Consider the following 57,671-nt stretch of genomic DNA (forward strand, 5'->3'; position numbering starts at 1 on the left):
CTGGAATACCACGTCGTCTCGTAGTTCACGAGAACCTGCACATGGTGCTCCCGCGCCGCCGCTCGAATCGCGAGCGCGTCCTCCATCGTCGTCGTCAGCGGCTTCTCAACCATCGACGAAATGTTGTGCTTCGCGGCCGCTTCGATCACCCTGCGATGATCCTTGATCGTCGTATACACGAGCACCGCATCCGGATGCTGCGCGTTGAGCATCGTCTCGAGGTCCGTGTAGAAGAGCGCCTGGTCAAGCCCGTACTGGCTCTTGTACTGCGCCGCAAGCGCAGTGTCCGGCTCGACGATCGCGACGAGCTTCGCATTCGGATCCTTCGGCAGCGCATGCAGGAAGCCTTTGACATGCCCATGCACAAGCCCGACGATTGCTACCCGGATCGGTGTGTCTGCCGCGTAGCCCTGCATGGGTACAAGCGCGGTAAGCAACGCCAACGCTATCTTGAAGCCGGAACCGAATCTCATCGCCAATCCGTCCTTCTGTGCGGTTATGCCTTCGCGAGCTTCATCTCTTCGGGATCCCACTCGACGGTGCTCCTGCGTTCGATCGAGAGATTGCTCAAAAGAGCCGCCCCTGCCGCGCGCAATCCGAAGGTTGAATCCTCGACCACCGGCTTGCGCGAGCGGACGGCGTCGAAGAAGTTGTGGAAGTGGTCATAGCTATCGCTGTAGCCTTTGGGCGTGCTGAAACGCTCGGAGGTGCGTCCTGGCTCGCCCGTCGGATGCTCGGAGGGATACTTCTCGTTGTAGGCCTGCAAGGTCTGCTTCTGCATGGCCTCGGTAAAGGTGCCGACGGTGTACCCGGGATCCTTCGGGCGAGGCGAGCGGACGATCGTTAGATTATTGCCAGCAATCTCCATCGTGCCTTCCGAGCCCGTGAAGAGGAACTGCTCGTTCTCCTCGCCGCCCGAGATAAAGTTCACCCGGAGATTGAGATTGAAGTTTTGCGGGTAATCGAACAGCGCAAGCATCACGTCGTCGGCGTCGCGTCCATCCTTCCAGTAGCGCAGCCCGCCGGTCGCCATGCCGCGCGTCGGGCCATGTGATCCGGTAATGAAGTGGGTCCCGCTGAAGAGGTGAACAAATAAATCGCCCGCCACACCCGAGCCGTACTCGTGCCACTTGCGCCACTGGAAGAAGCGTTCCGCGTTCCAGGAAACCTTTGGCGCACTGCCCAGGAAGCGCGGCCAGTCGCAGGTCTCGGGACTCGCATCGAGAGGCACCGTGTAGTTCCACGCACCGATCGAGGAGTTGCGATCCCAGTGAGCGCTCACAAGATTCAACTCGCCGATGGCTCCAGACGCCAGCAGTTCCTTCGCCTTCGAATAGAGGATGTTGCTGACCCGCTGGCTCCCGATCTGCAGGATCCGCCCGGTCTTCTTCGCCGTGTTGATCATCTCGTGCCCGTCGGAGTAGAGATGGATCATCGGCTTCTCGCAGTACACATCCTTGCCCGCGTTCATGGCGTCGATCGAGGCCTGCTTGTGCCAGTGATCAGGCGTCGCGATCAAGACCGCATCGACATCCTTGCGCGCGAGAATCTCCTTGTAGTCGCGCGTGGTGAAAACGTCCTGCCCCCATACTTCCTTCGAGTGTGCCAACCGTCCGTCGTAGCAATCGGCGACAGCGACGAGCTTCACCCCGGGAACCTGCACCGCCCAGCGCGTATCGCCCATGCCCTGCCCGCCAGCGCCAATGAGCGCGAGGTTGATATGGTCATTCGCCGCGACCGCAGGGGCGGCTGGATCAGGTAGCGTGGCGGCCAGCAGATGAAGCTTTCCAGCAAAGGTCTGGGCAGCGGCTAAGCTTGCGCCGCGGAGAAACACACGTCGATCGAGACTCGTCATCGTTTGGTTCTCTTCCTTCGTTGCATCATGGTTTTTCTCGGCGGAAGAGTACCGGCCGGGGAGTCCGCCAGAGACACGAGTCATCTTACATGGGTGATGTGAGCGTGGTGAACTCACGCGCCCGCGCACACACCGGAAAGTATTTTCACAGGGCATCCATCTTTCTCTTTCCGTGGCATCGGTGCGGGCATACTATGGGTCTCGCGGCGCGGCACCGAACCCCACGGATACGCGAACGAGCCGGCTTCTGCTCACGGCCTAACCCTAGATAAATCATCCATCCGGAGGACTTTTCATGGCTTCCAAGAAATCCAGCGGCATGTTTTCCAAACGAACGATTCTCCCCGGAAGCGAAAAGGCCGCATTGGTTCACCCGGCCGCGGAAGACGTCACTCCGCCGCGCCTGACACCCGTCACCGTGTCGGTCATCGTCAAGCGCAAGACCCCGCTCAAGGCCAGCCACCGCTCTGGCAAAGAGCGCCTCACCCACGCGCAGTACCGCAAGGAGCATGCTGCGGACCCAGCCGCCGTCAAGCTGGTCAAAGCCTTCGCGAAGGAGTTTGACCTCAAGATCGACCCGGATACCCCTGGACCCGAACGCCGCACAATCCTCCTTACCGGGACCGTCGACCAGATGCAGAAAGCCTTCGGCACCACCCTGAGCCATAAGAAGGTAGACGGCGTCACCTACCGCGTCCGCGAAGGCAGCATCGAGATCCCAACCGCACTCTCCGGCTCGGTCGTCGCCGTCCTCGGCCTCGACAACCGGCCTCAGGCGAAGCCTCACTTCCGCATCGCTGGCGAGGCGGGAGCCGCGACTGCCGACGCCGTCCAACAGGAAGGGTTCGCCAGACCCCACGCTTCCGGCAGCGTCTCCTACACCCCCATCCAGGTCGCCGAACTTTACCAATTTCCCGCCAAGGCCTCCGCGGCTGGACAAACGATCGGCATCATCGAACTCGGCGGTGGCTACAAGAAGGCGGACATCACGGCCTATTTCAAGTCGCTCGGCGTCAAGGCTCCCAAGGTCACAGCGGTCCTCGTCGACAAAGCCAAGAACAAGCCGACCAATGCCAACAGCGCCGATGGCGAAGTGCTTCTGGATATCGAGGTAGCCGGAGCGGTAGCCCCGGGCGCGAACATCGTCGTCTACTTCACCCCGAACACCGATCAGGGTTTCGTCGACGCCATCTCGACTGCCGTCCACGACACCAAGAACAAACCAAGCGTCATCTCCATCAGTTGGGGCGCCCCCGAGGTCCAATGGACCGCCCAGTCCATGAACGCCCTCGACGCTGCCTGCCAGTCCGCCGCCGCCCTCGGTATCACCATCACGGTAGCCTCTGGCGACAACGGCTCGACTGACGGTGTCACGGATGGCGCGAATCACGTCGACTTCCCCGCATCCAGCCCCCATGTCCTCGGCTGTGGCGGAACCAACCTGCAGGGAAGCGGCTCGACCATCAACTCCGAAACCGTCTGGAATGCATTGCCGAGCGGCGGCGCAAGCGGCGGAGGTGTCAGCAACTTCTTTCCGCTGCCCTCCTGGCAATCCGGCGCAGGCGTTCCCAAGCCAACGGTCGCAGCAGGCGGTCGCGGCGTTCCCGATGTCGCAGGCGACGCTGATCCGGCCACGGGCTACGAAGTCCGCGTCGACGGCGCGAACTATGTGTTCGGTGGCACCAGCGCCGTTGCCCCGCTTTGGGCCGGCCTGATCGCGCTTGCCAATGCGCAGAACGGCACGTCCGCCGGTTTCCTCCAGACGGCGCTCTACTCGGCAAAGGGCAAGGCGGCGTTCCGCGACATCACCCAGGGTGATAACCCCGCGTTCCAGGCAGGTACCGGGTGGGACGGCTGCACCGGCCTCGGCTCCCCCATCGCTCCTCAGATCATCAGCCTCATCAAGCCCGCTACAACGAGCGGAAAGAAGGTCGCAACAAAAGTAGCGAAGAAGTCGACTAAAAAAATCGTCGCGGTCAAGAAGTAACGAAGAGACAAGAAAGCCAGCCGAAGGATCTATCGGCTGGCTTCTCTATCTAGAGACTAATGATACTTAGTGCGGTTTTGCCGTAGCTTTATCACCTTCTGTTGCAGTGCGCTGAAGGCGGGCCGCCCCCGGGTTAGGCGTGCCTGTGCGAGGCCTCCCGGTCACTGGAGACGGGGGAAGCCCCGTCCGGCGTGCGCTGTTCGGATGATTTCCACTTTGTTGCAAGGTTACGATCAGAGCCGTTGCCGGTAACTGGCTCGAACAGCGATAGCTATGGATCGTGGTCGCATCGAAGTAAACCGCGTCTCCCACCTCTATGTGGTACGTCGTCTCGCCATGCTGCAGGTCCAGATTGCCGGAGAGCAAGTAAAGAAACTCACACCCCACGTGCTGGTGCGCGCGCGCTTCCCGTCCAGCTTTCGGAGGTAGAAACTCCGCAAAGTAAGGGTCAAGCTGGCGATCCGGAACCATATATCCAAGGCTCTCGAAGAAGTAAGCCGGGTCTTCCACTCCGGTCTGCGGAAGTCGAACGCGATCTTTCCCGCGATGTACCCGGAAAAGCGTCTGTGGCTCCGGCTCAAAGAAGTAGTTGAGATCCTTTGAGAAGACCATCGCGATGCGTGCGAGGTTGCGCAGTGTCGGAACCACGCGGCCCGTCTCAAGCTGCGAGAGAAAGCTCGCCGAGAGTCCGGTGTGGCGTCCAAGCTCCACCAGGCCCATTGACTTCTTCAGCCGGAGATACTTGATCCGTTCCCCAATGCGTTTCTCAGCTATGAAGGATTCGGCCGCTTCGCCGTCTACCTGCTGCGCAGGCGAAGGGGTTTCAGGGGATGCGGTGACGGGGGGAAGGCCTTGACTGGCAACATCCTGCGGGTTGGGGATCGTGCTCTCGGTAGCCATAGTGTGTCCTATAAACAGATGTTGCGGTGAGATCAAATGTTGCCTGGGGATCCAGCAGAGTGCAAGGAGGATGTTCCGTTCAAGAGGGTATGATGCGCAGCGGGCTCAGGAGGTACGCGGGCATCGAGACGATGCTAGGCTTTCAAGGGTGACCCTCCTGCGTACGACCGAGCCTCCGCCCGCCCTCTTCCATTTACAGGAACCCGGAAGCTGCTCGCTCTTCCCGGCCGCACTATGGACACTGGGCGCTCTGGCTGGAGGGCTCCTTCTCGGATGCGCCAATCCCGGAGTGCCGCGCCCGCCCTCGCTCCACCTGCCCGCGACCGTCAAGGATCTCTCAGGCGAGCGCATCGGAGATCGCATCGAGCTGCATTGGACCGCTCCCACCCGCACCACGGATGGCCTCGAACTCACTCCCGAAAAGGTCACGAAGGTTGAAGTCTGTCGTGACTCCAAAGCGCCGGGAATACCCGCACCGAAACCAAAACCCGCCTCCCCACCCCTCCCCGGAGTCCCTGTTCCTCCCATCGCCTGTACCCCGGTGCTGCATCCCTCCGGCCAGCCCGGAGCCAACGCGGCAGTCGATCAGCTTCCCGCCACCTTGACGGACGCTACCGGCACGCGAACCCTCCTGGCCTATCGCGTACGCACCCTGAACGCCGGCGGTCACTCCGCCGACCCATCCTCTCCCGTTCTCATACCCACCGGCCCTGCGGTCGCCGCCGTCGAAGACTTCCACGCCGTGCAGACGAGTCAGGGCGTCGTCCTCGACTGGAGCGGCCAGAACAACGCACGCGGTACCGTAGAAGTCCTCAGAACCCTCGTCTCCACCGCATCCCCCGCCACGCAGCCAACAGCCCCGGTCACAGCGTCAAAACCTAAAGGCAAGAAGTCCCCTCCGGTGCCCGGGAGTAAACCGGCCCATCAAGGCAAGGCAAAGAACACAGACAAAGCGGGTGAAGTTCGTCTGCGCCAGGAGGAAGCGGATGCCGCGCAGACACCTCCGGCAGGGAATCGCGACGGCATGATCGACGAATCCGCCCTGCTCGATCAGACCTACACGTACACCGCCCAGCGTGTCGAAACCATTCACCTCTCCAGCCAGACCATCGAGGTCCGCAGCGAACCTACCCCTGCGGTCACCATCATCCGCCGCGACACCTTCCCGCCCGAAGTTCCAACGGGCCTCGCAAGCGTTCACGGGGTCTTACACGAGGCCGGCACCGCGCGGCCTACAATCGATCTATCATGGAAGCCAAACGTGGAGACGGATCTCGCGGGCTACAACATCTACCGAACCCAGCCCGATACAAACGTCACCCGGCAGAAGCTGAACGCGGCCCCGCTTGCTGGACCAGCCTATCGCGACACCACGGCCATCCCGGGAGTCCGTTACCGTTACGAAGTCACGGCGATCGACCAGACCGGCAACGAGAGCAAATTCAGCACATCCGCGGAAGACTCTGCAGACGCGCCATAAGCGGCCTGTGAATTCCCCGCGTATCCCTCAAGAGAGTCTGCTCCGCCACCAGATTCCTTGCTAAGCTAAAGGCGACTTATTTCAGGACGATTGGAGCATCTCTGACATGGCAACCCTACTCGAACAGCTTCGCGGCTTCACCACGGTCGTCGCCGACTCCGGCGATATCAATTCGATCGTCAAATTCAAGCCGCAGGACTCCACCACGAACCCCTCGCTCATCGCGGCTGCCGCCACGATGCCCGAGTACTCGTCCATCGTCGACGACGTGCTGAAGACCGCGCGCAAGGATCTCGGTCCGGGCGCCAAGGACGAGGAGGTTGCGGCCCACGCCTTCAAGACGCTGGCCGTTGCGTTCGGTCGCAAGATTCTCGACATCGTCCCGGGCCGCGTCTCCACCGAAGTCGACGCCCGTCTCTCCTACGACACCGAAAAGACCCTCGAGCAGGCTCGCGACATCATCTCCCAGTACGACAAGGCTGGCATCCCACGCACCCGCGTGCTCGTCAAGATCGCATCCACCTGGGAAGGCATCAAGGCCGCCGAGATCCTCGAGAAGGAAGGCATCCACTGCAACCTGACTCTCCTCTTCGGCCTGCACCAGGCCATCGCCTGCGCCGAGGCCAAGGTCACCCTCATCAGCCCGTTCGTCGGCCGCATCCTCGACTGGTACAAGAAGGACACCGGCAAGGACTACAAGCCGGAAGAGGATCCAGGCGTCGAGAGCGTCTCGACCATCTACAACTACTACAAGAAATTCGGCTACAAGACCCAGGTCATGGGAGCCAGCTTCCGCAACATCGGTGAAATCGAAGAGCTCGCCGGTTGCGATCTTCTCACCATCGCGCCCAAGCTCCTCGCCGAGCTCGATAGCAAGGAAGGAACGCTGACCCGCAAGCTCGATCCGGCGAATGCCGCAACTCTCGACATCGAGAAGATCGAGGTCGACAAGGCCAAGTTTGAAGAGATGCACGAGCACGACCGCATGGCCCACGACAAGCTGAAGGAAGGCATCGAAGGCTTCTCCAAGGCGCTCGAAGATCTCGAGAAGCTTCTCGCGAAGCGCCTCAGCGAACTCCCCAAGGAGTAACCATTCACCAGTCAGGCCATCGGGCTCCGCATACCGCGGAGCCCGATCTGTTTGGCCCCCAGCCCCACGAACGGGTCGTGCCCGCTCGAATCGAATTCGCCAAGCTCGCATCAGAAGTGAGTCGCCGCGCTCCGCTCTCCTGCGAGTCCGCGGCGGGAGATGAGGCAGTTCCATGGCAAAGCCGATCGTCGGTTTGCATCACGTCACAGCGATTGCGTCCAACCCCCAGCGCAATCTGGATTTCTACACCGAGGTTCTCGGTCTGCGGTTCGTCAAGCGCACCATCAACTTCGACGACCCGGGGAGCTACCACTTTTACTTCGGAGACGACGCCGGTTCCCCCGGAACGATCCTCACCTTCTTCCCCTGGCCCGGAGCCTCGCGCGGAAGCCTCGGCGTCGGCGAAACCGCCGCGACCGCCTTCAGCGTGCCTCTGACCTCGCTGGCCTTCTGGGAGAAGCAGCTCTCCGAGAACGGCATTCCCGTCGAACGTCTCGGTAAGCGCTTCAACGAAGAGGTCCTCAGCTTTGCCGATCCTGATGGCATGCGTCTGGAGATCGTCGGCCACCCTGATGCCGGCCCCGCGAAGCCCTCACGTTTCGCGTCGATTCCAGCAGAGCACGCCATCCGCGGCTTCTTCGGCGTCACCCTCTCCGAGAAGCGTCTTGAAAGCACCGCGCAGGTCCTGAACACGATGGGCTTTCACAAGCTCGCCGAGGAAGGGAATCGTGTCCGCTTCAGCGCGGAAGGTGCTGAGCTCGGCAATCACATCGACATCGTGGTGCCGGAGACGGCCGCCTACGGCAGGATGGGTGCGGGAAGCGTTCATCACATCGCCTTCCGCGTTCCCGACGATGCCTCGCAACTCGAGTGGCGCGAAGAACTCTCCGCCCAATCCCTCCAGGTGACACCGGTACAGGACCGCACCTACTTCCACTCCATCTACTTCCGCGAACCCGGTGGAGTCCTCTTCGAGATCGCGACAGATCCCCCAGGCTTTGCTCTTGATGAACCGGTCGAGTCGATGGGCGAGGCCCTCAAGCTGCCGCCGTGGCTCGAAAAGAGCCGAGGCGTCATCGAGCAGAGACTGCCCGTGATAACCCTGCATAAAGAGAAGGTGGAGGCGTTGTGAGCCAAGTACAGGACCCACACCGCGACCAGCACATCTTCCGCGTCGGCGCTCCTCTTGAGGAAGCGCTCGGCGCGGTCGTGCTGATCCATGGCCGTGGCGCGTCAGCCGAGGACATCCTCGGCCTCTCGCGCGAACTGGATCACCCCGGCCTCGTCTACCTGGCACCCCAGGCCGCCAACCATACCTGGTACCCCAACTCGTTCCTCGTCCCCACCGGTCAGAACGAGCCGTGGCTCTCCTCCGCCATCGCCAAGGTGAAGTCGACCGTCACGATGGCGCTTGCTGCCGGCATTCCGGAGAGCAGGATCGCCATCTGCGGCTTCTCGCAAGGCGCCTGCCTCTCAACCGAGTTCGTCGCCCGCTATCCCGCGCGTTACGGCGGACTGATCGCCCTCACCGGCGGCCTGATCGGCACATCGGAAGAGGTCGCAGCCCAGACACGCACCGGTAACCTCGGGGGGATGCCCGCCTTCTTCGGCTCAGGCGACCCCGACCCGCACGTTCCCTGGCAGAGGGTAGAGCAGTCGGCAGCGATCCTCAAGGCAATGGGCGCGGAGGTCTCAACCGAACGCTACCCCGGAAGACCCCACACGGTCACGCGAGTCGAACTCGAACACGCAAACGAAATCGTAGGAAACTTACTCGCAGGCGCCGTCAGCCGCTGATCTAAAGCGGATGTTCTTGCTATTGTCTTTTGGTCGTCGTTCCCGAAGGAAATCTGCGTCTTCTGCTGCCGTTGCAGTTCAAGCCCACACTCCAAGCCAGGAAAAGCCCCACTCAGTGGCTATGGCTATGGTCGTGGCTGCACGTCGCCCCGATCTCAAGCTTCGGCGGCGCACAGCACCCCTCGTTCGGCGTGCACTGCGTCGCCTCGAACTGGATCGTCGTATGGTGGATCTTGAACCGGTGCTGCAGCGCCTCGTTCAGATCTTTCAAAATCACCCTCGACTCCGCCAGCGGCCGATCACCAATGGTGATGTGGCTGGAAAGCGCATGCGACTCCGACGTCAGGCTCCAGACGTGCAGATCATGCACGTTCAATACTCCGGGAATCCGCTGAATCGCCGCCCGAATCTCGCCAAGCTGCAACCCGCGCGGCGTTCCTTCGAGCAGGATGTTCAGCGTCTCCCGCACAATGCCCGCGCTCGACCACAGGATCATTGCCGCAATCACCATCGACAGCACCGGATCGATCCACGTAAACCCCGTCCAGAGAATCCCCGCGCCACCAGCGATCACCGCCGCCGTCGAAAGCGTGTCCCCAAGCATGTGCAGAAACACCGAGCGGATGTTCACGTCGCCCGAAAAACGCCACAGCAACCCCGCCACCGCCCCGTTCATCAACACACCAAACACCGCGACAATCATCATCAGGCGCGGCTGAACCGCAACCGGCGAATGCAGCCGCCCGATCGCCTCAAGCGCGATCCACGCCGAGAGCACGATCAAGGTCAACGCATTGACGAACGCCGCCAGCACCCCAGCCCTCTGGTATCCGAAAGTCTTCCGATCGTTCGCCGGCTGCTGCTGAAGAAATACGGCCAGAAACGAAAGCAGGATGGCGAGCAGGTCGGACACGTTATGCCCCGCCTCCGACATCAGCGCAAGTGAGTGCGCGCGCAGCCCGAAGAAGAACGTCCCAACGATATACATCGTCGTCAACAGCATCGAAAGCTGGAGCACGCGCCGCAGCCTGCGGTTGTTCCGTCCCGTGCTGGCGGACATGTGCATAAATACAGTGTAATCCTCTCCCGCGCCACCGCGCCCTACGTCATCCGTTGCATCAGCCTGCCATGTCTAAGATGATCGGAAACGGAACGGGAGCGTATGCAGGCTGATTCTTCATGGAAGCGCGACGCACCCCGGCAGGCCATCCTCTTCTGCCTCCTGTTCCTTTGCCTTCCCATATACGGCCAGTCTCTCGGATTCCTGGCCGGAACCAACGCCTCCGCCATCCTCCTCGATGTCCAGACCGGTCGTACGATCGCAACCTTCGGCCGCACCGGCATCCCGTCCACCCCCGGCTCAACCCTCAAACCCTTCCTCCTCCTGGCTGCTCTCAAGGAAGGCATCGTCACCGAACACACCACCGTCGAGTGTCGTGGAATCCTCACCATCGACGACCGTGGCCACCCCCGCAACCTCGCCTGCACCCACCCCCGCACCACCACGATCTTCGCCGCCCAGGCCGCCCTCGCCTACTCCTGCAACACGTACTTCGCCCGCCTCGCCGCCCGCATGTCGCCCACCCAACTCACCCAGAGCCTAAGCAACTTCGGCATCCGCACCCAGCCAATCGACGACCCGAACCAACGCATCCTGCAAGCCCTCGGCCTATTCTCCGTCAAAGTGAGCGCCGAGCAATTAGCCCGCGCCTACGCCCTCCTCGCCCGCGAATTCACCTCCGCACACTCTAATCCCGCAAACATCGTCCACCAGGGCCTCCTCGACAGCGTCAGCTTCGGCATGGCCGACAACGCCGCCGTCCCCGGCCTCACCCTTGCCGGTAAGACAGGCACCGCCAGCGACCCCGGCCGGCCCTGGACGCACGGCTGGTTCGCCGGCATCGTCGAAGACGCTCCTGCCACGGTCCTCGTCGTCTACGTCCCCCACGGCAGCGGAGCCGACGCCGCCACCCTCGCCCGAACGATCCTCGCCAAGCGGGAGCGCAAGCCTTGAAAGCCCTCGCCTTCGCCCTGTTCCTTTCGCCAGTCGCCTCCGCTCAACCCCCCCATCCCGCAGCCCAGGATCTCACCGTCCGCCTCTTCGACACCGACCGAGTCACCTCCCTTACCGTCACCCCGCTGCACCCCGGAGCCACCTGGAAGCGCTGCCCGACCTGCGCCCGCCAACCTATTCCTGCCTCCTTACCCATCCAACGAGAACAACTCAAAACCACCATCGAGCTCACCGGCGATCTCCGCCTCGACACCGACACATCCCGCCGGGCCACCGCCGCAGGTATCTGGCGCATCGACCCCGAGCCCGACGGCCTCCGCGTCCGCATTACCCTCCCAAGCGAACGCTATGTAGCCTCTGTCCTCTCCGGAGAAGCAAGCCCCGACGAGCCGCCAGCCTCCCTCCGCGCCCTCGCAATCACTGTCCGCAGCTTCGCCCTCGACCGCGCCGCCCACAACCAGGAGCTCTGCGACAGCACCCGCTGCCAGGCCATGCGCCTCGGCTCCATCTCGCAAGCCGTGAACGAAGCCGTCCTCGACACGGCGGGCGAAACCCTCTGGCTCGACAACACCCGCGTCCCCGCCTATTTCACCCAAAGCAGCGGAGGCACCACCGAAGACGCCGCCACCGTCTGGGGAGGCCCGCCAAAACCCTGGCTCCGCTCCCACCCCGACCCCTACAGCGACCGCCTTCCCTCCACCTGGCACGCCGAGCTCACCCCTGACGAACTCACCCAGGCCCTCTCCGCCCAGGGCTTCCACCTCCACGCCATGCCACGCACCCTCACCATCCTCCGCAGAGACTCATCCGGCCGCGCATCGCAGCTCGAAGTACAAACCTCTGCCAACGAGCGCCTAACCCTACCCGCGGCTACCCTCCGCTTCGCCATCAACCGCTCCCTAGGCTGGGGAAAGCTCCGCAGCGATCTCTACGCCGTCCAGCCCGGCCCAGCCGGAAAGATCCTCTTCGAAGGCCGGGGCTACGGCCACGGAGTAGGCCTCAGCCAATCCGGGGCCCGCGTCATGGCCTCCGAGGGCCGCGACGACCGCGCCATCCTCCACTTCTACTTCCCAGGAACCGAAGTCCGCATCGACTCCAACGACCAGGGCTGGCAGCGCCACGAAGACCCCGCCTGGACCCTCATCGCCCCCACCCTCGATCTCTCAACCCTCCAAACCATCACCGCCGCCTGGACCCGCGCCCAGACCCTTTTCCCGCCGCCACCCGGCCACCCCACTCCTCACCCAGCCCTCCGCCTCTTTCCCTCCACCGACCTCTACCGAGGCGTCACCAACGAACCCGGCTGGACCCTCGGAGCAACCCGTGGCGACCGGATCTTCCTCCAGCCCAAATCGGTCGTCGCCCGCTCCGGAAACTCCTACACCAACCTCCTGCTCCACGAGCTCCTCCACGTCCTCGTGGAACACGAAGCGACCCCGTCCACCCCCCTATGGCTCCGCGAAGGTCTCCCCGAAGCCCTGGCGTCCCCACAGCCCCACCCGCAATCCACAAACGCACGAGCCACCATCGAGGAGAGTCTCCGAACCCCCGCCAACCTCCTCGAAGCCGAGAAAGCCCACAAGGAAGCCACCGCCCTCGTCCAGCACATGATCCATCTCTACGGATTCGAAACCGTGCGCTCCTGGCTCTCTCGTGGCGTTCCCGCCGACGCAGCCCGCGCCAGCAACTCCGCCACAACCGCAAGCACCACCAGCCCAAGCGCCACCAGCAGAAGATAAAGCGATCCCAGCCGGAGCCCCGCACTCACCAGCTCTCCCCGTATCGTCTCCGCCAGGTGCCACTCTGTCAGCTTCTCAACAAGGCTGGTAGCCATCAGCGACACGACCCCAACCGTCAGCCGCATCTGCCACCGCCCATAAACCCGAACCACCGCCCGCCACGCCTCGCCACGCGCTCCCCGCACAACCGTCTCCATCACAAGCGGCAGAAAAATCGAAGGCAGCACAAACCAAAGCACCGTGCTGATCGCATCCATCTGCCACGCCAGCAACTTCGGCTCCGTAAAGATCACCCTCTGGTGCGCCGACAGCCTCGAGTTCCAGAACCCCGCCCTCTGCTCGGCGTGTACGCTCAGCAGGCTTACCGCCGTCGCCAGCACACGCCAAATCGCAAGCCAAACCGCAAGCAAACCCATCCCCATCCAAACAGGACCAGCAACGCCTCCACGCAGCCGTCGCACCACAGTCGTCTGCAGCCAAAGAAACCCAAGCAGAATCCCGATCCCAGACACCACCGAAATCCCGAACTCCCACGCGTGCGAATCGGGGATCTGCAGCCACAGTCCCGCCAGCCCTGCCACCACCGGCACACCGAGCACCTCCAGCAGAACCACCCGCACCCCCAGCCGCCCCAGCGCGGCCCGAAAGACATTCGCAGCAGCCATCAGCGTCCCCCTCCCGCCGGCGGATTCTGCGGCGTAACGTCCTGCACGTCGAGATGCAGTTCATCGCTCGTCGCCTGGATCCCCGGCTGGTACATCGGCTGCACGCTCGCCGGGCTGATCGCATAGCTCCCCGGATTGATCACCTTCAGCAAGTAGAACGACTCGTCCCGGCCCTCGAACTCCGTCGCGAAGATCGCCGCATGGTCGTCATGGAACTCGCGCCGCGTGTACCAGTACCGCCACGTGCCCGGCCGGTCCATGATGTTGAAGGTCCCCTCATTCGTCAGGAACTCCGCTCCCGCCGGAATGGGATCCTCAATCAGCAGGTACTTCTCGCGTGACCCCGTCACCCCAAGATGCACGGCAAGCACATCTCCCTGTTGCACCGGCCCGCGCAGCGGGTCGAGCTTGTAGAAGATGCTGCCGTTCTTCTCAAACGGCACAAGCTTGAAGTAATCCCGCGCAATGTTCAGCGCCATCGTGCCCTGCTGGTATGCGCTCTTATCGGTCGAGAAGAACGTCCCGCTGACCGCAAAATAAGCCCGCCCTGCACCACGGCTCACGATCCGGATGCTGTTCCCCTGCGGCTGCAAATGGGCGGCATCGGGAGTAATCGAAAGGATCGAGGCCGAGAGGGAATCAGCCGCCGTAAAGTGCCGTTTCCCAGCCGAAGCCCCGTTGACGAAGACCTCCACATCCGACTCGGCGTCAAGCTCATGCGTCGCCACCAGGTAGTCCGTCAACCCGAACAGCGCCGCCGAAGTCTGCTCGGTCGAGCTCCAGTAAGACCCCTCATTCCGGTTCGCGATCAGCCAAAGCGCCGCACCCTGCAGCAGCGGACTATCCGGCGTCTGATGCACCAGGAACTTCAGCGCATATGCCGTCGACTGCGCGCTGGAATCCGCATCGATGTCCAGCAGGGGCTCCCGAGTCGAAGGCCAGCTCACCCGGTCGCCCTGCTTCACCGCCTTCGCCGTCAACAGCGTAGCGATCTCGCCCGAGCGCGTATCGTTCTCCCGCATCATCGCAAGTCCGGTAAACGAAAGTCCCTGCGCGCTCAAATCGCCGCGCCGCCTATAGAGAGCGTCCGTCTCATCCTTCAGCAGCTTCGCATCGGTCACATCCCTTCCGGCCTCGCTTAACGCATACACCGTGTAGGCCCGAAGCTCCGGCAGCATACGCGGATGCGCCCGCAGCGTCGTCTCGAGGAACCCGACACCCTTCCGCAGGCTTTCCCCGGCTTTGTCGTATCCAACCCTCCGTGCCTGCCCATAGCCACTCACGACATACGCCGTCATAAAGACCTGGCTCGTATCCTCCTTCCACCAACCCCATCCGCCGTCCTCGTGCTGGTAGTCGGCCAACCGGTCAAACCCGGCCTTGATGCGCGTCGCTAGGAGTGCCGGATCAACCGGCTTCTGCAGGCTCAGCTTCTTCGTAGCGTCGGCGATGAGGATGTTCGGCAGGAAGCTCGACATCGTCTGCTCGGTGCATCCATAAGGGAAGGTGCTGAGGTAATCGAGCGCCCCAAAGAGCGATCCCGCGATCGACGGGCTCACCTCGATCGCAAGCGTATGCGCCCCCGCATCCGTCCCCGTGGGGAAGTCGATCGAAAGGCTATGCTCGCCCGATCCCTGGATCGACCCCGAAGCCGTCAGCGTCTTCCGCACACCGCTTGGCTTCACCGGGAAGGTCACCTCGAGCGCGTCGCTCTCCTCATTCGTAATCGCCTTCGCCAGCAGCTTCGCCGTGCCGATCGACGAAGCGCGGAACTTCCAGAACGCCGTAGCCTCGCCCTTCGGATTCACGTTCACCGATTGCGTCGCACCTCCAACAAGATCAAGTCCGGTCGCATCCAGCGAAAGCTGAACCGGCTTCGCCGTTGCCAGGTAGTTATGCACGATCACCGGAATCGAGACCGTATCGCCTTTACGCAGGAATCGCGGCTGTCCCATCCGTACGATGATGTTCTTCCGCACAATCACGCGGTTAATCAGCGACCCCGCCTTCGAGTCAGCCGTCACCGCCCGCACCGTAGCCCGCCATGTCGTCAGCGAGTCCGGGAACGTCATCGTCACCCGCGCATGCCCGCTCGCGTCCGTATGGATATCGGGAGCCCAGAACGCCGTATCCGGAAAGTCCTTCCGCACATGCGGCTGCTTCACATCGTTCGCACTCTTCACCTGCGCCAGCATCGGCCGATAGCGTGCATGCCGCTCTGCAAGCATCGGGCTCTTGCTCCCCGCCTCGCCCTCGAAGTAGTAGTCGAGCGACGAATCGACGTTCGCATACACCGAACGCGCCGGATAAAGGCTCTTCAGCAGATCGCCCGACGTGTCCTTATACAGCGCATAGATCGCCTCATCGACAACCCCGAAGCTCAGCTCCGCACTCACCGGCTTCCCCGTCGCATCCTTCGTCACCACGTCATACGCTGCCGTCTGCTGCGGCTGGAACGTCGCGGCAGCAGGCGTAATCTCGATCTGCAGCGCCTGCTCCGTCGGCGGAACCTTCAGCGACTTCCGCGCCTGGTACATCTGGTCGTCCTTGATCAGCACCGCCTCGACCGTCAGGTTCGGCTGCGAGTCCTTCGTGATCGGCAGGTCGAAGCTCATCGCCTGTCCATCTGTCCCCAGCGTCTTGCGAAATTCAACCGTGTACCCCGTCGCGATCACAAGCGCATGGAACCCCGTCACATCGCCAACCAGCGACAGGTGCGCCGTATCTCCCGGCGCATAGCTCTTCTTGTCCGCGATGATCTTCATCAGGTGCGTACCGCCGAACTCGTCGTCCGTGTTCTCCTTCGGCCCGCTCGCGTAGATCCACGACGAATCCTGCACGGTGCGCTTCTCCTGCGTATTCGCCGTGGCCAGCACCTGGATCGAACCCGCAAGATTGACGTTCGCCTGAACTGTCGCCTGCCCCTTCGCATCCGTCGTCGCATCCGCCGACCCGGCGTCCGTCAGCACCATCTTCCCGTTCGTGTAGCGCGACTGGCTCAGACTCAGGTGGATCGCCGTCGAAACCGGCTTGTTCTCATAGTCCACCGCCGTCAGCTTGAACGCCGCCATGCCGCCCTTCTTCGCGAAGTAGTTCACGGGCTCGAGATGGATCCGGAAGCTCCCATAGGTCGCAAGAAACCGGTACTTCCCGCTGATCTCCCGTCCCGCGTCGTCCGTCACACCCGCGCTCACGACATAGTCCTTGTCGTAATGCATGTTCTCGACAAAGCGCGTCGGGAGCTTCACCACCAGCTTCCCATCCGCGTTCAGCGTTCCTGTCCCTGCCGCCTCTTCATCGCCAGGCGTCGCCTGCTCGCCATCCCCGGCGTCCGGCGCATCAGCCCCATCACCCTCATCGCCTGGCGTCACCGTATGGTCGTCATCGTCTTCATCGCCATACCAGGAATGCGCGCTCTGCTGGATCGTGTACTTCACCTTCGCCCCCACCACCGGCTCCCCGAAGAAGTACCGCGAATCGATCGTGACCTCGTTCGAGCTCCCCTGCAGCAGATGCTCCTTCTGCGCCGAGACCTTCACCTCGTACTCCGGCTTCCGGTACTCCTCGACGATGAACCCCGCATACCCCGAGAACCCCAGATTCTGTCCCTCTACCGAGTTGATCGACACCGAGTAGTTCCCAAGCGAAGCATCCTTCGCCAGAACCACTTCCCCATTCACCGTCCCATTCGGGGAGAGCCCCACCACCTTATCCAGCGCCACCTTCCCTTGTTCGTCCGTGACGCGCACATGCGCCTGCGAGAACTTCGGCAGCTCCGGCGAATCCCCCGCGTATTGCCGGAACACCCCCTTCCAATGCACCGTATGCCCCGGTCGATACACCGGCCGATCTGTATACAAATAGCTCGTAAACGTAGTCCCCGCCACGCTCATGAACGATCCGAAGTACGGAGCCACCAGCGCCACATCGCTCCCCCGATGAGCGATCACCCACATCTTGCTCTCAGCGCCGGAAGCATCCGCCTGCTCTCCGTCTCCCGGCTTCTTCACCGGCTCAGCAGGCGCCTTGAACTCCGCAACCCCCTCGTCCGACGTCGTCCCATGCATGAGCGGCAGCCCGGTCAGCCCAAGCGAAACACTCGCCCCCGTCACCGGAGCCCCGCTCTTCCGATCGACCGCATACGCCAGCACATTCCCAGCGACCATCCGCGTAATCAGAGCCGTCTGGCTGATCATCAGGATCGTGTAAGCCTTCTGGTGCGCGTCCGTCGCCTCCACCAGATACATCCCCGCCGGCAGCGGATCGATCGGCAGAGTCTGGTTGTCGCTGACAAACGTCGGAGGCATCTCCTGCTTCCACCGCGCCACAAGCTGCTTATCGTTCAGCAGCGGAATCTGCGCGAACTGCGCCACCCCAACCACCCGGCTCCGCCTCGCCAGGTTCGATTGCTTCTGCACCAGCGCCTGCCGCGCCTCATGCGAGAGCTGCGTCCTCAAAAAGCTCCGCACCTCCGACCAGAGCCCACGCTTCCAGTCATGAAATCTCTCCAGCCACGTCTTCTCATCGATCTGTTCGACCGAAGAAGGCACAGGCCGATCCCCGAACGAATGCATCTGCGGCAGGTTCGCCACGAACTTGTCCGGATCCTCGATGTGATACACCCGGAACTCAAGCTCATCCACGTTCCGTGAATAAAGGTGAAGCTTCGGCTTCTCCCCCGGCGCAAAGCTCTTATAGGTGCTCAGCGTGAAGTAAGGCGCAGGCGCCGCACTCGCCTCCCGCCCACAGGCAAGCAGCAACAGCAGCACAGACAGAACACGGCCGATCCCCCACCCCAAGCCGTGTCTCATGCGATCGTTTCCCTCCCGGGAAAGCCATCCTCACCTGTCGTCGTCGAGAATATCCCACCGATACACTCCCAGGAAGTTGGCGTTCGCAGCAACCGGCCGCCACCGCGGATCCGGATGCTTCATCAGGTCCGCAAGCAGCACCCGCCGCATCTCTCCCGGCGTCTTTCCATGCGGCGTCGTGATCGGCCCCGTGTGATACACCACCCACTCCCCGTGGGTTCCCGTCACGATCATCGAGTGGTACTGCGACGTCTCCTCCAGCAGCCGATAGAAGATCAAATCCCCCGCCCGCGCCCGCCCAATATCCCTGCTAACAAAAAAGGCATTCGCCGCCACCAGCGTCTTCGCATCCGCAAACTGCGCAAACGTCCCATCCCGCAAATCGCTCGCAACAAAACTACCCGCCCTCGTCCGAAACAGCCCCGTCCCTATAGGCGTATTCGGATACGTCCACTGCGCCACCGACCGCAGCCCCGGCATCTCCTCCGCCCCCAGCCCCGCATACCACTTGTCGTCATGCTCCCGCAGCGCCTCCCGAAAGCTATACCGCAGCAACGCGGAGCAGTCCCCAATCTCTTTCGGCAGCTTGTCCGGGGAAAGATCAGCCGCCCGCTCCGCAACCTCGGTAAACCATCGCCGAAACGCCTCCCGATCCGCCGCATCGTGCAGCACCATCCACTCCGGAAACCCGCCTTCCGCCCGATCATCCTCCAGAAACTCCACCCGCGCCACCCGCCCGGCAACCACCAGTTGATCCACCCTCGCTAAAACCGGCGACCTCACCCAAACCCCCACGGTCTCGCCATCCTGCGTCAAAGCCGCCCGCCCACTCACCCACACATCCTCAACCCGCGCTCCACCACGCCGAGCCGTCACCACCCCCACCCGATGCATCCGCCCATCCGCCGCAAGCGCCACCGTCTCCGGCACACTCACCTGTAGCCGACTCCACCCCACACACCCACCCAGGCCCGCGCACAAAGCCACCATCACCCCTGCCCACCTAAACCCTATCCCACAAAGACCTTGCGTCTCGTTCATTAAGGCGAAGCCCCCATTCCTCCCCCGCTCATCCCCATTCAATGCAGATTCTCACCGTTCGACCGAACCTGCTTCATATCGTTCTCTCAGAGGTAGAAGATAAACGAGTCGTAAGTCTCGTCTGGGCATCAGGATGTGGTGTGAGATTGTAATCCGCCACCAGCCGGCGCGAATCAGATTGCACACTTCCCCCGGACTCACGCATCACGGTACGCTCGGTCACGGACGGCCCAATCTTTAGAAGGCACGATTCCAAGTCGATCACGACATCATTCAGGAGACGCAATACACATGGCAAAGGCAGCGAAGCTATTCGAAAAAAGCCTCACCTACGGAGCAAAGGGCGCATGGGCGATCTACAACAAGCTGAATTCCATCAGCCCCAATGCCAGCTTTACGCCCAAGTGGAGCGACAAGCCGCTGCTCAAGAGCTATCAGAAGGAGAAGCCGCCCCTCGGCTGGCCCCGCACCACCGACTCCCTCTGCCCCCGCTGCGTCCCTGAAATTCGCCAGCAGATCGTCGACGGCAAGCTCCCCCACGAGATCCTCCTGAACGAGAAGGTCGGCGAGATCAAGGCGCAGATCATCGAGCGCGACGGCCAGATCCTCATGGTCAAGGATTGCCCCATCCACGGCCACTTCGAAGACGTCATGTCGATCGACACCGCCTTCTTCAAGCATCTCGAAGAAGTGTTCCCCGGCCGCGATATCAAGGCGCACAACGACGAGAAGCTCCACAATCACGGCACATCCACCGTGACGCACGGACGTGGCTCGGTTCTCACCATCGATCTCACCAACCGCTGCAACATGATGTGCGATCCCTGCTTCATGGACGCCAACCAGGTCGGCTTCGTCCACGAACTCACGTGGGACGAGATCAAGACCATGCTCGACAACGCCGTAACCATCAAGCCCAAGCGCCAGATGTCCGTGCAGTTCTCGGGCGGCGAGCCCACGCTCAGCCCCTACTTCCTCGACGCTGTCGCCTACGCCCGCAAGGTCGGTTACACCTCCGTGCAGGCCGCGACCAACGGCATCGAGTTCGCCAAGTCGAAGGAATTCGCCAAGGCCGCCGCTGACGCCGGTCTCCGCTACGCCTACCTCCAGTTCGATGGCATCGGCAACGCCGCCAACTCGCACCGCAAGGTCGGCAACTCGTTCGACGTCAAGCTGCAGGCGATCCACAACCTGCATGAGGCCGGTGTGGACATCGTTCCCGTCACCTGCATCATCAACGGCATCAACAACGAGCAGGTTGGCCGCATCATCGAGTTCGCCCTCGACAACCCGAAGAAGATCAACTTTCTCTCCTTCCAGCCCGTCAGCTTCACCGGCCGCGACGAGGATGTCTCCGACGAGCGTCGCGCCGCACAGCGCTACACCCTCTCGCATCTCGCACATGATGTGAAGAATCAGACCGGCCTCGGCGAGCCCGTTCGCGACTGGTTCCCCATCTCCTTCATGTCCACCTTCTCCGACTGGGCCGATCTCGTCCACGGACCGAACCACGACTGGGGCCAGCTCTCCTGCGGATGCCACCCCAACTGCGGTATCGGCATGGCGCTCATGATCGACAAGGAAACCAAGGAAGCCGTTCCGGTCACCGCGTTCCTCAACGCCGATCGTCTCGCGAAGGATATCGCTCGCGTCAACGATGCGGCTCGCGGCAAGTACCTCACTATGCTCGGTGCCGGACTCGCGCTTCTACGCAACTACGATCCGACGAAGGCTCCCACGCACTTCAAGATCATGGATCTCCTCACCAAGTTCGACAAGTGCTTCGGCGCCTCTGGCCGCAACTACGGTAAGGTCACCGCCGACCGCACCATGGCCGATATCGAGAAGCGCCGCGCCGATCGTTGGAACTTCCTCTTCATCGCCGGCATGTGGTTCCAGGATCTCTTCAACTACGACTTCCGCCGCACCGAGCAGTGCATCATCCCGTACGCCACGCAGGAAGGCGAGATCAGCTTCTGCGCCTACAACACCGGCGTCGGCTGGCGCAACATCATCGAGAAGATGCACATGACGTCGTCCCTCACCAAGTGGTACGAGGAGCACGGCCGTCACGAGATCTTCGCCGGCGGCAAGAAGGTCGGTCTCGAGAAGGAAGCGAAGTACGATCTCGTTCTCAACCAGGCGCACGTTGACTCTGCCGCGAACGACACGTTCGAGAAGTCCGGTATCGCGAAGAACTCTCGCGAAGAGAAGATCCGGGCTCGCGACGCGAAGATCAAGCAGGACGCCGAGAACGCCCGCATGGCCAAGCTGTACCGCAAGGAGATCCTCCAGGAACCCGAACTCCCCGGCGGCTTCGTCGCCATCGGCGAGATCGGTGGACTCGGCGGCATCAAGCCCGCCGCACCCGCTCCGAAGTCCAACGTAGAAGTAGTCCAGCACATCGAAGAAACCGTCTCCGGCGATTAGCCATCGAGGCAAGAGCGCTTCGCGCAAAACCCCGAAAGACCGCAACAACAACAACGGCCACCAGCAATGGTGGCCGTTGTCGTTCTCGCGTTTCCCTTGCTTTTCTGGTTGTCATTCCCGAAGGGAATCTGCGTCTTCTTTTGCTGTTGCCTGTTCTACATCGTCACCCTGGAGCGGAAGCAAAGGACTCCTCTATCTCGTCGTTGTCTTTGCTTTGGCCGGTGAAAGCCAGGTTTCCTGAAGCTCAGAAATCTGCGAGGTCAACGTCGAAATGTGCAAAGTGCTTGCGGTTCAGGGTAGCCAGGCTCAGCCCATGCACCCGAGCCGTCGCGGCGATCAAAGCATCTCCAAGATGTGCTGTATGGGACGCCTTTCGAGAATCTGCCAGCAGATGGCCACAATCGCGCGCAATCTCGATATCGATGCTGTAGATGCGGCCCGCGAAGCCGGCCAATACCTTCTCGGCAAACCACAGCTCCAAACCACGGCGTTTCGGGCCCTGCACAAGAATGTCGATTCCGGTCTGAATCTCTTGAAGGCTGACCACACTCAGGCGAGTCATCTGCCTCGGGACCCCAGCCAGCCAGGCCATCGCTCGCTCGTTCGGCGTATCCTTTGTCGCTTGCGACAAGAGGTCGGTATCGAGAAGATACATCACTCGAAATCCACCCATCGCGCCTTGCTTTTCAGTCGCGGAAACTCGATATCCACGCCATCCTCGGGAGGGAGCCGCAGAAAATCCCAAAGGCTCTGCCCGGATTCTTCCTGGTCTTGCCGTCCGCGCTTTGCCTCCAACTCGTCCTGAGTCAACACGACAAACGTCTTGTTCCGCCGCTGCACGAGCTGTGGCCCCTCTGTCTCGGCCCTATCCAACATGGCGCTGAACTGCGCCTTCGCCTGTGTCGCCTTCCAACTGGCCATAGCGGTTTCCCTCAAATGACCATTATAGTCATTTGGCACCCTCACTCCCGCGATCCCGTTTCCTCAACATCTGTCCCACGTGCCGCGCCCTGTTCTTATTGGCCAGCGTCCCCTCACGAAGAAACCGCTCAACCATCTCCTCGGCGGCATCCCGCAGCGAAGGCTCGACCAACGCCAGCAAGCCCATGCCCTCAACCGCCGAGCACCGCACCACATTGCTCGGGTCGTCCGCAAGCGTCATCATCAGCCGCGCCGCTCTCAGCCTTTGTTCCCTCGTCGTCGCGACTCGCGGCACAACCAGCCCCAGATGCCACCGCGTGCGCGACTCCTCAACCGGCAACTCCGCCAGCAACCCCGCAAGCTCGTCGGCATAACGCTCCAGTGGCGCAGGCTCAGCCTCAGTGATCCGCCGCGCCACGTCCGCCGCACGCTTTCTCACGTCGACATCATCCCCGAACAACGCCCGAACCAGGTCCTTCACCGCTCGCGGAACGCCTTCGACCTCCCGCGCCACGGCACGCGCTCTCGCCAAACCCCAAGCCCCCTCGCCAAGCCGACGAACCGCTTCGTTCATGCCGCGGAGTATAGCAATCCAGTCCAGGTGGCCCCGCATCTCCCTCTGATATGTGGGATCCCCAACATCCCCAACTGTCCGCCTGTGGCCGCCCCGAAAGAATTAATCTTCAAATTCCCCAGCAAATTCGCATGTCAAGCCCCAAGACTACCTAACCCAAACACAATGAACAACATAGCAATGTCCTTTTAGTTTCGGTCACTTCGCTATCATGGAAGCAGTGGGGTAAAACCGTGGCAAACGGACGTACGCAGGGGTACGAAGCCGGTAAGTCCTTTGGTGACTAATATTTAGCCTTAAGTCCTTTGATAAGAGTAATTTAGCAGGCAAGGTGCGCCGTAAATCATTCATTCAAATAAACTTACACCCCGCGTATGGGGAGGGGGAGGGGGTACGAAACAACGAACTTAGTCGCCGTTGCCGAAGTAAGACCAGCGCCGAACCGGACCAACATCGACATGCACGAACTGGCTGATCGGATAGTAACCAACCCCGCCCAGCCCAAGCGCCAGAGCCGTGTCCCGCAGCTTCGTAGTTGCCACACCGGGAATGCGAATATCGATCGCCTTGGACTGAACATGCTGGCTGTTCTGGGCCACGCCAGTATTCGCCGAACGCGTACGCAGAAAGTTATTGCTCTGCGGAGTCCTGTACCCGCAGACGATGTCGATCTCGCCATTCGGGCGTCCGAGCTTCGCCAGGATGTTATGCAGAAGGTCGAACTCTTTCGGGTCGTAGCTGCCTTCATCGTTGGTGCGATGATCCCGAAGGAAGTAGTTCAGCTTCGCGATTCCAGCCGGAACATAGGTATTTCCGATCCGGTAAACGACATCGATGCTCTCGCCCGTATGCAGATGGTGCAGCCTCAGCCGGAACTGCTCGCCTGCGTTCGAAAGTGCTGATCCGGCGCTGCCTTCCGCCTCACTCGCCCGCGCCATCGATCCTGCCGTTCCGAAAACCGCAACCGCAACCAACGCCGCAAGCAACCGTCCGCGCAAAGTCTGCATCCGTACTCCCAGGGAGAGAAATGTCGATCTTTTCCGGAATGGCCATGTGCAAATCGAATTTGCCGATTGCCATTCGTCTTTATCAGTCTAACCCACCAATAGAAGTCAGGTTGCTCCGCCTGTAATCGATTTGTCATTCCGTGTACCACTTTGGTTTCACGGTAGACTGAGCGCGACATGACCGATTCAACTCAATCCCCGCTCGGCGCCCCTCTTGGCCTCATCGAACTCCGCGTCCTCGGTTCCCTCATCGAGAAGGAGATCACGACTCCCGAGCAGTATCCGCTCTCGCTCAACGCCCTCCTGAACGCTTGCAACCAGCGCTCCAGCCGCGAGCCAGTCCTCGATCTCACTCAGCATCAGGTCTTCGACGCCATCAACGTCCTCGAAGACCTCGACCTCGTCAATCCCATCCGCGACGCGCGCGTGGCCAAGTACGAGCACCGCATCCGCACCATCCTGAATCTCCGCCGCGACGAAACCGCCCTTATCTGTCTCCTCCTCCTTCGCGGCCCGCAAACGCCAGGCGAACTCCGCTCCCGAGCCGACCGCATGTACGCGTTCGACGACCTCGCCGCCGTCCAGTCCACGCTCGACCGCCTCGCCAACCGCCCACTCACCGGCGAAGGCGCAGCACCGAAACACCCAGGTCCACTCACCCTCCAGCTTCCGCGCCAACCCGGAGCCCGCGAGTCCCGCTACACCCACCTTCTCGGTGACCCGACCTCCATTCCAGTCTCTGCACCACAAGCCGATACTCCGCGCCCATCGCCAAACCGCATCGACCAGATGGAACGCGATCTCCTCGAACTCCGAGAACAGGTCGCCGCTCTCTCGGCTCGCCTCGAAGCCCTCGAGTCGACAGAATAAGTCCCTTCGCCATCATCGCGTCTTATGTTCCCGAACTCCCGGTCGATAAGGACTCTAGCGTCGGGAACCGGTTTCTTCATGGATGGTTCCGCGTCGAGAGGAATCCATGCAGACGCCCGCTTCCCATGCATCGCCTCCGCAAGCGCCGCTCGTGCCTCGAGATCGCTCCGGCAAGTATCTGACCTTCCATCTTGGAGAGGAAGACTTCGGAACAGAGGTCATGAAGGTCCGCGAGATCATGGGCCTACAGGACATCACGACGGTCCCCCAGACTCCTCCTTACGTCAAAGGCGTCCTCAACCTCCGCGGCAAGGTCATTCCTGTCCTCGATCTGCGCCTGCGGTTTGGCCTCGAGCCCGAGGATTACACCACGCGCACCTGCATCATCGTCGTCCGCACCCGCCAATCAGACGAGGAACTTGTGATCGGCATGGTCGTCGACGGAGTCGCCGAAGTCCTCAATATCTCCGCATCCGAGATCGAAGACACACCGGACTTTGGCCCGAGCGTCATCATGCCTTATCTCAAGGGACTCGCCAAGGTCAAAGGCAAGGTCAAGATCCTGCTTGATCTCGACGAGGTCCTCAACACCCGCGAACTCGCCGGTCTCAGCGCCCTTCTCCACTAGCGTCCGCACCCGTCCAGAGCGGCAAGAAGTATTGAGCCAGACGAAGGAAAACGCATGACCATCGGCAAACGAATCGTCGTCACCTGCGGCATCCTGATCGTCGCCATGGTCCTTCAGGCCGTGGTTGCGCTCATCGGTTTTGCCCACATGCAAACCGGCATCGACGTCATGGCGAACGAATCCGTCCCTGGCATCGTCTCTTCACGAGCTTTGGTCAGCGACATCTATCATCTGCGCGGCAACTTCACCCGACACATCATCACCATCGATCCAGCGGAGATGGCCAGCATCGAACGTTCCGACGACGAACTTTTCCGCGCCATGCGCGACGACATGCAGGCCTTCTCCGCCACGGCCCGCACCGAGGAAGACCGTGCCGCCCTCGCCAACGTCCAGGCTCTCACCGACCGTTTCCTCGCCGAGTGGCAGACGGTGCTTCCCCTCAGTCGCGCTGGAAAGAAGTCCGAAGCCGCCGCTGTCTATCTCAAAGACACCACGCCGATCATCAGCGAACTCAATGAGGTTCTCCCCAACCTCGATCATCGCAAGCTTGCCCAGCAGAGTGAGGTCAGTGCCTCGGTCACCACCACCGTCCGTCGCTCCTTCTGGCTGACTCTGGTCATCTTCATCTTCTCCACACTCGCTGGTGCTTTGGTAGCCGCCTACATAGTCAACGGAACCAATCGCACGTTACGCTCTGCAGTCGCGGAACTCGGCGAGGTTGCGGGTCAGATCTCTGGGGCCGCCTCGCAGGTCGCGTCCTCCAGCGAGAAGATGGCGCAGGGATCGTCTCACCAGGCCGCCACGATCGAGGAGACCTCCTCCGCAAGTACGCAGATCAATTCCATGGCTCAGCGCAACACGGAAAACTCCCGCACTACTGCCGAGATCGTCACCCAGTCCCAGGTCCGCTTCGAGGAGACTAATCACTCCCTGCACCAGATGGTTGAGGCGATGGATGGCATCACGAGCTCCAGCCAGAAAATCTCGAAGATCATCAAGGTCATCGACGAGATCGCCTTCCAGACCAATATCCTCGCGCTCAATGCCGCCGTCGAAGCCGCGCGTGCTGGTGAGGCCGGAATGGGTTTCGCTGTTGTTGCCGACGAAGTGCGCAACCTTGCTCAGCGCTGCGCTCAGGCTGCGCAGGATACCGCGAATTTGATCGATGAGTCCATCCAGCGCTCGCATGGCGGCAAGATCAAGGTCGACGAGGTCGCGATCGCCATCCGCGTCATCACCTCAGAGTCCGCGAAGATGAAGATTCTCGTTGACGAGATCAACCTGGGCAGCATCGAGCAGGCCCGCGGCATCGACCAGATCAGCCGGTCAATCTCGCAGATGGAACAGGTAACCCAGGACGCCGCCGCCAATGCGGAGCAGGGAGCCGGCGCGGCTCAGCGTCTGAGCACTCAAGCCAGGACAATGCAGGAGGTCGTCGAACGGCTCAACGCTCTGGTCGATGGGGCTTCGCGCTCGTCAGCCCGCATTGCGCCGGAGCACGCGGTCGTGCGAGCCGCCGGCGCACGAATCACCCCAACGCTACGAACGCCCCCTCGGGGCGTAAGAACCACCTTCAAGTCATCCGTCCCCTTTTCTGTCTCCAGCCGCGTGATCCCCGCCCATGCCACGCTCGGCGGGAAGGACTTCAGCGATTTTCCGCTCGATGACGGCGACTTCAAGGAGTTCTAGTGCGTAAGGCAGGTCGTCAGGCAAATCGCGAGGATGCAGAGGATGCGAAGGAGCCACCCATCCGGCAACAAGCAGAGGGATCCATTGTTCAGGCCGTGCCGGGTGCTGAGACGGCATCAATCGCGGGCGCTTCGCTCAATGATCAGATCGACGAGATATCCACTAGGCTAATCATCGATGGCGTTCAGTCGCTCGATCCTGCCGACTTTCGCCGCTTCGGCGACGCTGCAGCCACTAACGGATGCCAGCAAGCCGCAAGTCTCGCTCGCAGCCTCGCCGATCGCATCGCGCCTCCCGCGACCCTCTCTGTTCCGGAGAGGACCGGCCTTCTTAGCTCTGGACTCGTCGAGCTTCGCAGGCTCATCGATCATCGGGACGCCATCGTGCCCGCACCGGTCGCACCCGTCCCCGCATCATCAACTGTCTTACCCCCCGAGACCAACTCTCTCGCCGCCGACGAAGACCTCATCCTCGAGTTCATTACAGAGTCCACCGAGCATCTCGTCACGATTGAGAGCCAGATGCTCCTGCTCGAGAAGGACAGCGCCGAGAGCGAGACACTGAACGCTGTCTTCCGTGGCTTCCATACCATCAAGGGACTTGCCGGCTTCCTCGAATTCACAGCCATCCAATCGCTCGCCCACGAGGTGGAGACGGTCCTCGACCTCGCCCGCAACGGACAACTCGCGGTTACGCCATCCGTAGTCGACGCCGTACTCGAAAGCACCGACGTCGTCCGAAGGGAGCTCGATGGCATTAGCAAGAGGCTCGCCGGCAAGGCTTTTCCTCCCTCCGGCGTAACCGAAGATCTTCTGGGGCGAATCCGCAGAGTTGCTGCCGCGCAATCCGCAGCCGTCTCTCCCCCTTCCCCAAGCGAACCCAGTCCCGCGGCGCCTCCATCCGTGCCGCAAAACCAGCCTGCAACTGCCGCGCTTCCCATCCCAGTCCAGCGTAAGGGGCACCCCGTCGAAGTCAGTCCAGCCTCCAGCGTTCCCACGGAGGCCTTCCGCGGAGGCGACTCCACCGTCCGAATCGATACCGCCAAGCTCGACCAGCTCATGGATATGGTCGGCGAGATGGTCATCGCCCAGACTCTCATCGGTCACAGTCCTGCCCTGACCTCCGTCCAGGACACGCGCTTCCTTCGCGACCTCACCCAACTCGCCCGCATTACCTCGGACGTCCAGCGCATCACCACCGGTATGCGCATGGTTCCCATCGGTATGCAGTTCCAAAAGACCGCGCGGCTCATCCGCGATCTCTCCCGCCGCGCCGGAAAGCAGATCGTCCTTGAGACCGCCGGAGAGGACACTGAACTCGACAAGAGCATCGCCGAGGAGCTCTCCGACCCTCTCCTTCATATGGTGCGCAACTCGATCGATCACGGTATCGAGCCCCCCGAGGAGCGCGCCGCACTTGGCAAGGATCCCACAGCGACGATCCGCATCGCCGCCTATCATCAATCCGGTCAGATTGTCGTTGCTATCTCGGACGACGGCCGCGGCCTCAATCGCGAGAAGATCCTCGCGAAAGCCCAGCAGAACGGTCTCATCCAGCCCGGCCATCAGCTCACCGACAGCGAGATCTTCCTCCTTATCTTTGAAGCAGGCTTCTCGACGGCAGAAAAGGTCACCGACATCTCCGGCCGCGGAGTCGGCATGGACGTCGTCCGCAAGCATGTCCAGAAACTGCGCGGGCGCATCGATATCCATTCGAAGGCGGGCGAGGGAACCACCTTCTACATCAAACTCCCGCTCACCCTCGCCATCATCGAAGGTCTCGTCGTCGTCGTCGGCAACCATCGTTACGTCGTGCCGATTTACTCAGTCCGGGAGATGTTCCGTCCCAGAACGGAAATGCTCTCAACCGTGCAGGGCTCGGGCGAGATGGCGATGGTACGAGGCAGTCTGATGCCTGTTATCCGCCTGCATCGCCGCTTCGGCCTCGACCCTCGCAGCACGAACCTCACCGATGGAATGCTGGTCGTCGCCGAGACCGAAGGCAAGCAGTTCTGCATCTTCATCGACGAACTCATTGGCAAGCAGGAGGTCGTCATCAAGAGCCTCGGCCCAAGCTTCAAGCATGTCGTCGGTGTGGCGGGCTGTGCCATCCTCGGCGATGGCCGTGTGGGTCTCATCCTCGACGTCGACGGTATTTACAAGGGGAAGCCCTGATGCCTTCCTCGACACTCCTCTCGCTGGACGCAGCCCCTGTCCTGCACCCCGCCGAATTCGAGAAGATCCGCCGCCTCGCCTATGAGCATTGCGGTATCGACCTCCACAACGGCAAGCAGAGCCTCGTTGCCGCGCGCCTGAGCAAGAAACTTCGCGAACTCGGCCTCCGCACCTTCCAGGAGTACTACGACCACGTCACCGCCGATCGCTCCGGAGCGGCGATGGCGACCATGATCGACTTCCTTACCAGCAACCACACCAGCTTCTTCCGAGAGCCGCGCCACTTCGACTTTCTTCGCAAGACCATCTATCCGACCCTTCGGACACGCCCCGAGATCCACATCTGGAGCGCTGCCTGCTCCAGTGGCGAGGAGCCCTATTCGATCGCCATGAGTCTCCTTGAAGAAGGTGGTGCCGAAGCCGCCGCCAGCGTCTGCATCAAAGCGACCGACATCTCCACCCGTGTCCTCGAAACAGCTCGCCGCGGTATCTATCCCTCCGAGCGCTTTCAGGGAATCCCCATGCCCGTGCTGCAACGTTACTTACTCAAGGGACACAATGCCTCCGCCGACCGGTTTCGTTTCAGGAACGAAGTCCGCTCGATGATTACCTTTGAGCACTTCAACCTGATGGAGTCGATCCCCGGAAGCTATCGTTGCTCTGTGATCTTCTGTCGCAACATCATGATCTATTTCGACAAGCCGACCCAGCAGAGTCTCGTAGCGCGTCTTTCGGCGCGCCTCGAAGACGGGGGCTATCTGTTCATCGGCCACTCCGAGAGCCTCAACGCTATCTCCCACGGCCTCGATTACGTCTCGCCCGCCACCTACCGCAAGCCTGTCCGGCAGAACGGGCGCTCCTGATGGCGTCGCTCATCATTGGTATCGGCGATTGCAAGCTCAGCAGCGACCCTGCGGATGTGCTCGTCACGCATGCCCTCGGCTCCTGCATCGCGATCCTCATTCATGATCCCGTCGCGCGCGTGGCTGGTCTTCTGCACTACATGCTTCCCGAGTCATCGCTTGACCTGGATAGGGCCGCGAGAAACCCCTTTCTCTACGCCGACACGGGCATTCCGCTGCTCTTTCAGAACGCCTATGATCTCGGCGCCATCAAGTCGCGCATGGTCGTTATGGCGGTCGGTGGAGCGCACATGCTCGATGTCAACGACACCTTTCACATCGGCCAGCGCAATCACCAGGCGATGCGCAGGATCTTCCATCGAGCCGGCGTCCAGGTCCAGAAGGAAGAGATCGGCGGCAAAGCATCGCGCACCGTGCGAATCGACGTAGGCTCCGGGCGCGTGCAGCTTCGCGTCTCCGGCGAGCCCGAGTGTGAGATGTCCGCTTCCTCCCGGAGAAAGGGGTTTAGCCATGCCCTTCAACATCCCGATTGGGAATGACCACGCCGATAGGACTCACCGTAGAGATGAATTGGTTGGAACCGAGGTACGCCCATGAAAGCTTCTGATCTCGCTGGCCTGATGCCTGTCTGCTGTTCCGATGTACTGCATTCCATGTGCTTCACCAGCTTGCTCAATACCTCGACCCTTGACGCGCATCAGGCCGGTGTCCCCCCACCTCGCGAGGACTACGGCTTCGGCCTTCGTTTCAAGGGGGTTGTCTCGGGACGCTTCGGCATGCATCTCGGTATGGGCACCGCGCGTACACTCACCGCTAACTTTCTTGCCAAGGAGGTCCAGCAGCTCGCCGCAGGTGATGTCGACGAGATAGTCTGCGAACTCGCCAACATGCTCTGTGGATCTGTCGTCAGCCAGGTCGATGGCGAGCATGGCTATGTTCTCACTCCACCGGAACCCATCGGCACGCTGCCCGACTTCGACGAGGAAGACGTTCTGATCTCGAGGTTCGATACGGATAGCGGCACCATCACGACCTGGTTCGTCGTCGAGGGCGAGCCATGTCCACGATAGGTCGCAAGATCAGGGTGCTGATCGTTGACGACTCGGCGATCGTACGCAAGATCCTCAGCGACGCAATCTCCGCCGAGCCTGACCTTGAGGTGATCGGCACTGCGCCCGATCCCTACGTTGCCCGTGAGAAGATACTCGCACTCCGTCCCGACGTGCTCACTCTGGATATCGAGATGCCCCGCATGGATGGCCTTACCTTCCTCAAGCGCATGATGCGGCACCATCCCATCCCCACCATCATCATCAGCTCGCTTGGCCAGGCGTCTTACTCCGCGACCTTCGAGGCTCTCCGCTACGGTGCGGTCGATGTTCTCGCGAAGCCCGCAGGGCCCTACTCTGTCGGCGATCTGCGCCAGACCCTCGGAGCCAAGATCCGTGCCGCGGCCAATGCCACGCTTCTCTCCCACGCTCAATCCATCGAAGCCATTCCACTCCTGGCAAGCCGCACCAGGACGCATCCCGGCAGCGTCATCGCCATCGGAGCGTCCACCGGAGGAACAGTTGCGATTCAGGATATTCTTCTGCGTCTTCCAGCCGATATGCCAGGTATGGTCGTTACGCAGCACATCCCCGCAGGTTTTTCGCTGGCGTTCGCGAACCGGCTCAACAAGCTCTGCGCGATGGAGGTCCGCGAGGCCAGGCAGGGGGACGAGCTTCACGCCGGCCTCGTGCTCATCGCGCCCGGCGACTACCATCTTCTCCTTCGCTCCGCGGGCCCCGGCTACATCGTGGATCTACAGCAAGGTCCACCCGTCTGCTACCAGAGGCCATCCGTCGACGTCATGTTCGCCTCGGTTGCCCAGGTCGCCGGACCCCAGGCCGTCGGCCTTCTCTTGACCGGCATGGGCTCCGACGGCGCCAAAGGCATGCTCGCCATGCGGCGCGCGGGCGCGCAGACCATCGCGCAGGACGAGGCGAGCTGTGTTGTTTATGGGATGCCGCGCGAAGCTGTACGTCTTGGCGCGGTGAGCGTGTCCGCATCGCTGACCAGCATTCCGCGCGTCGTCCTCGATAGCGTCCAGAGACTATCCCCCGTCGCCCGGGCAGTCTGAAGTCCCAAAATTCAAGGAAGTCGCAGTGCAGGAGAAGAAGCGATGTCCGGAACGGTTCTTGTAGTGGACGATTCGGTGATGATGCGCAAGGTCGTCCTGCGCACCCTCAAGATGGCAGGCGTCGAGTTCGACAACATTCTTGAAGCGGGCGACGGCCAGGAAGCGCTTGGGCTTCTCCGCGAAAACGTTGTCAACCTCATCATGTGCGATATCAATATGCCGGTCATGAGCGGCCTCGAACTCCTCCAGAAGATCAAGGAGGAGAAGCTTGCACCCGGCGTACCAATCGTCATGGTCACCACCGAGGGGAGCGAACCGCAGGTCCGCCAGGCGATTCTCGCTGGCGCTCGTGGCTACATCCGCAAGCCATTTACGGTGGAACACATCGAAAACAACGTCAAGCCCCTGCTCGTCGCCTGACCTCGGATCCGTCGTAGTGATGCGGTATCAGGGAGTAGAAGCCACGATGTTCGAATCTGTGTCTGCGCCGGGGTCTTACGCGATGGAAGACTTTCTGTCCGACCACAATCTGACCCTGATCGATGAGACCGTCTCGGAGGTCTTCGGGATGATGCTCGGCTTCACCGCCGAAGCTGCCCCCGCCTCCGCGCCGGCCCTATCCGATCTCCAGGAACGCACCGCGATCGTCGGTTTCTCGGGAGCCATGCGCGGATCCTGTGAGGTGCGTATGTCGATTGGAGCAGCCCGCGAGATAGCCTCGGCGATGCTTGGCGGGGTTCCCATCGATGAGGCGGACGATTCCATCTCGGACGCGGTTGGCGAACTGTGCAACATGATCGCGGGAGGCTGGAAGAACCGCGTCCCCAGCCTCTCCTCGCTCTGCGCCCTCTCGCCACCGACTGTGGTCTCCGGCAGCCGCTACCGCGTTCACATGAGCAAGCCGTCCGCGAAGATCGAGCGCGTCTTTCGCTTCGAAGAGCACGGCTTCCAGCTCACCCTTCAGTGCGAAGAGCGCGATGCTGCCTAGTCCCGCAGATTCCCGACCGGGTCCTCGAGCTCGGAAGCGTCCTCCATCTCGACGTCCGTCTCTTCAGGATCGATAACGAGAGGTTCAGCCTTCGTAGTATTTACTGGAACCTCAGGTTTTGGCTTGGGCACAAACCGGTCGACCTCGAACCCCGCTCTCATGGCTGCAGCCCGTGCCTCGCCAAGCTTCTGGTGGAGCCCATGGATCCCCACCGAATCGATTGGAGGCTCCGCTACAAGCGTCGGAAGCGTCATCCACCACAGCAGATCTTCGAGCAACTCCTTGTTAAACCACGCCTTTCCATTCGCCTCGTTGACTCCCGCGAGCCAGCGCACATCCGGCTCGCTCCAGAAGCTCTCGGGCAACCCAAGGAAGTCCGCCGCCTCCTCTTCTACTGGAGCCCCATAGGCCAGGAGTGTCCGCACCCGTGCTGCTGCCCGCCATGAACTCTCATGCTCGAAGCCAAGCGAAACGAAGTTCTCCGCGAGCGCCGCGCGAAGCTGCAGCCGATCGAAGGTCTCGAGACGCGAAGCTCCAGTGACACCCTCCGGCACAAGCTCCTTCACGAGGCTCCACGCAAGCACAGGAGCCCACAGAGCTACGCTCCGCCGTGCTCCGCGGCCAATCGGCAGCACATGCCCTATCTCGCTCTCCGCGATCGCGATACCTGGGATCCGCGCCGTCGCTTCGAGCGCAGCCGTCAACCCATCTCCTGTAAAGCCTTCTGGAAGCTCATCGATCTGGCCCGTCGCGGTATAGAAGGCCTTGGCCTTCGCGACCAAACCGCTGACCGGACTCAAGACGACAGCTTTCCGCACCGGCTCAGAGGCTGTTTCCTCACCCAGCGCCTCTTCCTCGATCTCCTCCGTCTTTAGCGAGGCCGCACTTGCGACACCGGCTGTTTCGGAGATCTTCGCCTGCGCCTCGTCGCTGCTTGCGGCGATCAGCATCTGGATCGTTCCCGGCTCCAGCAAATGGCGCAGAGCATCGTGTACCGGCATGAGCCGGAGCTTTGAAAGCGCCTCATCGAGGTTCGCAACTCCTGCGCCGTTCAGCGCATTGCAGAGTCGATCCCACGGATAGGCATCGCTCGCCCGCCGTTCCTTCCAGTTCAGAAGCACAACGTACTGATACCCGCGTAGATCGACCGTGATGCCATTCGACCTCAGTTCGTGCGACCATCGCAGATACTCGAGCCCGGTCGCCGAATCCTTGTACGCGACCATCGCCCCGTCATCCCACGGAAGCTGAATCGCATCCCCAAGCGTCTGCCCTCGCATCACGCCGGCGCCTTTATCCACCTGTTCCACCGACCAGTGGATCGTGCCCCGCGTGCTCTCGTAGCGGTTGTTGAAGAGGATCACAGCCTTGCGGTCATGCTCCCTATTTGAGAACGCGAAGACGTTCTCATCGACGTGCCCTTCCGGCGCATTGAAGTCGTACATGCGGAAGTAGCTGCTCTCCGCGAAGAGGCTGCGATCTTTCAGCAGAGGCATGATCTCCCGCTGGTGACGCGCGATCAGGTCGTCGTTCGGATACTCGTCGAAGCGCGCCTTCTTGTACTCCATGCCATACCGCTCGGTGAACGCCTCGATCTGCCCATGCCCGAACATCGGCAGCCCCGGCAGTGTTGCCATCAGCGTGCAGCACCCGAAGTATTTATCCCCCGTCCCAAACTGGTCGATCGCCGTCCGCTCATCGGGATTGCTCATGAAGTTGACATACCGCTTCAGAATGTCCGGATCAAACTCGATCGTCTTCTTCAGGTACGAACGGTACTTCGCATTCTCTTCATCCCGCAGCATGTTCATGAATGCGCTGTTGTAAACCCGATGCATCCCCAACGTCCGAACGAAGTATCCCTCCAGGAGCCAGAAAGCCTCCGCCAGCAGAAGCGTTCCCGGAACCTCGACCGCCACCCGGTCCACCACCTCGCGCCAGAACTCATGCGGCATCAGCGCATCGAACTCTTCCTGCGACATCGCATTCTCCGCCCGCGAAGGAATCGATCGACCCTCACCTGGCAGCGGGAACCAGAGCCTCTGCACATGCTTCTTCGCCAGCACCATCGCCGCATCGAACCGGATAATCGGAAACAGCTTCGCCACTTCGAGAATCGTCTGAATTACCTGCTCCCGGACATGCGCCTTCGAGTAGTCGAGCTGGGCCGTATCATTCCACGCGAACGTCGTCCCGTCGTTGCCGTGAAATACAAAATCCGTCTTCCCGGAGCCACGATTCCGCAGCCGAAACACCACCGCCGCATCGGTCTGGTCGAAGTAGTGATCCTCGATCTTGATCTCGACGTTCGGGTCGATCGAAAGATCTGGCCCCTCAAACCGGTACACCGGAAACGGGCTCTCCGGCCTCGAGATAAACCAGTCCGGATGCTCCAGCACCCACGTCGAATCGATGCCCATGTGGTTCGGCACCATGTCGCTCGCCAGCCGAATACCCGCCCGCGCCGCCCGTTCCCGCAGCACCTCGTACGCCGCCTGCCCACCCAGATCCTCGGCAATCCGGTAATCCCTCAACGAGTAAGCCGACGCGACCGCATCCGCCTGCCCGCGCATCCTCTTAATCGTCTGCGAAGCCACGCTCCGCTCCCACAACCCGATCAGCCAAAGCCCATTCAACCCCCGCCCGGCCAGCACATGCATCTCTTCCTGCGGAATCTGGTCGAGCCGATGAATATGCCTCTGGTACTTCTTCGAAAGCTGCTCCAGCCATACGTAAGTGCTCTTCGCGATCAGTACCACCGTCGGCATCCACGCCTGATCCTGGCTGAACGCCTCGTACTCGTTAAGTTGGTCAGCCTTCTCCAGTGCCTTTCGTCTTGCTTCCTCTTCCTGCAGTTCAGTGAACCCCAGGTACTCGTCCCCACTGAAACCCTGCATCCCATAGTCGACAGCCCCATCCTGCCGCCAGTCCGCATGCCCCATCCCATCCGCCGGATGGAACCGCATCCAGATCGCGATATCCTCTTCGCGCAATACGTCGATCGCCAGCAGAACGCTCCGCAGCTCCTCCCCGATGTACTCCACCCAGTGTTCCCGAATGTAGTCGAGCTGCCCACTGAGCGAGTCCGGCGAAGCCAGCATAGGCGCCTTCAGAACATCAAGCAGAGTCCCATCCTTCGCGCTGAACGGGGGCCGCGTCGCGAAGTAGTCCCCCAGCTTCGCCGTCACCCGTTTATAGACCGTCCCCTCCACCAGCTTCTGATCGTCGAACAACTCCCGAAACGGCTTATAAGCCGGGTTGATATTCGCCAGCCAAAGCAGCAAAAGCTCCTCCATCGCAGCCTCACGATTCGGCAAGCCATCGACCGTCTTCGCAAGCCACTCCGCGATCGTCTCCTCCCCGCGATAGATCGAGACGTTCGGAAACTGCTCGATGAACGTCCCCATCAGCCGATCGACATCCGCCTTCGAAGCATTCGCCACAAACCACTGCAATGCCGCCGGTAGAACCTGCGGATCGATCGTCTTCCGGTACTTCGCCACCAGCGCATGGCTCAGCTCGTCGATCAGCCCCATCGCGAACAGCGCACCCGCATTCACTACGTCTGACTTACGAGCGACGCCCTGCCGCACCTCCGTCATCCTGGCCGCGAGCTTGCGAGCCGCCACCACGTCGCCGAAAACGACATTCCCGACATAGTCGAACAGCGTTTCATCCACCTGATAGCGGTCTCGAGCCGCACGAGAAATATGAAATTCCATGCCAGTTTGCCTCTGCGAGTGATCTTTAGACGGTGGGGCTTTCGTGGGCATGCGTGCTTTGCCCGTTCAGCATGCCGGAGACGAGAGGAATCGAACGATACGCAGCGCGTTCGCGTGGATGCTGCCCGGATGGAGCCGGATCATACCATGTCGTCACGACGAGGCGCTTCCTTGGCGCGAGTCACGGCTCGCGCTCCAGCGGAGCGGGTGAGCCGTACCCATTGGAAGTCATCCGCAGCCGTAAGGATGCATCATCCGTCTACCCATCACCTCTTCGGAGCCTGAGGTGCCGTTTCGGAAGGCTCCGGACCGGGCTCTGTTAGCCCGTCTGTAACAATCCGGCTCCTTACCTCCAGCTTGTGATAGTTGCTGTACCTCGCCTCGAACGTCCATGTCAGCGGATTCAGCCCATACGACGTGGCATCCGACAGGATCGTCTTCGGCAGCCAGAACGGCTTGCCGCCAAGCATCACCGGGTCGTAGTCGACCGACCACACCCAATTGCCCTTGATCTTCGGCACGATGTCGTAATTCGGTGTCGTCATCTCGATGCGCCGGATACGCATCGTCTCGGGGTCGACGAACACCCTCCCATGCGAGCGTCGGGTCGAACACACGGGGTTATCAGTCGATCCCGGCAGCGATTCGAATTCGATCACGATCCGGTGCGGCGCAAAGAAGGTCAGCATCGGATGCATGCGGAAGTTCGTGCAGACCTCTTGAGCCGCATCGGCCACCGCCAGCCCCGTGCCGAACGCGCCCGAAAGAATAGCCGGCCCGGCGAGCGATCCCGAAGAAACAGCCTTCCCATCGACCCTCTTCAGATCCCGGGATTCGACAAGTTCCAGCTTCCGTGCGGGGGTGATCTTGCGCTGCAGCCGAAAGATCGACTCCGTCTTGCTGTGAACGGACTTAACGACGGTGTTCGCCGGCCCAAAATCCGACTGCACGACCTCATCACAGAAAAGGCTCGGAACCGATCGGAGATATTCGAAGAAGTTTTCCTGAAGCCGGTCGAGAACCTGCTCCAGCGTGACCTGCACCTGTCTGCCTGAAGGTTGCGCCCATAAGGCAGGTCCGAACGCGTTAGCCAGCAACAGGCTCAGCGTCCAGCGGATCACTCCGGAACAGACCCACCAGCGCTGCCTCTCCAGGGAGCTCATCCGGCCAGAATATCAGCGGGCCGCATTCTCAGGCCGCCGCTTCCGCCTTCAACTTCTCCGCCGTGTAGTGCGCGATCAGCGCATCGACTGTCGGCTGCAGCATCCCTTCCATCACCATCGCCAACTGGTGGTTCGTCAGCCCGATCCGATGATCCGTTAGCCGGTTCTGCGGAAAGTTGTAGGTCCGTATCTTCTCCGAACGATCACCCGTCCCAACCTGCGCCTTGCGGTCCTTCGCCTGGATCTGGTGAATCCTCTCGGCCTCGACCTCATACAGGCGGGCACGCAGCACGCGCATCGCCTTCTCGCGATTCTTGATCTGCGATTTCTCATCCTGGCAGCTCACTACCGTCTGCGTGGGAAGATGCGTAATCCGGATCGCCGAATACGTCGTATTCACCGACTGGCCACCCGGCCCCGAAGAGCAGAACGTGTCGATCCTTAGATCCTTCTGCTCGATCTTGATGTCGACCTCTTCGGCTTCCGGAAGCACCGCCACCGTAATCGCCGAAGTATGCACACGTCCTTGCGTCTCCGTCGCCGGAACCCGCTGAACCCGGTGTACACCCGACTCGTACTTCATCTGCGAGTACACCTTGTCGCCTTCGAAGATCGCCGTGACGTCTTTCAGTCCCTGCCCGATGCCGCTCTCCGACTGCGAAAGAATCTCGACCTTCCACCGATGCTGCTCGGCAAACCGCAGGTACATCCGGAACACCTCGGCCACGAACAGCGCCGCTTCATCCCCGCCCGTCCCCGCCCGCAGTTCGATAATCACGTTCTTGTCGTCGTTCGGATCCTTTGGCAGCAGAAGGATTTTTAACTCTTCCTCCACCGGCTCGAGCCGTGGCTCGAGCATCGCAAGTTCCTCCGCCGCCATTGCCCTCACATCCGGATCGCTGTCCGTCAGCATCGCCTTTGCTTCGTCGATGCCTTCCTTGATCTTCCGGTACGTCCGGAACTTCTCGACAATTGGTTCCAGGTCACGGTGCTGCTTCGCGGTCGTCTGAAACTTCTTCTGGTCGTTCACCAGCGTTGGGTCGGACAACTGGCGTCCGAGGTCTTCATAGCGTGCTTCAAGTTGATCGAGGCGGTCGAACATGGGAGTCTCCTCCTGCCGGAGCAGGGAATCGGAATATCAATTTGGGATTGGGGAGAGAAAGAAAGCGCGCATGGCGCAGCTAGGCAAAGTCGTGACGCACAGGAGCCACGCGGGAGGTCCACACCGGAATGTTTGCCATATCCATCACAAATTAGATGGTACAGCGGACGCGAACGGTTCGGGAAGCATCTTTCTTCTCGATAGGGGTGAACGGGCTGCACGCGCCGCCTCAGCAAATCAGAAGCTCCATGAGGTACGTGCATGGCACAATTCCACGCGGTCGCGACGCTGGCAGAAACACTCGCCGGTGAGGGAAGTCGGCTCAAAAAGCGAGCCGCCATCGCCGACGCCATCTGTCGCGCCGCCCAGGAAGGGCCAAATTCTGGCATTAGCCAAACCTCTGATGCTGGACTCTTCGCTCTCTACCTTGCAGGCCTCCCCTTCTCTGAGGCCGATCCTCGCAAGCTGAACGCCGGGGGAGCCATCGTCACCCGCGCCGTCCTCGCGGTCTCTGGTGCTACCGATGCCGCGCTCTCCCAGGCCTATCGCCGCCACGGCGACCTGGGTGCCGCCGCCTTCGACCTCCTGGCCGGAACTCCCGATCGCGCCCCCGACCTCACCCTCACGCAGGTCTCCGAATCCCTTTCCGGCATGGCCACCGCCAAAACCACTGCCGTGCGCTCGGCCCTACTCGAAGACCTGCTATGTCGCGCCACTCCAATCGAAGCCAAGTACCTCATCAAGCTGATGCTCGGCGACATGCGCATCGGCGTGAAGCAGTCCCTCGTCGAAGAGGCCATCGCCGTTGCCGCAAGCACCGCCCGCCACGAGGACCTTGCCACCGACGTCGCCGCCGTGCGTCACGCTGTCATGCTGGAGGCCGACCTCGGCCGTGCCGTTGACCGCGCCTTCGCTGGAACCCTAGACGAAGCCCGCATGCGCCTCTTCCACCCCCTCGGCTTCATGCTCGCAAGTCCCGTCGAGAGTCCAGAGGAAGCCGTCGCGCGATTCACCCAGAAGCCAGAAAAGCCAGCAAAACCCGCGAAGAAGCCACGCAAAAGCAAGAAGGCGGCCGACGCCGATCTGGAAGTCGAGGAAGCAGTCGCCGAAATCGAACTGGATCTCCCCAGAACCGACGGCCAGGTTGACGCCTTCCTGGAGGACAAGTACGACGGCATGCGCGCTCAGGTTCACTGCGGCGATCCGTCCCATCCCGGACGCGTCGCCATCTATTCCCGCAACCGCGAGGATGTAACCGAAAGCTTCCCCGAACTCGCCGAGGCCTTCGCCGCGGTCAAGCACGATGTCGATGGAGCCATGATCCTCGACGGCGAAATCCTCGCATGGAACTTCGGTACCGATGCAGGCAGCCTCGGAAATACAGCCCGTGCCCTCCCGTTCGCGATCCTCGGAACACGCATAGGCCGCAAGAAAGTGTCAAACGAAGTTCGCACGCAGATCCCCGTCGTCTTCATGGCGTTCGACCTCATGTACGCGAAAGACGAACTTCAGCTAAGCCTGCCCTTGCGCGATCGCCGAAACCGCCTCGAGGCCATCGTCGAGCAGATGATCGACCGCGTCGTCTCTCCGCTAGCCGTCGACGAGCGTCGCAAAGAGTCGCAACAGGCCATGTTCCTCGGCGAAGAGGGTGCCGGCGTGCCCCGCCTCATGCTCTCCCCATCGCGCCTGGTCGAGAGCGCCGAAGATATCGACCGCGCATATGCCGACGCCCGCGCCCGCGCCAACGAAGGCGTCATGCTCAAAGCAGCCGGATCCGCCTACCTGCCCGGCCGTAGAGGCCTCGCCTGGGTCAAGTTGAAGCGCGAGTTAGCGACCCTCGATGTCGTCATCACCGGAGCCGAATACGGCAACGGCCGCCGTGCCGCCTTCCTGAGCGACTACACCTTCGCCGTCCGCAGCCCCGAAGGCGAACTCCTCAACGTCGGCAAAGCCTACTCCGGCGTCACCGACGCAGAGGTCGTCGAACTGACCGAGTTGCTCAAAGCCCACACCCTCGAAGACCAGGGCCATTTCCGCACCGTGGAACCTCTCGTCATCCTCGAGGTAGCTTTCAACAACATCATGCGCAGCGGACGCCATGCCAGCGGCTTCGCCCTCCGCTTCCCCCGGATCATTCGCATCCGCACCGACAAGCCCCTTGAAGAGATCGACACCGTCGAACGCGTTGAGGAGGTATACATGAGCCAGGTCGACCGGCCTGTCGAGCCTGCTCCGTAAAAGTCCGTCCCCTGGTGAGATCAAGTCCTTTGTTCACAAGACTTTGCAGTCAAAAATGGCGAAGTCCACCACTAAGTCTAATGTTTTGAAGACTTTGGCTCCTTTGGAGGGGGAGGGGGTAGTTTGCTACCTCACCTGCGCGTCGAATGCGCCCGTCTCGATCGTCTTGCCATGCTTCATCTGAATGAAGATCCGGTAGGCTCCCGAAGTCGGAAAGCCATACGGAAACTCCACCTCCGGACCCGTCGGCGTACTCATCCCCGCCATCGGCCCATTCGCCATATCAAGCGCCGCCATCGCCGCCGACCCTTCAGGATGCGTATGCGCGAACACCGTCCCGTCCGTCTTCACAAAAGCCGCATGCCCCGCCATTCCCATATAAGGGCGCATATCCCCCGCCGGCTGCCCGCCAGTCCCAACTAACCTGAAATGAAAGAGATAAGGTGTCGTCGCCGTAATGGTTGCCGGCTTGTCCCAGATCATTGTGTAGCCATCCGGCAGTCGATAGCTCGCACCCAGTTCCCCCTTCGAGAGCGGCGTCGGCAGCGCTTCGGCATCGTCCGGACCCAGCGCCTGGGCCGGCTTATCCGCCGGCACGTTCACCTTGGCTACTAGCGTCTCGGGAAATCCGTTCGCATGCACGATGTCTCCATATAAGGTGTATTCGCCGGCAGGCATTGCGGGAAGCGACATCCGGAAATCCCCCGCTCCCACCAACTCAGGGTGCAGGTGAAACACCGCGTCCATTTCCGGCTCCCGGATCGCATAAAGGTGGATCAGGTGCCCGTGATCCGCCAGGAAGTCCCGGTTGCTCTGACTCGGCACCCGCGACACCTTCGGGTCGCGCATGATCCCCTGAACCGTCAGATCCAGCACATCCCCGTTCAGGCTGGCGACCGTCTTCATGGGCTGGTAGACGTTCCCGGCGTAGGTCGCCGCCTCGACGTTCCACCACTTCGCCCCGCCCCACACCATCAATCCCATCACCAGCAGAGCCGCAGCCATCGCGGCCCATCCCCTCTGCCTTCGGCCCGCATCCGCCGCCACCCCCGGCGCCAGCCGCGCCTCTCTGACCGCCGCCGCCACCGTCCCAGCCATGGACACCACCAGGAACACCCCCAGTGCCGCCAACCCCCACCCCATCCCCCGCTCCATCTTCAGCGTCGAGAGAGCAATTGCTGGAACAGGCACCGAGGCCGTCTGGTGCCCGGCTACCCCATCCACCCCAAACCGTACCTGCCACGACCCTGACTGCATCATCCACACGCCGCCCCTGTAAAAGTTCGGATCCTGCGCCGACACCTTCATCTGATCCGCGCTTGGGGGATGCTTCGACGCCTCTCCGGTGAGAGGAATCGGCGTGATCTGCAACCCCGTCACCGCCGCACCCGACACCCGCACCTCAATGGTCGCGACACCTGGAATCACATTCGGCGGGCGAATCGTGACGAAGAGCTTGTAGGGCCCCGCATCCACCGTCTCAAACACATCCTTCGACCCAAGATGAGCCCAGGCCGACGGTGTTAACGCGATGAGCACAACCGCCAGCCAGCCAACTCGCCAGTGTTGAAACGTCACCGCTGCACGCTCCGCATCCAGTTCCCAAATTTCAACCCGACCCACGTTCCAACCGATCCATAGATTACGGCCTCGGCCACTCCGCGAGCCAACTCTGCCGGTCCCGCCGGATCGAACCACCTGCGCATCCGGTCGTATCCGTCTGGAGGCGAATTGTAATCGAAGTAGATCGTTCCAAAAAAGCGGTTTGCACTCGCCTTCGAGAGTAGAAAGCTGGCAAAAGGCCATTCCACCACGACGAGGACTGCCGTGAAGATCAGGCTCGAAACGAGTGCGAGCTTCCACGTCTTCCACCCCTTCGTCCTCTGCCACAGCAGGTCCAAGGCGATCGCCGGGACGATGATCAGGATGGGAAACTTCGCCGGGACGAGATGCGTGACTTGGTTCAGCACCGGCCCAAGCTTAGGCGATGCCGAGACCAGAGGAAATATCAGGATCTCCCCGATGCCGATGATGGTATAAATCGCCGCGGTAATCGTGCAGGCCCACTTCGCCTGGGACGATTGCGACAGCAGCGCGAAGATGAGCGGAACTGCGGCTCCCATGACGACGTAGGCGGTAGCCGTGTGCAGCTTGAAGTCCACCGTCTTCTCGAGCAGGAAGAACATCTGCCCGCCCACCATCAGGCCGCCCAAGTACAGATACAGAATCTGCAGCTTTCGATGGGCTTCCGTCTCGCTCGCCGCCCGATTCATCGCCGCAAGTGTCAGGAAAAGCATGCCCATCGCCACACACCGGATTCCGAGGATTAGGAGGGTGTGCGGAGGGCTGATGATCTTCACATCCAGCCCATAGGCGGCGTGCCACCAGTTATCGAACGGCCCTGAGGTAATCATTGCGATGCCGCCCCAGGCCGCCAGGAATGCCCCCAGCGGTGCCTTGAAGCCGAGTACACTCACGGATTCGTCCCGCATGTGCTGCGACTTGCCAAAGGTGGTGGTGAAGATAAGGTTTCCACAGATGACCGCCGCAATTACTCCACAGGCGTAGATCATGATATGGGCAGGTGTTAGAAAGCTGTCTCGACCGATCGACCGGTGCCACGCGACGTCCCATTGCCCGCCAAAGGAAGACGAGGTGACCGCGAGCGCACCCCAGTAGATATACCAGGGGACTCCCGCTGCCCGGGCGGAAGTACTCGGACGGGCGACGCTTTGACTTCGTGAGGAGCGGAGCGGCGGGTGGACGATACCGGCTGTCGACATAAGCGACTCCTGCGAATCTCGGATCTTTGCGCATTTAATCGTATACCCGCTATTACCTACAGACACTTCGAATCTCCGACGCGGAACTAAAGCACATCACCTCACCAATGAACCGGAGTAATGTGAGTCTTTATGACTCACATTTTATGCATCTTTTATTCGTCTGTGGCGTCTAAACTCTGACTCAAGCTTCAGAAGGAGACGCTTCATGGCTATTCGTTGGGAGAAACTGACGGTCAAAGCCCAGGCTGCGGTGCAAAGCGCTGCTGCCATCGCAAGTGAAAATGGAAATCCCGAGGTGCTCCCCGTCCACCTCGCCGCAGCTCTGCTCGAAGACCGCGAGGGTGTTGTGGTCCCCGTACTGGAAAAAGTGGGTGTGCCCGTCGAGCGGCTCCTTGCGGGAGTGAACGCGGCTATCGAGAAGTTGCCCAAGGTCCAGGGTGGCGGACAGCCCGGGCTCGCGCAGTCGACACAACGCGTCCTCGACCAGGCGTTTCAGGAGGCCGAGTCCTTCAAGGATGAGTACTGCTCGACCGAGCACCTGCTGCTCGGGCTGACCGATGCCAAGGTCGGTCGCGCGGGTGGAGGAGCCGAAGTCGTTCAGACTGCTCTCGCTAGCTTCGGGGCTACGCATGACGCCATCCTGCGCGCCCTCACCGCAGTTCGTGGATCGCAGCGCGTCACGGACCAGAATCCCGAGGGCAAATATCAGGTCCTCGAGAAGTACGCCAAGGACCTTACGGAGATGGCGCGTCGGGGAAAACTCGATCCCGTAATCGGTCGCGATGAGGAGATTCGGCGCGTTGTCCAGGTGCTGAGCCGCCGGACGAAGAACAATCCTGTGCTCATCGGCGAACCGGGCGTTGGCAAGACTGCGATCGTCGAAGGTCTGGCTCGGCGAATCTTCCTTGGCGATGTTCCTGAGATTCTGCGCGACAAACGCGTCGTCTCGCTCGATCTGGCTTCCATGATCGCCGGAGCGAAGTTCCGTGGGGAGTTCGAGGAGCGTCTCAAAGCTGTCCTTAAGGAGATCGAGGAGTCCAACGGCGAGATCATCCTCTTCATCGACGAGCTTCACACGCTCGTCGGAGCCGGAGCATCGGAAGGCTCGCTCGATGCGAGCAATATGCTCAAGCCTGCGCTGGCTCGTGGCGGTCTTCGCGCGATTGGTGCGACGACGCTTGCCGAGTATCGCAAGTACATCGAGAAGGATGCGGCGCTCGAGCGGCGTTTCCAGATCGTCTATGTGGGCGAGCCGAACGTTGAGGATACAGTCGCGATCCTTCGTGGCCTGAAGGAGAAGTACGAAGCTCACCACAAGGTGCGGATCAAGGATGCTGCCATCGTTGCCGCGGCGACGCTTTCGCATCGGTACATCTCGGACCGTTTCCTTCCTGACAAGGCTATCGACCTTGTCGACGAAGCTGCGGCTGCGCTTGCCATTCAGATCGGCTCTGTTCCGGTTGAGATCGACGATCTTGAGCGTCGCGGAACTTCGCTCGAGATCGAGAAGGCTGCGTTGCGGCGCGAGACCGATCCTGCGAGCCGTGAGCGTCTGGAAGTAGTCGAGAAGGAGCTTGCCGAGGTTCAGGAATCTGCTGCTGGACTGCGTGCTCGCTGGCAGACAGAAAAGGGAGCGATCGGCAAGATCGCGGAGCTCAAGGCTGCGCTCGAGAACCTGCGTTTCCAGGCTGGCGAAGAGACCCGCAAGGGCAATCTCCAACGTGCGGCCGAACTGCAGTATGGCGAGATTCCGCGTCTCGAAGCCGAACTCGGGCGTCTCACCAACTCGCAGGATGCGATCAATGCGGGAACGACGCATCGCATGCTGAAGGAAGAGGTGGATGAGGAAGACATCGCGGCTGTCGTCTCGAAGTGGACTGGAATTCCGATCTCCAAGATGCTTGAAGGCGAGATGCAGAAGCTTGTCCAGATGGAAGCTCGCCTGCGCGAGCGGGTTGTTGGACAGGATCGAGCGCTTGAGGCAGTTGCCAATGCCATTCGGCGTTCGCGTGCTGGACTAAGCGATCCGAAGCGTCCGATCGGGAGCTTCATCTTTCTTGGTCCGACTGGAGTTGGGAAGACGGAGACTGCTCGTTCTCTCGCTGAATTCCTCTTTGATGACGAAGCTGCGATGGTTCGGATCGATATGAGTGAGTACATGGAGAAGCATGCGGTGGCCCGGCTTATCGGTGCTCCTCCTGGATATGTCGGTTATGACGAGGGTGGGCAGTTGACTGAGGCTGTTCGGCGGCGTCCGTATGCGGTTGTGCTTTTCGATGAGATCGAGAAGGCGCATCCGGATGTGTTCAATATCCTGTTGCAGGTGCTCGATGACGGGCGACTGACGGACTCGAAGGGACGGACGGTCGACTTCAAGAACACTGTGCTCATCATGACTTCGAACCTTGGATCCACTCAGCTTTCTACCGCGTGGGCCGGGTCCGAAGACGGCTTCGAGGAGGCTACCGAGCGGGCGATGGAGGTTCTGAGGCAGCACTTCCGGCCGGAGTTCCTCAATCGTGTCGATGACATCGTCACGTTCCACGCGCTTGGCGAGGAGCAGTTGACCCATATCGTCGATCTTCGTCTCGCTGAACTTCAGAGCCTGCTTGCAGAGCGGAAGATCACGCTCGACGTTACGCCTGCCGCACGGCACGCGCTGTTTACGGCTGGCTACGACAAGGTCTACGGCGCGCGTCCCTTGAAGCGTGCGGTGCAGCGGATGGTGCAGGACAAGCTTGCCGTCAGGATCCTTGAAGGAAGCGTTCTGCACGGAGACAAGGTGCTGATTGACGCCGATCCGAATTCGTCAGGGAAGAGTTCGGCCCTGACGTTCACGGTGGAATCGAGAGAGGCTCACCTGGAGCCGGTGAGTTTCTAACGCCGGGAGGGGTACCCCCCCCTCCCATTGCCTGGGTCTAACATCTTTCTTATGATAGACCTACGGCACTCTATGCGCCGTAGGTGGTTCATAAGAAAAGGGTTACGGCTAAAAATTAGTAAACAAAGGACTTAGAGGAAGAACGAAGGCGAGCTCCGATTTGGAGCTCGCCGTTTTTGCTTATGCCTTAATTGTATCGAACTCACCATAACTAAAAGGACAGTGACTTTTCCCTTTCTTATCATAGGTTTAGAGCAAAACGAGGCTTGACAACTTTTTGAGGCTGACATTTTGCTGTGAGGTCTCCTCCGCGCGCTCCGGGTGCTTTGATTCTGTCAGAGGGTGTAGACCCAGCAACCGGTCTTCCCGTCGGATTCCTCGTATACTGAGGAGTCGCGTGAACAGGAAAGCAATCATCATCGGGGCAGGACCAGCGGGCCTCACAGCAGGACTCGAACTTCTTCGCCGCTCCGATATCGAGCCCATACTCTTTGAAGCCAGTAACGAGATCGGCGGCATCTCCCGCACGATTCGCTACAAGGGCAACCGGATGGACATCGGCGGTCACCGCTTCTTTTCGAAGTCGGATCGCGTGATGCAGTGGTGGATCGACCTGATGCCCCCCGAGGTCGCGCCGGGCGAGACGGAGATTGCGTACCAGGGCAAGACGCGCAAGGTGACGGTTCCCGCCGTTCTCGAAGAAGAGCCGGTCCTGCGGGGCGTCGGCCCATTGCACCATGCGGTCGATGCGGAAGAGCCGGTTCCACACGCCGAGACAGTTGATGCGCCGGTTCCGGCGGATCCGGACCTGGTCATGCTGATACGCCCGCGCAAGAGCCGAATCTACTACCTGCGGAAGTTCTTCGATTACCCGATCAAGCTCACCGGCAACACGCTCCGGAACCTTGGGATCACGCGGACCGCGCGCGTGGGTATGAGCTACTTTACGTCGCGCCTGCACCAGATTGAGCCGGAGAAGAGCCTCGAAGACTTCCTGATCAACCGCTTTGGCCGCGAGCTTTATCTCACCTTTTTCAAGAGCTACACCGAGAAGGTCTGGGGGACGCCATGCGACCAGATTTCGGCAGAGTGGGGAGCTCAGAGAATCAAGGGGTTGAGCCTTACCACAGCCGTAAAACATTTTCTGGCGAAGGCGTTCAGCAGAGAGAAGCCGACGAAGGATCTCGCTCAGAAGGGAACCGACACCTCGCTGATCGAGCGCTTCATGTATCCAAAGTTTGGCCCGGGACAGCTTTGGGAGCATGTCGCCGACACCATTATTAACACGGGCGGCTCGATCCATATGCAGCGACGGGTCGACCGCATTCATGTGGAGGGCAAGCGGATTACTGCTGTCGATGTCGTAGCGCCGGACGGCACACGTGAGACTTGTACGGGCGACAGCTTCTTCTCGACGATGCCTATGAAGGAGCTTGTTCGAGCCCTGGACTGTCCCGTCCCGAACGAGGTTCGTGAGATTGCCGAGGGGCTTCAGTACCGCGACTTCATCACGGTTGGAATTCTCGCGGAGCGCCTCGCCGTGACTGAGCCCGCCGGCGGTTTGCTGAAGGACACGTGGATCTATATCCAAGAGCCCGACGTTCTGCTTGGCCGCTTGCAGATCTTCAATAACTGGAGTCCGCATATGATTGCGGACCCTTCGAAGGTCTGGCTTGGGCTGGAGTACTTCTGCTACGACACCGACCCTCTGTGGGCGATGCCGGACGAAGAGCTGAAGCGCTTTGCCGCGGCGGAACTGGAGAAGATCGGCATCCTGAAGACGCGCGACGTTCTCGATGGACACGTTGTTCGCGTACCGAAGACTTACCCGGCTTACTTTGGGAGCTACGACCGCTTTGACGAACTACGGACGTTCACGGACAGCTTCGAGAACCTCTACCTTATTGGCCGCAATGGGATGCATAAGTACAACAACCAGGATCACAGCATGCTTACCGCGATGACGGCGGTGGATGGTTTGATCGCGGGGCATGTGGACAAGACGGCGCTATGGGGAATAAATACAGAGCAGGAGTACCACGAGGAGAAGGATAGGAAGGGGTAGGTCCTTTCCTTTTTGGTGTGGTGGGTAAGGGAAGCAACGGCAAGAGCAAAGGAAGACGCAGATTCCCTTCGGGAATGACAACCAAGCAACGGTAACGGCGACGTTTGGACGGCTCGCCTTCCCACCTTAGCCGACGATGAAGCTGTCGGCGAAGATGGGGCACCCCTTTGGGTGCCGGGCTGGAAGAAGACAAGGCAAGTGCATCGATGATGGAAAGGGCCAAGGCAAATACATGCGAAGAGTGCTTCTTGTTGTTCTGCTCGTTCTGGTCGTTGGTGTGGCTGTTTTGCGGCAGCGACTGTTTCTGCGTGATCCGCTTGGGAAGCTCTACGTGAACAACTCCGAGATCACTACAGCCCGAGTCTTTATCAACTACACGAACGACGTGGTCGTGACGACGGCCAATACCGATGCTTCTCCGGCGATCTTTATCGTGCAGCACTGGGATGGCATGCCGGGTCGCCCGCAGGCGGTCAACTGCATGAGCACGCTCGTCTGCCTGAGCGAGGACGATCACGCGAACAAGGTCCCCCTCGGCGGGCGTAACTACAACCCGAAGACCACGATGAACGATCGCGACGTCACCTTTGTGGACTACGGTGGCGACACCCAGCACGTCGTGATCCGCTAGTTATCTTTTTTCGTCGAACTGCTTGCTCAGCCCGAGCGCCTTCGCCGCGGCATCCAGCTTTGCCTGCGTGTGGAAGAAGGTGTGGTTCGGGTTCGAGCCCGGGAAGTATCGGATCGTGATCTCGGTGTCGTCCACGGAATCTTCCTTGCCGTCCGTGATCGGATAGCCAAGGGATTGCACGAGCGCGAGCGATCCCTCGCATCCCGACGCATTTCCTTCGTCTCCCACAATCGCAAAGACGCTCTTCCTTGTTCTTGAGCTGTAGACCGCGGCGAAGTCGCCGATCTTCACATGGTTGTGTATGCCGAAGTTGCCGAGGACGAGATAGTTGATCTTCGCGGCGTCGACATAGCGCCTTGGGTCGTGCTCATTGTCGATGGAGCGATCGTAGAAAGCAGTGGTCGAGATGTAGTAGCCGGGGTAAGGATCGTTTGGTCCCTGCCTTACCGGCGTGCGGTGATCCTTTTCGGTCAGGTAGCCCACTACTTTGCCCGATAGCTTCGATCCAACGTGCGCGTGCTTCTCGTAGTCCAAGGCTTTACTTTCGTTCGGGCCGTAGGCGTTCGGGGCTCCGTCGACGTCCACATGAAGGAACGCACGCATCTCGACGGACGGATGGGGACTGTTGGTCTGCGCGGAAGTCATCAAGGGGCTCGCGAGGAGAAAAGCTGAGGCGAGAAGCGTGGAGCGGCGTCGAGCTGGCGAGATTGTCATTCCAGTCCTTAAGACTACGCTTGTAACCACAAGTCGCGCTCCGACTCTAACAATTCAAGAAAGCGGTGAGATTTCGCTTGCGCGTCCGATAAACGGCTGGCAGTCTGATCAGGTTGAGGTGTAAGGCTATGGAACGTGTTGAAGTAGCTGCGGGCGCAGTTCCGATGGAGCAGGCGTCTTCGGCCGCAGCGAACGTAGCCGATCTGCCTGGAGCGGCGGAGGTTCAGGGACCTCACATACGGCTGGAACTGAAGCATCCCCGCGCCATTCGCTGGATGCACTGGATCAACTTTCCCATCCTGTTCACGATGATCTGGAGCGGGCTGCTGATCTACTGGGGCGATTCCGACAACGCGTACCAGTATCCGCATCGTGTCTACCGCATCGGACTTGGGCACTGGACGCTCTTCCGCTTCTTTCCCGAGCCCGTCTATCAGTGGCTCAATGCGCCTTACCGTATTACGAACGGGCTTGGGTACCACTTCTTCTTCATGTGGATCTTCGCAGCGAACGGGCTTGTGTACGTCACGTATCTCATTCTGTCGGGAGAGTGGCGGCTGCTGGTCCCGACAATGCGGTCGTGGCGGCAGGCGATCGAGGTGACCCTCTACGATTTGCATTTGAGCAAGAAAGAGCCGCCGATCCAGAAGTACAACGGAGCTCAGAAGATTGCTTACACGGCGATTATCCTGATGGGCGCGGGCTCGCTGATTACCGGGCTTTCGATCTACAAGCCTACGCAGGTTCATCTGATCACAAGCCTGCTGGGCGGCTATGAGATGGCCCGGTGGGAGCACTTCTTTCTGACGATCGGGTTCATGGCGTTCTTTCTGCTGCACGTGTTTCAGGTGATCAAGACGGGCTGGAACAACTTCAGGGGGATGGTGACGGGATACGAGATCCGGCCGATCGAACATCCTCTCTACGTGGAAGAAAGGAGGGGCGAATGAGCGAACCTCAGCCTGAGATCCAGGAGCCTGTCGGCGCGGAGCCTTCCGCCGCGCCGGAGCCGGCGGCGACTGAGCCGGAGAGTGCGGCGGCTCCGGAGGCGGTTGCGGCTGGCCCCCAACCTGCTGCCGAAGCTGAGCCGGCTTCGAAGGCTACGGAAGCGGCTCCGCCGCCTCCTGTGGTCCCGCCTGCTGTTGTGGAGACGGACGCGCAGATTCGCGCCCGCTCGGCTGGTATGACGCGGCGCAGCCTTGTCGTCGGGGTGATTGGGGCGGCGGCTGGATATGCGGGGTATCGGTGGATCGATCAGAGCGAGAAGGACGGTCGACAGGAGCTTCCTCTTCGGAAGGCATTCCATGTGGATGCCGATGTCGCTCGAGGGGTGTTCCGAGAGCGGGGGCTGGCGCCGACTTATTCGGTCGACAAGGCGGTGGATCTTCGCTTCAATGGGCCTTACGGGGTTCGCGACGATATCGATGTTTCGAGCTGGCGGCTGCAGATGGCAGGTGTCGCCGATGCTGAGAAGCATCCGCAGTATCAGAAGGACATCACTGCCTGGAATTATGTGATGACGCCGCGCGTCGATCCGAACGCGCCGAAGACGGTGGACTCGAAGGGGCCGGCGGAGGCTCCGAAGGAGGCCATCTGGACGCGGTCGAAGGATGGTTTTGGCGCGCCGATGCGTGGGCAGGAAGAGGCGGGGGAAAGCGATAGCACGCTGGATGACGGGACGCCCGGGATTTCGCTCACCATGGCCGATCTGATGAAGCTTCCTCGTCATGAACTTGTGACCGAATTCAAATGCATTGAGGGGTGGAGCGAGATCGTTCACTGGTCGGGCGTGCGGCTGGTGGATCTGCTTGAGTTGTATCCTCCGGCGAAGGTCGACGGCCGCGAGCCGCGGTATGTCTACATGGAGACGCCTTATGGGGATTATTACTGTGGCTACGATCTGAGCGCGTGCCGGCATCCGCAGAGCCTCCTGGTGACGGAGATGTCGGGCAGGCCGCTGACGCAACTGCACGGTGCGCCGCTACGGCTGCATATGCCAATCAAGTACGGTTACAAGCAGATCAAGAGGATCGGGCTGATCGCGTATACGGATAAGAAACCGGATGACTACTGGACCAAGCTTGGGTATGACTGGTACGCCGGGCTTTAGTGCGCCTGTTTCGCCACTATGACGCGCTCTATGCCCTGCAGGTCGGTCAGGATCTCGATCTCATCCCAACCACGTATCAGTTCGCGCAGTGCGCCGGCTTGGCCAAAGCCGAACTCCATGGTGAGCCAGCCCCCGGGGCGGAGCTTTGCCCGTGCTTCAGGGATCAGGCGGCGGTAGATGTTCAGGCCATCCGTGCCTGCGAATAACGCGGTGCCGGGCTCGAACTCGCGGACCTCGGGATGCAGCGTTGGCCGATCGCCTTCCGGGATATAGGGCGGATTGCTCACGACTACGTCCAGCTCTCCGGGAACAGCCGCGAGGAGATCGGAGAGGCGGAAGTCGACGGTTACTTGATTCCGACTGGCGTTCTCACGGGCGATGGTGAGTGCTGCTTCGGAGAGATCCACTCCCACGACTCGGGCGAGAGGCAGTCGGGAAGCGAGAGCGATTGCTATGGCGCCGGAGCCTGTGCCGACGTCGACGATCTGGGCTGGTCCGGCTACCCGGGCTAAGACGGCGTCTACGAGCAACTCAGTTTCCGGCCTGGGAATGAGTGTGGCGGGCGTGACGCGGAAGGGAAGTCCGTAGAACTCCTGCTCGCCGGTGATGTGCTGGATTGGTTCCATGCGGAACCGCCGCTCGATGAGTGCTTCCACTCGCGATGTCTGCTGCGGCGACAGGGGCTGCTCGGGGTGGGCGAAGAGCAACGTACGGTCAACCTGCAGGGCGAACATCAGGAGGAGATCCGTATCGCGGGCGGCCTGGCTGGCGAGCAGCGGCTCTTCCGCGAGTCTTCGCGCTGCCTGAATCCGCATTTCCTGCAACGTCATTTCAATACCATCGCATACCGGCCGACGCTCGCAGTGATCCTGACGGCATCTCTTGAAGCAAACCGAACGGACCTGAAGATCCCGCCTTTTGAGGCGAAGAGCTCCAGGTCCATCGATTTGCTGCCGCTGCTGCCAGGTTTAGTGCTCTCGGGGAGCCTCATGCGGTTGAGGTTCCTGGTGCGGTGCCGCGGGCTGTGCGTGCTGCGGTTGTGGGTGAGGCTGCTGCTGCACGTGCTGCTGTGGTGGAGCCTGCTGCACATGCGTCGGCTCTACCCTCTGCTGCACGACCGGCTGCTGCACATGTTGCGGCTGCGCATGCTCCGCCTGCTGGGCAGCGCGTTGCTGCTGTTGCAGACGCTGTTGAGCCTGATTGTCTCTCTGCTGTTGCTGCTGCAACTGCTGTGCGCGCTGGTTCTGCTCCTGCTGAACGTGCTGTTCACTGGCGGCACGTTGCTGCTCCTGGCGCTGCACCTGGGTGTCTCTCTGCTGCCGTTCCGCATCGACCTGCTGCACCTGGTGATTCTTGAACTGCTCCTGGTTGGCCTTTTGCTGCTCCTGGTTTGCCCTCTGTTGCTCCTGGTTGACCCTCTGCTGCTCGACAGTCAGCTTCTGCTGTTCCTGGTTGACACGCTGATCGGCCTGCCTGACTTGTTGCATCTGCTGCTGAGGCGGAGCCTGAATGCCACGCGTCGCTTCAATGCGATTCGTTGCTACTGCTTCAGCCGGTCGTCCGTGATTCGCGCTGTAGAACTGCTGGGGATTCTGAGCCGCAGTTGTCCGCAACTGGACCTGGGCAGCCATTGGAGGAATTCTCTGTTCCCGCAGAACCGCGATCTCCTGGGGTCTGGGCCTAACCTGCACGCCCCCATTGCCGCCGTTGTAGGAGACGCGCGTGTTGTTGATGATGGTCACGTTCCGCTCGTACACGTTCCGGATGTTCGTCGTATTGATGCGGTTTACGGCACGGTTGTAGTAGAAGTTATTTCCGTTCCAGTAGCCGCCGTCATAGCCGTAGCCCGTATAGCCGAATCCATAGTTCAAGCCTCCGTAGAAGCCGATGTGCCGAGCCCAGAAACCATGGTGAAAGCGGTAGGCATTGCCGTAGTTGCCCCAGTAGCCGGGGGTCCACAGGGCTCCCTGATAGGGAGCGGCAACCCATGCACCGGGCACCCAGTAGTAGCCGGTATTCGCATAACCCCAGTAGCCGGGGGTCCATAGGTCGTTCGGCTGCGGGGCGGGTGGCTGGTCGTACTCCGGAAGCGGCGGCGGTGGCTGCGTCGCCTGAAGGGCGCTATAGCCTGCGTCGTAGCTCTGGTCGCTATCGTAGTTTCCGTCGTAAGGCTGCTGTTCGGAGTAGCCGCCGGCGTAGGCGGGCGGTTGCGCGTACCCTTGCTGTGGTGCGGCCTGTTGCTGTGGGTAGCTCTCGCCGGTCTGCTGACCGGCATAGCTGGATTGCTGACCAAGAACACGCACCTTCTTGGGCGAGGACGCGGGTGCGGGAGCTGATGCCGGGGCACTCTGCACCGGCGCATTTGGGTCGACCGGCGCGAGGTTGGCTGCCGCCGGGTCCTGACCACCGTTGTCATCGATCACCGGAGCAGGCGTATTTGCCGTGTTGCTCTTGCATCCAGAGACGCCCACAGCTGCAATCACGGCACCGAGGATGTACCCGGCGCTCGTGCGACCAAAGCTTCGACCTGACCATCGCTTCCTTTGTATCGTCGTATCCATATCGATCTCCATCCATATCTGACCACCAGGTGACATGCATCCGTCGCTTCCGATGGGTGCTTTGTCTGTCTGATGCAGTACGTCTCCGCAGCGTCTGCTAAAAGAGAACGCCTCCTCTTCAACCCCAGTTCTTTCCATTCGTTGTCCATTTCTTTCTGTTCGTTGTCCATTGCATTGCGCGAGAAACTCCCACGTGCCAAGCGCCTGTAAGAGGCGCTAGAATCAGAGCTATGAGCCCGCGCTTTCCCCTTCTCAAGCGCTTTCGTCACGGCCGCCGCGATCGCGGACGCGCCTAGCTCTCGCTCTCCGCGAAACACTCGTTCCGATCCTCGCTTTACACTGCCTCGTACTAACACCGGCGTCCCCACGCCCCGCCTGACAGGAGAACTCCGCAATGCCGACCGAACAGCACCCCGACTCCTTCCAATCACGATCCACCCTCACCTCCGGCTCGAAGACCGTGAGCCTCTATCGTTTGCACTCCCTCTCCGAGCAGGGAATCGACCTTACCAAGCTTCCTTTTTCCCTCCGGATCCTGCTGGAGAATCTGCTCCGCCACGAAGATGGTTCGAGCGTCACCGCCGACGACATTCGCTTCCTCGCCAACTGGGACGCCAAGGCTGAACCCTCGCGTGAGATCGCCTATATGCCCGCCCGCGTGCTCATGCAGGACTTCACCGGGGTTCCCGCGATTGTGGACCTCGCCGCCATGCGCGATGCCATGCGTGCTCTTGGCGGGGACCCTGAAAAGATCAATCCGCTCCAGCCCGCGGAACTCGTGATCGATCACTCGGTTCAGGTGGACGAGTTCGGGACTACGAACGCCTACGATCTCAACGCCGCTCTCGAGTTCCAGCGCAATCGCGAGCGCTACGCCTTTCTGAAGTGGGGCCAGACAGCCTTCAACAACTTCTCCGCCGTTCCTCCCGGCATGGGCATCTGCCACCAGGTCAATCTCGAGTACCTCGCCCGCGTGGTCTTCACGACGCAGCCTGACGCCGAAGGCAAGGTCTATGCCTACCCGGACACGCTGGTAGGAACAGACTCCCACACCACCATGGTCAACGGTCTTGGTGTTCTAGGCTGGGGCGTCGGCGGGATTGAAGCCGAGGCGGCGATGCTTGGCCAGCCTGTCTCCATGCTTGTTCCGCAGGTCGTCGGGTTCCGGCTTACCGGCAAGCTCCGTGAGGGCACAACTGCCACGGATCTCGTTCTGACGGTTACAGAGGCACTGCGCAAGTTCGGCGTCGTCGGCAAGTTCGTCGAGTTCTACGGTCCCGGCATCGCCGAGCTTCCGCTCGCCGACCGCGCCACGATCGCTAACATGGCTCCCGAGTATGGGGCCACCTGCGGGATCTTCCCCGTGGACGCCGAGACGCTTCGTTATCTGCGTCTCACCGGGCGCTCGGAAGAGCAGATCGCCCTGGTCGAGGCTTACTACCGCGAGCAGGGGCTGTTCCACACGCCGGATGCTCCCGAGGCAACCTACTCGGCGACCCTTTCGCTTGATTTATCTACCGTCGAGCCGTCTGTTGCCGGACCGAAGCGTCCGCAGGATCGCGTTCTGCTGTCGGAAGCGGGGGCAAGCTTCGCGCAGCAGCTTCCCGCGCTTCAGGGTCCAAACGCCAACAAGCAGGCTGCGCGGCAGATGGTCCGGTGGGAGGGTGAGGGGGGACACGCCAGTGCTTATGGCGATATCACCAGCAGCCTGGGCTCGCCTGCGCCCGCCGTCGATAGCGGCACGGTGGCTGTTGCGACGCTCACCCCGGGGCCGGATACAGAGCACGTCGAAGCGCCGGTGACCTCGATCAAGGGGCGCTTTGGCATCGATCCCGAGCCTTATCTTCACGACGGCTCGATCGTCATCGCGGCGATTACAAGCTGCACCAACACCTCGAATCCGTACGTCATGATGGCTGCCGGGCTGCTTGCGAAGAAAGCTGTTGAAAAGGGTCTGAGCACGCCTCCGTGGGTCAAGTCGTCGCTTGCTCCCGGGTCTCGCGTCGTCACCGACTACTACAACAAGGCGGGGCTCATGTCGTACCTCGAC

43 protein-coding genes and 1 pseudogene (2 of these 44 only partly in view) are annotated in these 57,671 nt (G+C 61.1%); 25 read left to right on the forward strand and 19 right to left on the reverse strand.

The window, feature by feature from the left end:
- Together GRAN_RS09070 and GRAN_RS09075 are read right to left on the reverse strand one after the other, a co-directional pair.
- On the reverse strand, positions 1–473 hold the start of the coding sequence (locus GRAN_RS09070; protein WP_128912569.1) for a Gfo/Idh/MocA family protein. Its footprint begins 643 nt before the window's first position; the window shows 473 of its 1,116 coding nt (coding positions 1–473); the start codon lies at positions 471–473; its stop codon lies off the left edge, out of view.
- Positions 474–496: 23 nt separating this feature from the next.
- The gene (locus GRAN_RS09075; protein WP_128912570.1) at positions 497–1,855 is read right to left on the reverse strand and encodes a Gfo/Idh/MocA family protein; all 1,359 of its coding nucleotides are present in this window, start codon (positions 1,853–1,855) and stop codon (positions 497–499) included.
- Between the two features lie 295 nt (positions 1,856–2,150).
- On the opposite strand from GRAN_RS09075, the gene GRAN_RS09080 reads away from it, so the two are divergent.
- Positions 2,151–3,842 carry a S53 family peptidase gene (locus tag GRAN_RS09080; RefSeq protein ID WP_128912571.1) on the forward strand — a complete coding sequence of 564 codons (1,692 nt, stop codon included), beginning with the start codon at positions 2,151–2,153 and terminating at the stop codon, positions 3,840–3,842.
- Positions 3,843–3,908: 66 nt separating this feature from the next.
- On the opposite strand, the gene GRAN_RS09085 is transcribed toward GRAN_RS09080, so the two are convergent.
- The gene (locus GRAN_RS09085) at positions 3,909–4,742 is read right to left on the reverse strand and encodes a helix-turn-helix domain-containing protein (protein ID WP_128912572.1); all 834 of its coding nucleotides are present in this window, start codon (positions 4,740–4,742) and stop codon (positions 3,909–3,911) included.
- A 148-nt stretch (positions 4,743–4,890) separates the two neighbouring features.
- On the opposite strand from GRAN_RS09085, the gene GRAN_RS09090 reads away from it, so the two are divergent.
- From GRAN_RS09090 to GRAN_RS09105, 4 genes are all read left to right on the forward strand, one after another.
- The gene (locus GRAN_RS09090) at positions 4,891–6,222 is read left to right on the forward strand and encodes a fibronectin type III domain-containing protein (RefSeq protein ID WP_128912573.1); all 1,332 of its coding nucleotides are present in this window, start codon (positions 4,891–4,893) and stop codon (positions 6,220–6,222) included.
- 106 nt (positions 6,223–6,328) lie between these two features.
- The gene (locus GRAN_RS09095) at positions 6,329–7,312 is read left to right on the forward strand and encodes a transaldolase (RefSeq protein ID WP_128912574.1); all 984 of its coding nucleotides are present in this window, start codon (positions 6,329–6,331) and stop codon (positions 7,310–7,312) included.
- A gap of 172 nt (positions 7,313–7,484) precedes the next feature.
- Positions 7,485–8,444 carry a ring-cleaving dioxygenase gene (locus tag GRAN_RS09100; protein WP_128912575.1) on the forward strand — a complete coding sequence of 320 codons (960 nt, stop codon included), beginning with the start codon at positions 7,485–7,487 and terminating at the stop codon, positions 8,442–8,444.
- Positions 8,441–9,109 (forward strand): alpha/beta hydrolase, encoded by a 669-nt coding sequence (locus GRAN_RS09105; protein WP_128912576.1) that lies wholly within the window; start codon positions 8,441–8,443, stop codon positions 9,107–9,109. Before GRAN_RS09100 ends, GRAN_RS09105 begins: the two co-directional genes overlap by 4 nt.
- A gap of 112 nt (positions 9,110–9,221) precedes the next feature.
- Here GRAN_RS09105 and GRAN_RS09110 read toward each other — a convergent pair whose 3' ends face one another.
- Positions 9,222–10,175, reverse strand: a complete 954-nt coding sequence (locus tag GRAN_RS09110) for a cation diffusion facilitator family transporter (protein WP_128912577.1) — start codon at positions 10,173–10,175, stop codon at positions 9,222–9,224.
- A gap of 96 nt (positions 10,176–10,271) precedes the next feature.
- Between GRAN_RS09110 and GRAN_RS09115 the strand changes: the two genes are divergently transcribed.
- Both GRAN_RS09115 and GRAN_RS09120 read left to right on the forward strand, forming a co-directional pair.
- Positions 10,272–11,123, forward strand: a complete 852-nt coding sequence (locus GRAN_RS09115) for a penicillin-binding transpeptidase domain-containing protein (protein WP_128912578.1) — start codon at positions 10,272–10,274, stop codon at positions 11,121–11,123.
- Positions 11,120–12,862, forward strand: coding sequence for a SpoIID/LytB domain-containing protein (locus GRAN_RS09120; protein ID WP_161570905.1), 1,743 nt, complete (start codon positions 11,120–11,122; stop codon positions 12,860–12,862). The genes GRAN_RS09115 and GRAN_RS09120 overlap by 4 nt, the downstream gene beginning before the upstream one ends.
- 664 nt (positions 12,863–13,526) lie before the next feature.
- Here GRAN_RS09120 and GRAN_RS09125 read toward each other — a convergent pair.
- Together GRAN_RS09125 and GRAN_RS09130 are read right to left on the reverse strand one after the other, a co-directional pair.
- Positions 13,527–18,338 (reverse strand): alpha-2-macroglobulin family protein, encoded by a 4,812-nt coding sequence (locus GRAN_RS09125; RefSeq protein WP_128912580.1) that lies wholly within the window; start codon positions 18,336–18,338, stop codon positions 13,527–13,529.
- A 30-nt stretch (positions 18,339–18,368) separates the two neighbouring features.
- On the reverse strand, positions 18,369–19,328 hold the full coding sequence (locus tag GRAN_RS09130) for a DUF1175 family protein (protein WP_161570906.1): 960 nt from the start codon (positions 19,326–19,328) through the stop codon (positions 18,369–18,371).
- A gap of 342 nt (positions 19,329–19,670) precedes the next feature.
- On the opposite strand from GRAN_RS09130, the gene GRAN_RS09135 reads away from it, so the two are divergent.
- Positions 19,671–21,809, forward strand: a complete 2,139-nt coding sequence (locus GRAN_RS09135) for a radical SAM protein (RefSeq protein WP_128912582.1) — start codon at positions 19,671–19,673, stop codon at positions 21,807–21,809.
- A gap of 244 nt (positions 21,810–22,053) precedes the next feature.
- Here GRAN_RS09135 and GRAN_RS09140 read toward each other — a convergent pair whose 3' ends face one another.
- The 4 genes from GRAN_RS09140 to GRAN_RS09155 form a co-directional block, all read right to left on the reverse strand.
- Positions 22,054–22,482, reverse strand: a complete 429-nt coding sequence (locus GRAN_RS09140) for a PIN domain-containing protein (protein ID WP_128912583.1) — start codon at positions 22,480–22,482, stop codon at positions 22,054–22,056.
- Positions 22,464–22,730 (reverse strand): type II toxin-antitoxin system Phd/YefM family antitoxin, encoded by a 267-nt coding sequence (locus tag GRAN_RS09145; RefSeq protein ID WP_128912584.1) that lies wholly within the window; start codon positions 22,728–22,730, stop codon positions 22,464–22,466. Before GRAN_RS09145 ends, GRAN_RS09140 begins: the two co-directional genes overlap by 19 nt.
- Before the next feature lie 28 nt (positions 22,731–22,758).
- Positions 22,759–23,343, reverse strand: coding sequence for a hypothetical protein (locus tag GRAN_RS09150; RefSeq protein ID WP_128912585.1), 585 nt, complete (start codon positions 23,341–23,343; stop codon positions 22,759–22,761).
- A gap of 368 nt (positions 23,344–23,711) precedes the next feature.
- Complete coding sequence (locus GRAN_RS09155) at positions 23,712–24,311, reverse strand: peptidoglycan L,D-endopeptidase MepK (protein WP_128912586.1); 600 nt, start codon at positions 24,309–24,311, stop codon at positions 23,712–23,714.
- Positions 24,312–24,488: 177 nt separating this feature from the next.
- On the opposite strand from GRAN_RS09155, the gene GRAN_RS09160 reads away from it, so the two are divergent.
- The 10 genes and pseudogenes from GRAN_RS09160 (at position 24,489) to GRAN_RS09205 (ending at position 33,648) form a co-directional block, all read left to right on the forward strand.
- Positions 24,489–25,181 (forward strand): YceH family protein, encoded by a 693-nt coding sequence (locus GRAN_RS09160; protein WP_128912587.1) that lies wholly within the window; start codon positions 24,489–24,491, stop codon positions 25,179–25,181.
- Between the two features lie 106 nt (positions 25,182–25,287).
- Positions 25,288–25,809, forward strand: a complete 522-nt coding sequence (locus GRAN_RS09165; protein ID WP_128912588.1) for a chemotaxis protein CheW — start codon at positions 25,288–25,290, stop codon at positions 25,807–25,809.
- A gap of 63 nt (positions 25,810–25,872) precedes the next feature.
- Positions 25,873–27,105: pseudogene (locus GRAN_RS09170) on the forward strand (HAMP domain-containing methyl-accepting chemotaxis protein); the annotation flags it as partial.
- A 395-nt stretch (positions 27,106–27,500) separates the two neighbouring features.
- Positions 27,501–29,675 (forward strand): chemotaxis protein CheA, encoded by a 2,175-nt coding sequence (locus tag GRAN_RS09175; protein WP_241654424.1) that lies wholly within the window; start codon positions 27,501–27,503, stop codon positions 29,673–29,675.
- Positions 29,675–30,538: a CheR family methyltransferase gene (locus GRAN_RS09180; protein ID WP_128912590.1), complete on the forward strand. Its 864-nt coding sequence runs from the start codon at positions 29,675–29,677 to the stop codon at positions 30,536–30,538. The genes GRAN_RS09175 and GRAN_RS09180 overlap by 1 nt, the downstream gene beginning before the upstream one ends.
- Positions 30,538–31,077 (forward strand): chemotaxis protein CheD, encoded by a 540-nt coding sequence (locus tag GRAN_RS09185; RefSeq protein ID WP_128912591.1) that lies wholly within the window; start codon positions 30,538–30,540, stop codon positions 31,075–31,077. Before GRAN_RS09180 ends, GRAN_RS09185 begins: the two co-directional genes overlap by 1 nt.
- A 54-nt stretch (positions 31,078–31,131) precedes the next feature.
- Complete coding sequence (locus GRAN_RS09190; protein ID WP_128912592.1) at positions 31,132–31,608, forward strand: chemotaxis protein CheX; 477 nt, start codon at positions 31,132–31,134, stop codon at positions 31,606–31,608.
- Positions 31,596–32,660, forward strand: coding sequence for a protein-glutamate methylesterase/protein-glutamine glutaminase (locus GRAN_RS09195; protein ID WP_128912593.1), 1,065 nt, complete (start codon positions 31,596–31,598; stop codon positions 32,658–32,660). Before GRAN_RS09190 ends, GRAN_RS09195 begins: the two co-directional genes overlap by 13 nt.
- A 42-nt stretch (positions 32,661–32,702) precedes the next feature.
- Positions 32,703–33,080, forward strand: a complete 378-nt coding sequence (locus tag GRAN_RS09200) for a response regulator (protein ID WP_128912594.1) — start codon at positions 32,703–32,705, stop codon at positions 33,078–33,080.
- A 46-nt stretch (positions 33,081–33,126) separates the two neighbouring features.
- Positions 33,127–33,648, forward strand: coding sequence for a chemotaxis protein CheX (locus GRAN_RS09205; RefSeq protein ID WP_206662727.1), 522 nt, complete (start codon positions 33,127–33,129; stop codon positions 33,646–33,648).
- On the opposite strand, the gene GRAN_RS09210 is transcribed toward GRAN_RS09205, so the two are convergent.
- From GRAN_RS09210 to prfA, 4 genes are all read right to left on the reverse strand, one after another.
- Positions 33,645–37,370, reverse strand: coding sequence for an alpha-amylase family protein (locus tag GRAN_RS09210; RefSeq protein ID WP_128912595.1), 3,726 nt, complete (start codon positions 37,368–37,370; stop codon positions 33,645–33,647). The genes GRAN_RS09205 and GRAN_RS09210 overlap by 4 nt on opposite strands.
- Before the next feature lie 25 nt (positions 37,371–37,395).
- Positions 37,396–37,527 carry a hypothetical protein gene (locus GRAN_RS26630; protein WP_277751201.1) on the reverse strand — a complete coding sequence of 44 codons (132 nt, stop codon included), beginning with the start codon at positions 37,525–37,527 and terminating at the stop codon, positions 37,396–37,398.
- A gap of 109 nt (positions 37,528–37,636) precedes the next feature.
- The gene (locus tag GRAN_RS09215; RefSeq protein WP_128912596.1) at positions 37,637–38,533 is read right to left on the reverse strand and encodes a hypothetical protein; all 897 of its coding nucleotides are present in this window, start codon (positions 38,531–38,533) and stop codon (positions 37,637–37,639) included.
- Positions 38,534–38,561: 28 nt separating this feature from the next.
- A complete protein-coding gene (prfA, locus tag GRAN_RS09220; protein ID WP_128912597.1) occupies positions 38,562–39,635 on the reverse strand; it encodes a peptide chain release factor 1 in 1,074 nt (357 codons plus the stop codon).
- Positions 39,636–39,896: 261 nt separating this feature from the next.
- Here prfA and GRAN_RS09225 point away from each other — a divergent pair, with 261 nt between their 5' ends.
- Positions 39,897–41,873 (forward strand): ATP-dependent DNA ligase, encoded by a 1,977-nt coding sequence (locus GRAN_RS09225; RefSeq protein ID WP_128912598.1) that lies wholly within the window; start codon positions 39,897–39,899, stop codon positions 41,871–41,873.
- 126 nt (positions 41,874–41,999) lie between these two features.
- Here the strand turns inward: GRAN_RS09225 and GRAN_RS09230 are convergent, their stop codons facing one another.
- Complete coding sequence (locus GRAN_RS09230) at positions 42,000–43,451, reverse strand: hypothetical protein (protein ID WP_128912599.1); 1,452 nt, start codon at positions 43,449–43,451, stop codon at positions 42,000–42,002.
- Entirely contained in the window at positions 43,448–44,656 is a 1,209-nt protein-coding gene (locus tag GRAN_RS09235) for a hypothetical protein (RefSeq protein WP_241654425.1), read from the reverse strand. The genes GRAN_RS09230 and GRAN_RS09235 overlap by 4 nt, the downstream gene beginning before the upstream one ends.
- A 208-nt stretch (positions 44,657–44,864) precedes the next feature.
- Between GRAN_RS09235 and clpB the strand changes: the two genes are divergently transcribed.
- From clpB to GRAN_RS09250, 3 genes are all read left to right on the forward strand, one after another.
- A complete protein-coding gene (gene clpB, locus GRAN_RS09240; protein ID WP_128912600.1) occupies positions 44,865–47,540 on the forward strand; it encodes an ATP-dependent chaperone ClpB in 2,676 nt (891 codons plus the stop codon).
- Between the two features lie 397 nt (positions 47,541–47,937).
- Complete coding sequence (locus GRAN_RS09245) at positions 47,938–49,605, forward strand: NAD(P)/FAD-dependent oxidoreductase (protein WP_128912601.1); 1,668 nt, start codon at positions 47,938–47,940, stop codon at positions 49,603–49,605.
- A gap of 232 nt (positions 49,606–49,837) precedes the next feature.
- Positions 49,838–50,236: a hypothetical protein gene (locus GRAN_RS09250; protein WP_128912602.1), complete on the forward strand. Its 399-nt coding sequence runs from the start codon at positions 49,838–49,840 to the stop codon at positions 50,234–50,236.
- On the opposite strand, the gene GRAN_RS09255 is transcribed toward GRAN_RS09250, so the two are convergent.
- Positions 50,237–50,950, reverse strand: coding sequence for a glycoside hydrolase family 75 protein (locus GRAN_RS09255; RefSeq protein ID WP_128912603.1), 714 nt, complete (start codon positions 50,948–50,950; stop codon positions 50,237–50,239).
- A gap of 128 nt (positions 50,951–51,078) precedes the next feature.
- On the opposite strand from GRAN_RS09255, the gene GRAN_RS09260 reads away from it, so the two are divergent.
- Both GRAN_RS09260 and GRAN_RS09265 read left to right on the forward strand, forming a co-directional pair.
- Positions 51,079–51,900 (forward strand): cytochrome b/b6 domain-containing protein, encoded by an 822-nt coding sequence (locus GRAN_RS09260; RefSeq protein WP_241654426.1) that lies wholly within the window; start codon positions 51,079–51,081, stop codon positions 51,898–51,900.
- The gene (locus GRAN_RS09265; protein ID WP_241654427.1) at positions 51,897–53,060 is read left to right on the forward strand and encodes a molybdopterin-dependent oxidoreductase; all 1,164 of its coding nucleotides are present in this window, start codon (positions 51,897–51,899) and stop codon (positions 53,058–53,060) included. Before GRAN_RS09260 ends, GRAN_RS09265 begins: the two co-directional genes overlap by 4 nt.
- On the opposite strand, the gene prmC is transcribed toward GRAN_RS09265, so the two are convergent.
- The gene (gene prmC / locus GRAN_RS09270; protein WP_128912604.1) at positions 53,057–53,890 is read right to left on the reverse strand and encodes a peptide chain release factor N(5)-glutamine methyltransferase; all 834 of its coding nucleotides are present in this window, start codon (positions 53,888–53,890) and stop codon (positions 53,057–53,059) included. The two genes, GRAN_RS09265 and prmC, sit on opposite strands and share 4 nt — an antisense overlap.
- 138 nt (positions 53,891–54,028) lie before the next feature.
- Positions 54,029–55,657 carry a YXWGXW repeat-containing protein gene (locus GRAN_RS09275; protein ID WP_161570908.1) on the reverse strand — a complete coding sequence of 543 codons (1,629 nt, stop codon included), beginning with the start codon at positions 55,655–55,657 and terminating at the stop codon, positions 54,029–54,031.
- Positions 55,658–56,015: 358 nt separating this feature from the next.
- On the opposite strand from GRAN_RS09275, the gene acnA reads away from it, so the two are divergent.
- A protein-coding gene (gene acnA, locus GRAN_RS09280) for an aconitate hydratase (protein WP_128912606.1) crosses the window boundary here: on the forward strand, positions 56,016–57,671 show its 5' portion. 1,242 nt of this gene lie beyond the right edge of the window; the window shows 1,656 of its 2,898 coding nt (coding positions 1–1,656); its start codon is at positions 56,016–56,018; its stop codon lies off the right edge, out of view.

It is taken from the genome of Granulicella sibirica (assembly GCF_004115155.1).
Classification (GTDB): domain Bacteria; phylum Acidobacteriota; class Terriglobia; order Terriglobales; family Acidobacteriaceae; genus Edaphobacter; species Edaphobacter sibiricus.

Excerpts from the sequence above, each read along its gene's own strand:
- GRAN_RS09110 (WP_128912577.1), bottom strand. The coding sequence starts at position 10,175 with ATGCACATGTCCGCCAGCACGGGACGGAACAACCGCAGGCTGCGGCGC.
- GRAN_RS09195 (WP_128912593.1), top strand. The coding sequence starts at position 31,596 with ATGTCCACGATAGGTCGCAAGATCAGGGTGCTGATCGTTGACGACTCG.
- GRAN_RS09260 (WP_241654426.1), top strand. The coding sequence starts at position 51,079 with ATGGAACGTGTTGAAGTAGCTGCGGGCGCAGTTCCGATGGAGCAGGCG.
- GRAN_RS09085 (WP_128912572.1), bottom strand. The coding sequence starts at position 4,742 with ATGGCTACCGAGAGCACGATCCCCAACCCGCAGGATGTTGCCAGTCAA.
- GRAN_RS09265 (WP_241654427.1), top strand. The coding sequence starts at position 51,897 with ATGAGCGAACCTCAGCCTGAGATCCAGGAGCCTGTCGGCGCGGAGCCT.
- prfA (WP_128912597.1), bottom strand. The coding sequence starts at position 39,635 with ATGTTCGACCGCCTCGATCAACTTGAAGCACGCTATGAAGACCTCGGA.
- GRAN_RS09165 (WP_128912588.1), top strand. The coding sequence starts at position 25,288 with ATGCAGACGCCCGCTTCCCATGCATCGCCTCCGCAAGCGCCGCTCGTG.
- GRAN_RS09255 (WP_128912603.1), bottom strand. The coding sequence starts at position 50,950 with ATGACAATCTCGCCAGCTCGACGCCGCTCCACGCTTCTCGCCTCAGCT.
- GRAN_RS09200 (WP_128912594.1), top strand. The coding sequence starts at position 32,703 with ATGTCCGGAACGGTTCTTGTAGTGGACGATTCGGTGATGATGCGCAAG.
- GRAN_RS09210 (WP_128912595.1), bottom strand. The coding sequence starts at position 37,370 with ATGGAATTTCATATTTCTCGTGCGGCTCGAGACCGCTATCAGGTGGAT.
- GRAN_RS09075 (WP_128912570.1), bottom strand. The coding sequence starts at position 1,855 with ATGACGAGTCTCGATCGACGTGTGTTTCTCCGCGGCGCAAGCTTAGCC.
- GRAN_RS09100 (WP_128912575.1), top strand. The coding sequence starts at position 7,485 with ATGGCAAAGCCGATCGTCGGTTTGCATCACGTCACAGCGATTGCGTCC.
- GRAN_RS09235 (WP_241654425.1), bottom strand. The coding sequence starts at position 44,656 with ATGTCGACAGCCGGTATCGTCCACCCGCCGCTCCGCTCCTCACGAAGT.
- GRAN_RS09275 (WP_161570908.1), bottom strand. The coding sequence starts at position 55,657 with ATGTCACCTGGTGGTCAGATATGGATGGAGATCGATATGGATACGACG.
- GRAN_RS09180 (WP_128912590.1), top strand. The coding sequence starts at position 29,675 with ATGCCTTCCTCGACACTCCTCTCGCTGGACGCAGCCCCTGTCCTGCAC.
- GRAN_RS09150 (WP_128912585.1), bottom strand. The coding sequence starts at position 23,343 with ATGCGGGGCCACCTGGACTGGATTGCTATACTCCGCGGCATGAACGAA.
- GRAN_RS09190 (WP_128912592.1), top strand. The coding sequence starts at position 31,132 with ATGAAAGCTTCTGATCTCGCTGGCCTGATGCCTGTCTGCTGTTCCGAT.
- GRAN_RS09135 (WP_128912582.1), top strand. The coding sequence starts at position 19,671 with ATGGCAAAGGCAGCGAAGCTATTCGAAAAAAGCCTCACCTACGGAGCA.
- GRAN_RS09125 (WP_128912580.1), bottom strand. The coding sequence starts at position 18,338 with ATGAGACACGGCTTGGGGTGGGGGATCGGCCGTGTTCTGTCTGTGCTG.
- GRAN_RS09185 (WP_128912591.1), top strand. The coding sequence starts at position 30,538 with ATGGCGTCGCTCATCATTGGTATCGGCGATTGCAAGCTCAGCAGCGAC.
- GRAN_RS09160 (WP_128912587.1), top strand. The coding sequence starts at position 24,489 with ATGACCGATTCAACTCAATCCCCGCTCGGCGCCCCTCTTGGCCTCATC.
- GRAN_RS09250 (WP_128912602.1), top strand. The coding sequence starts at position 49,838 with ATGCGAAGAGTGCTTCTTGTTGTTCTGCTCGTTCTGGTCGTTGGTGTG.
- GRAN_RS09145 (WP_128912584.1), bottom strand. The coding sequence starts at position 22,730 with ATGGCCAGTTGGAAGGCGACACAGGCGAAGGCGCAGTTCAGCGCCATG.
- GRAN_RS09095 (WP_128912574.1), top strand. The coding sequence starts at position 6,329 with ATGGCAACCCTACTCGAACAGCTTCGCGGCTTCACCACGGTCGTCGCC.
- clpB (WP_128912600.1), top strand. The coding sequence starts at position 44,865 with ATGGCTATTCGTTGGGAGAAACTGACGGTCAAAGCCCAGGCTGCGGTG.
- GRAN_RS09215 (WP_128912596.1), bottom strand. The coding sequence starts at position 38,533 with ATGAGCTCCCTGGAGAGGCAGCGCTGGTGGGTCTGTTCCGGAGTGATC.
- prmC (WP_128912604.1), bottom strand. The coding sequence starts at position 53,890 with ATGACGTTGCAGGAAATGCGGATTCAGGCAGCGCGAAGACTCGCGGAA.
- GRAN_RS09115 (WP_128912578.1), top strand. The coding sequence starts at position 10,272 with ATGCAGGCTGATTCTTCATGGAAGCGCGACGCACCCCGGCAGGCCATC.
- GRAN_RS09140 (WP_128912583.1), bottom strand. The coding sequence starts at position 22,482 with ATGGGTGGATTTCGAGTGATGTATCTTCTCGATACCGACCTCTTGTCG.
- GRAN_RS09155 (WP_128912586.1), bottom strand. The coding sequence starts at position 24,311 with ATGCAGACTTTGCGCGGACGGTTGCTTGCGGCGTTGGTTGCGGTTGCG.
- GRAN_RS09080 (WP_128912571.1), top strand. The coding sequence starts at position 2,151 with ATGGCTTCCAAGAAATCCAGCGGCATGTTTTCCAAACGAACGATTCTC.
- GRAN_RS09225 (WP_128912598.1), top strand. The coding sequence starts at position 39,897 with ATGGCACAATTCCACGCGGTCGCGACGCTGGCAGAAACACTCGCCGGT.
- GRAN_RS09205 (WP_206662727.1), top strand. The coding sequence starts at position 33,127 with ATGTTCGAATCTGTGTCTGCGCCGGGGTCTTACGCGATGGAAGACTTT.
- GRAN_RS09130 (WP_161570906.1), bottom strand. The coding sequence starts at position 19,328 with ATGGTGGCTTTGTGCGCGGGCCTGGGTGGGTGTGTGGGGTGGAGTCGG.